This is a genomic window from Flavobacterium sp. (assembly GCF_013823965.1).
GTDB lineage: Bacteria > Bacteroidota > Bacteroidia > Flavobacteriales > Flavobacteriaceae > Flavobacterium.
Window position 1 is genome coordinate 1 of record NZ_PNNA01000005.1, and the last position, 57,671, is coordinate 57,671.

Consider the following 57,671-nt stretch of genomic DNA (forward strand, 5'->3'; position numbering starts at 1 on the left):
AGCGACAAATATAAATAATAGATTTTAAGGAATACAGTGAAATTAATGTTTATTCAAAATGGAATAAATAACACTGTCCAAAAATCGTCCTTCATAATATTCATTTTCTTTGAAATGGGCTTCCTTGACAAAACCGCATTTTTGCAAGACTTTTTCAGAGGCTAAATTTTCAGGATCAATCACGGCTTCAATCGAATGTAGTTTCATAATTTCAAAACCATATTTAACGGTTTCTTTTATCGCTTCGACAATGATGCCTTTTCCGTGAAATTCAGGAAGAAGCATATAGCCAATTTCTGCCCTGAAATGTTCTGGTTTAATCCGATAATGACCTATGAGTCCTATTAGTTTTGAGTCGTTTTTTAAAGTAATCGCCCAATTTATGCCTTCATTGTTGTCAATTTTTTCATCCATCATGGTAATATGTGCCATGGCATCTTCTTCGGTTTTTACCAATGGTCTGGGGATGTATTGCATCGTTTCCTCATTGGATCGAAGCGCAAAAATCTCGTTTACATCTTCTTTCGCAACGCGACGTAAATACAACCGCTCGGTTTCAAGATTGGGAAATGGGGTAAAATTAATGGCTAACATATTTTATAAAATTTCAATGCTAAAATTACATTCCAATGATTTTTTTGGTTCCAAGAGTTGGATGCCTTCTTTTTCCAAAATATTTCCTGTAGAATGAACGGTGTCCGAATAACCAAGCCAAGGTTCAATGCACAAGAATGGAGCGTTGCTTTTTGTCCAAATTCCCAGGTTTGGAAAATTATCAAATCGAACACGAAGCAATGGGTTTTGATTTTCTAAAATCGTGATGCTTTTAGATTGTAATTTCTTAAAAATCAAGGCGTCTTTTTCAAACAATGAATAATGGAGCGGAACTTGATTGTCAGTCATTTCAATCGTTGAAAAATTATCTGAAAGTAAATCATTTTCAAGCGTGTAACTCGTCAAAATTTCGGCGTTTTCAAATGCCAATGTGTAATCTTCAAATGGTTTTGGCAATGCAAAAGCAGGATGCGCCCCAATGGAAAAAGGCATGATTGCATCATTTTTATTAATGATTTTGTAATCTATGTTTAATTTGTTTTGGTCCAATGAATAACTAATTTGCAATTCAAAATCAAAAGGATACACTTTACGGGATTCGTCGGAGGAAGTTAATGAGAATGTAGCGCTGATTTCCGATTTTTCGATTAATTCAAATTCCATGTCTCTGGCAAAACCATGTCTTGACAAGTGGTATTCGGATTCTTTATAATGAAATGAATTGTTTTTTAGCGTTCCCACAATGGGAAACAATACAGGAGAATGTTTTCCCCAAAATGCCGGGTTTCCTTCCCAAATGTATTCTTTGTTCTCCTGGTTTTTTAAAGAAAACAATTCGGCTCCAAAGTGATTTATTTGAGCCGTTAGATTTGAATTTGAAATTGTCGTAGTCAAAATAATTGCTAATTACGGTTTATAATTTATTCGATGTAAATGTATTTCATAAATTTAATTCTGTAAAAAATAATGCGACTAATTGTAATATTATTAAAACTTTCTCAAATTTCAGAGTTTATTTTCAGCGTCAAGATTATTTTTCATTAATTTGTTGCACAAAATTTATTAAATGAAAAGTATCCGTCTCCTAGTCATCTTTCAATTGACTTTATTATCAGGAAGTTCTCTTCTTTGGTCACAACAAATTTCTGTTTCTGCCACAACAAAACCAATTTCAAAGTACGATTACTACGATGCTTTTGCGCCTTTTTTTTATTCGAAAGATGGAACAAGCACGCGTTCTGCAAGCGGTCAACCCGGATTTGCTTATTGGCAAAATAGGGCTGATTATAAATTGTCTGCAACATTAAATGAGGCAAACAACGAAATTGTTGGAACAAGTATTATAAAGTATACCAACAATAGCCCGGACACGATGACTTTCTTGTGGATGTATTTAGACCAAAATTTATTCAAACAAGATTCTCGTGGCAACGCCATTATTCCTGTAGAAGGCAGTAGAAATGGTGCTCAAGGCCAAATTTTCGATGGAGGTCACAAGATAAAATCGGTAAAAATTGTCACCACAAGTAAAGGAATTGCAACAGAAAAAGAGGTTAAATATCTAATTACAGATACCAGAATGCAGATTTTTCTTCCTCAAGAATTGAAATCCAAAGGAGGAAGTGTCACCATTAAAATTGATTTTTCTTTTATATCTCCAAACGAAGGCTCTGATCGAATGGGAATTTTGGAAACCAAGTACGGCAAAATTTTCACTGTTGCGCAATGGTACCCTAGAATGTGCGTGTATGATGACTTGAGAGGTTGGAACACGAATCCATATCTTGGAGCTTCGGAATTTTATTTGGAATATGGTGATTTTGATGTGAGCATTTCGGCTCCGTCCAATCATTTTGTGGTTTGTTCAGGGGAATTGATAAACCCATCTGAAGTCTATTCGACCGAACAGCAAAAGCGTTTTTCCCAAGCTTCGCAAAGTGATAAAACAATCCTGATTCGTTCTGCAGATGAAGTTTTGGCTGCGGCCAATGTTATGGCAAAATCAAATAAAACCTGGCGTTTTAAAATGAAAAATTCTCGTGATGTTTCATGGGCATCTTCTGCTGCATTCGTAATTGATGCCGCTAGAATTAACTTGCCAAGCGGGAAAAAATCGATGGCCATTTCTGCATATCCAACTGAAAGTGGCGGGAATGAAGCTTGGGGACGTTCCACGGAATACACCAAAACATCCATCGAAAACTATTCGAAAAGATGGTTTGAATATCCTTATCCAGCAGCAACTAACGTAGCAGGAATTGTCGGCGGAATGGAATATCCCGGTATCGTTTTTTGCGATTGGAAATCAAAAGGAATAGATTTGTGGGGAGTTACGGATCATGAGTTTGGCCACATTTGGTTCCCCATGATTGTGGGTTCAAACGAGCGTTTATTTGCTTGGATGGATGAAGGATTCAATACTTTTATCAATTCGATAAGTTCAGCCGATTTTAATAAAGGCGAGTATAAAGAGAAAGTTGCCGATTTGCATAAAGATGCCGAAAAATACACGACTATAAATCTGGAATCCATGATGAGTTCTCCAGATAATATGAAGGAAGCCAATATTGGGACTTTGGGTTATTCAAAACCAGGCGCAGGATTGGTGATGTTGCGGGAGCACATTTTAGGAGCCGAACGATTCGATTTAGCTTTTCGAACTTATGTGGAACGCTGGGCATTCAAACATCCAGCACCAGATGATTTTTTTAGAACCATCGAAAATGTTTCAGGCGAAGATTTAAGTTGGTTTTGGAGAGGTTGGTTTGTCCACAATTGGCGTTTGGATCAAGGTGTTACTTCCATAAAATATGTAGATAATAATCCTAAATCCGGGGTTTACATTACCATTGAAAATTTCGAAAAAATGGCAATGCCGGTAGTGTTGGACATAAAAACAAAAAGCGGAAATGTTACTCGTGTAAAATTGCCTGTTGAAATTTGGCAAAGAAACGTTGATTGGACTTTCAAACACCATTCTACAGAAGAAATAGAAAGTGTCACTATCGATCCAGATCACGTGTTTCCTGACAGTAATGAAAGTAATAACAGTTGGAATTCAGCTACGGGGATTATTGAAAAAGATGTAAATCTGGATGGTTATTTGGGAACTTTTTCTAATCAATATAGTCCCTTAAAAATTGTTCTCACGAAGAAAAGGGGAAAAATCAATGTTGAAATGGGTGATTATCCAAATTTTACCATAGAATTTGTTGGCGATAATACTTTAAAACCCAAAGAAGTTGATTTTAAATTTAAATTTAATGAAAGCAAAGAGGCATTCGATTTGATTATGCCCGATGGCCAAAAAATCCCGTTCACAAGAGATAAATAATTAATGCCATAATAAAAAAAAACACCAGCAGGGATAATTGTTGGTGTTTTTTTATGTCAAGATCTAATGTTTTGGAATTTCTTATTCTGGAATTTGTTGACTCAAACAATGCAAAGTTCCAAATCCCCAAATCAAATCTATTGCATTGATTCCGATGATTTCTCTTTCTGGGAAACAATCGGCCAAGATATTCAAGGCAATCCTGTCGTTCGAATCATTGAATGTGGGAACCAATACACAGTTGTTCAAAATCAGGAAATTGGCATAACTGGCCGGCAATCGCAAACCATCAAAATCGATGCGTTTCGGCATAGGTAATTCGACTATTTTGGGAGATTTTCCGTTTTCCAGTTTGGCGTTTTTCAAGCGTTTCAAATTGTCTTGCAAAGTTTTGTAATTACCGTCTTTTGGATCCGATTCCACAATGGTAACAATGGTATCTTCGTTCACGAATCGACACAAATCATCGATATGGCCGTGAGTATCGTCGCCTTCAACTCCGTCGCCCAACCAAATCACGTTGGTAATTCCCAAGTATTCCTTGAAAACCGCTTCATAATCGGCTTTGGTAAAACCGGCATTTCGAACTTGGATGCTTGGGTGCATCAAACATTCTTCGGAAGTCAATAAAGTTCCTTTTCCGTTGACGTCAATTGCTCCGCCTTCCACGATTACGGGTTTTCCTTTGTAAACCACTTGGGTAACGGGCAGTTTCAAAAATTCGCCCACTTTGGCAGGAACGTGTTTGTCCAGATTGATGTTTTTATATTTCGCCCAACCATTGAAATTGAAATTCAAGGCTTCTCTTTTTGTTCCGTTTTGAACAATAATCGGTCCCGAATCGCGCATCCAGCTTCTATTGGTTTTATGAATGATGAAAGAAACATTGCTCATTTGAACAGTTGCAGTTTCCAGCATTTCAGATACTTTAGCTTTTAATTTTTCGTCGGCAACGACCAAAAAAACTTCTTCAAAAGTGGCCACTTTCTTGATGAATTCCACAAAAGCCCATTGAATGGCTTCGTATTTCCCAGGCCAATCGTTGCCGTTATGCGGAAAACACAATAAAATGCCTGATTGCTTTTCCCATTCGGCGGGGAATCTTCTATTGGATGTGCTCATAATTAATCAATCGCCCGTTTAGTAATATCTCCAAAAGCATCGATTCTTCTGTCCCTGAAAAATGGCCAGTTTTGGCGCACATTTTCTTGTAAATCCAAATCAACTTCGGCAATCAATATTTCTTCTTTGTCGTGTGAGGCTTGCGCCAAAATCTCTCCTTGTGGACCAGCTATAAAAGATGAACCCCAAAACTGTATTCCGGCTGTATCAGGTAAATATTGTTCTAACCCAATTCTATTTGCGGCGGCCACATAAATGCCATTTGCCACGGCATGACCTTTCATCACGTTCATCCAGGCACCGTGTTGGTTTTCGCCATATTGCTCTTTTTCCAATGGATGCCAACCAATGGCTGTTGGGTAAAACAACACCTCGGCACCTTTTAAAGCAGTTATTCGAGCCGCTTCAGGATACCATTGGTCCCAACAAATTAGCGTTCCAATGTTTCCTTTTTTAGTTGGATTATTTTTAAAACCTAAATCACCCGGAGTGAAATAGAATTTTTCGTAAAAAGCTGGATCGTCTGGAATGTGCATTTTACGGTACAATCCCGCTTCCGAACCGTCGGTGTCGATGATGTAGGCGCTGTTGTGGTAAATTCCGGCCATTCTTTTTTCGAAGAAAGGAACGATAATCACGACGCCCAATTCTTTTGCCAAAGCACTGAAAGCAATAAACGAAGTGCTGTACAAAGGTTCAGCCAAGGCAAAATTATCGACATCTTCGCTTTGACAAAAATAGTGGCTGCTGTACAATTCGGGCAACGAAATCACTTCGGCACCTTGACTGGCGGCATCACGAACCCAAGACAAACATTTTTTCAGGTTGTTTTCGGCAACATCATTTAGATTCAATTGGATAACCGCTATTTTGTATTTTTTCTTAGGCATAAGGCAAAATTTTTAGAGTGCAAAAATAGGTAAATTTTAAGGAGTAGTAAATACTGTCCCTACTATTGTTTTTAATGTTTTTTTCCAAATATTTTTTTGAACAAATTTACAATTGCCAAAACAATCAATCCGATAATTAGGCCAAAAGTAAATTCTTTTACAATCGAAGGCCATTGTGGAAATACATGATGCAGAAAGTCAATATTGTGCACAAAGATGCCACCTGCTACCAAAATCAGGGCGATTGTACCTATAACGGATAAACTTTTGATGACTTTGGGCAAGGCTTTCACGAGTACATTTCCTATCGTTTTTGACAAACTACGTTCTCGCGTACTCAATGCAATCAGTTTGAAACCCATTTCGTCCATTCGTACAATTAGCGCCACAATGCCATAAACACCGATGGTTGCCAATATTGCAATTATCGAAACTACGCCAATTTGGGACGTGATAGGCTTTCCGATGACAGTTCCAAGTGCAATGATTACGATTTCTACAGATAGAATAAAATCGGTCACGATGGCTGATTTTATTTTGTCTTTTTCAAGAGCCAAAATTTCGGTTTCCGTGAAATCTTGTACCAAGATTTCGGTTGTGGCATCCTTGTGGGGAAAGAAGTATTCGTATATTTTTTCGGCACCTTCATAAGCCAAATAAAGTCCGCCAAGAACCAAGATGATAATAATTGCCAAAGGCAAAAAAGCACTCAGCAGAAAGGCAATGGGAAGAATGATTAATTTATTGATGAAGGAACCTTTGGCGATGGCCCACAAAACGGGAATTTCCCTGGAAGAAATAAATCCAGAGGCTTTCTCGGCATTGACGGCCAAATCGTCGCCCAAAATACCCGCCGTTTTTTTGGCTGCCACTTTACTCATTACGGCAACATCATCCATGATTGCTGCGATATCATCCAATAGTGCGAAAAAACCTGATGCCATAAAATTAATTTAGAAACGGCCTTGTTTTTGGTATTGATTTACAAAATTTAATCGGCGCGTTTTAATTGTTTATTACTGCGAAAGTACTGTTTTTTTGATTGAAAATAGTATAAAATTTAATGACTTCGACTGTCTATAATTTTGCACTATTGATGGCCAAGTCTTCTTGGATTTTAAAATTTCACTTTAGGATGCATTAACAGCAAATTGCAGCAAAAGAAAATAATTTACTTTAATAATCTAATTAGTTGATGTATGGCTATTTATCGGTAAAGTTTTTAAAATCACTATATTTTGGGTCAAAATCCACCATCCATTCAATGCCGTATTTGTCCCGAAACATCCCAAAATAAGAACCCCAAGGGCTGTCGCTAATAGGGAATTCAATGGTTCCACCTGCCGAAAGTCCGTGAAATAATTGGTCGGCTTCTTCACGGCTTGCTGCGCTGATGGCTATTTTGGACCTGTTTTCGTTTTCATTTACCCGTCCTAAAAAATCCGGGACATCATTTCCCATTAAAATGTTGCCGCCAATGGGAAGGGCAATGTGCATTATTTTTTCTGCATCATTTTCAGCTGCTGGAAATTCGGGACTTACTAAATCTTTGAAACGGACAATCTTGGCAAACTCTCCGCCAAATACCGATTTGTAAAAAGTAAACGCTTCTTCGGCATTGCCGTTGAAGTTGATGTGAGGATTAATGAGTGCCATAGTTTTTGTTTTTTAGTTTGTTTTTTCTGTATAAAGATAAAAAAAAGCTGCAAAATATTTTCTTGCAGCTTTTTTATCAAATTCAAAGTAGAAGCAGTTTTGTTAATTGTGTCCTTTACAATTGGCAATTAAAATATTTTGTTATTGTTTGCTCTCGTTTGTGGGATTGTAAATCTCCGCTATCGGGTTGTGTAAAATCGTCAGTTTAGGATAATAGTAAATCTGATATTTTGACATTTTTTTTCTAAAATTTTCTTAAAAAATAATGACATTTTTTCAGCATTGAAATACTATTTCCAATGGTACAAAATTTGTTGTTTGAGTAAAAGAATAAATTATTATTAACTTTAAAATTTTGTTATTATGAACCTTGTAAAACGTAATTCGGCACTTAACAATGCATTGCCAATGTTGTTGGACAACTTTTTTAATCGCGATGCATTTAGAGAAGGTAATTTGAATTTTTATGACGCCAGCACCTCTATTCCAGCAGTAAACATCAAAGAGAATGCTGATGGTTATGCTCTTGAAATGGTGGCTCCCGGAATGGCAAAAACAGATTTCAAAATAGAGCTGGAAAATGATGTCCTAACCATTAGTGCAGAAAAAAGTAATCAAACTACAGAGAGCGACGAAGGTGTTTATTCAAGAAAAGAATTTTCATACCAATCACTCAAACGAAGTTTTACCTTCCCTCAAGATATCGTAGATACGGAACGAATAGAAGCCAAATACGAAGATGGAATTTTGTACATCAAGATTCCAAAAAAAGAAGAAGTACTGCGCAACAGAATCAAACAGATTGAAATTTCCTGATTCTAAAATAAATTTTTAAGCTAAGCTGTCCCTTCAACGGGACGGCTTTTTTCACCTTCAATTGTTAGTGATGTTTTGTAAACTGCGTCCTTTCCAATTGGCAATTAAAATATGATATTATAGTTTGCTCTCGCTTGTGGGCACGGATTGTAAATCCGCGCTATCGGTGATTTATCAATTTTTTCTCAATTCCAGACTGCATTTATGAAAGTGTATTTGGAAATAATTATAGGAGTGATTGTAGGTGTAATAATTTTGTTGATTCAAAAAGAATATTTTTAGAAAGATAAACGTTCTCTCTAGCCCCGATGGGAGCCAATATCCTTTTGGGCTGGCGTTCAGCCCAAAAGATATGACGTACAGCGGGAGGGAAGTTGTTATGAAAACTCATCGTTCTGCTCCAAAAAAAACACCAATCTTTCGACTGGTGTTTATATTAGTATTTTTTTGTCTGTTCGAGCGCAGTCGAGAACTATAGGCATCTCGACTGCGCTCGATGTGACAAAATGGAGTAATCAATGAACCAACTCACTCTGATTCCTGAAAACCAATTCGCCGTCAAAGGAATCCAGTAAAATAATGCTGTCGGTTGTGATTTTTCCGGCGAGGATTTCTTTCGACAATTTGTTCAAGACGTCTCTTTGTATCACTCGTTTTACGGGTCTGGCACCAAATTGCGGGTCATAGCCTTTCTCGGTTAAATAGGCAATGGCTTCGGGTGTGGCGTCCATCGTGATGCCTTGTTGGGCAAGCATTTTGGTCACCGATTTGAGTTGCAAGCCCACGATTTGTGCAATGTTGGCATTGGTCAAAGGTGTAAACATCACGATTTCGTCAATACGATTGATGAATTCGGGGCGAACAGTTTGTTTCAACAAGCCCAGCACTTCCACTTTGGCGGCTTCGGTGGCGGCTTCGACACTTCCCCTCAAATTCTCGAATTTCTCTTGAATAATCTGGCTTCCCATATTGGAAGTCATAATGATAATCGTGTTTTTGAAATCGGCCAAGCGTCCTTTGTTGTCCGTCAAACGGCCTTCGTCCAAGACCTGCAACAAGATGTTGAAGGTGTCGGGATGCGCTTTTTCAATCTCGTCCAACAAAATCACGGAATAGGGTTTGCGGCGCACGGCTTCGGTCAATTGCCCGCCCTCGTCATAACCCACATAGCCCGGAGGCGCACCCACCAAACGGCTCACGCTGTGGCGTTCCTGGTATTCGCTCATATCAATTCGGGTCATCGCGTTTTCGTCGTCGAACAAGTATTCGGCCAAGGCTTTGGCCAATTCGGTTTTTCCGACTCCCGTGGTTCCCAAGAACAGGAAGGTTCCCACCGGTTTTTTCATATCCTGCAAGCCCGCACGACTTCGGCGCACGGCATCGCTCACGGCTTCGATGGCTTCTTCCTGACCCACAACCCTGCGGTGCAATTCGTCTTCAAGTTTCAAGAGTTTTTCCCTTTCGCCTTGCAGCATTTTTGTTACCGGAATTCCGGTCCATTTGGCCACGACTTCGGCAATGTCTTCACGGGTTACTTCTTCCTTGATTAGGGAAGTTCCACCTTTTTGATCTTCGGCCAATTGTTTTTGGAAGGCGTCCAAGCGTTCTTGGGCTTCCTTGATTTTTCCGTAACGAATTTCGGCCACTTTTCCGTAATCGCCTTCTCGCTCGGCGCGTTCGGCTTCGTATTTGAAGTCTTCGATTTCGGTTTTTACAGCTTGAATGTTATCAACCACATCTTTTTCTGATTTCCATTTGGTAAAGATTTCGTTTCGGTCGTCTTTCAGGTTGGCCAAATCCATTCCCAAAGCTTTGAGTTTGCTTTCGTCTTTCTCGCGTTTGATGGCGGCAATCTCGATTTCCAATTGCATTATTTTTCGATCCAAAACGTCCAATTCTTCGGGTTTCGAATTGATTTCCATACGGATTTTCGAAGCCGCTTCGTCCATCAAGTCGATGGCTTTATCGGGCAAAAATCGGTTGGTGATATAACGTTGCGATAATTCGACGGCGGCAATGATGGCATCGTCTTTTATCTGCACTTTGTGATGTGTTTCGTATTTTTCCTTTATACCTCGAAGGATGGAAATCGCGCTTTCGGTATCGGGTTCCTCGATCATCACTTTTTGGAAACGACGTTCGAGGGCTTTGTCTTTTTCGAAATATTTTTGGTATTCGTCCAAAGTCGTTGCGCCAATGGCACGCAGTTCACCACGAGCCAAAGCCGGTTTCAGGATATTGGCGGCATCCATTGCACCTTCGCCACCACCTGCGCCCACCAAAGTGTGGATTTCGTCAATAAACAGGACGATGTCTCCCTCGGCCGAAGTCACTTCTTTTACCACCGATTTCAAACGTTCCTCGAATTCTCCTTTGTATTTGGCACCTGCAATCAGGGCGCCCATATCCAAGGAATAAACGATTTTGTCTTTCAGGTTTTCGGGCACGTCGCCGTCCACGATTCGGTGTGCGAGACCTTCGGCAATGGCGGTTTTACCCACGCCGGGTTCACCCACGAGCATCGGGTTGTTTTTGGTTCGACGAGTCAAGATTTGCAACACGCGTCGAATTTCCTCGTCACGCCCAATTACGGGATCGAGTTTTCCGGTACGAGCCAGTTCGTTGAGGTTTTTGGCGTATTTGTTCAAGGAATTATAAGTTTCCTCAGCCGAAGCGGAGGTCACTCTTTCGCCTTTGCGTAATTCTTCTATGGCGGCTTTCAGTCCTTTTCCGGTTACACCTTGATCTTTCAGGATTTGGGCTGCCTTGCTTTTTGAATCAAAAATAGCCAAGATTAAATGTTCGATGGAAACGAATTCGTCGTTCATTTTTTTGGCAATGATTTCGGCTTCGTTCAATGTTGCATTGGCGGTTCTGGAGAGCATAATTTCGCCTCCGGAAACTTTCGGAAAGCTCTGGATGGTGCTGTCTAATATTTGTTGGAACAACGGAACATTTACATTTAGTTTTTTCAAAATGAAAGGCGCCACGTTTTCATCGACTTCAAAAATAGCCTTGAAAATGTGTTCGTTTTCAATTTGTTGTTGTCCAAAACTTTGAGCCAATTGCTGTGATTGCTGAATGGCTTCCTGCGATTTGATTGTAAATTTATTGATGTTCATTTTACTTTTTGTTTAAAGTTGAATGTTCGTTTTTAATTGGTGTAATCAGTATATATGCTTTTTTTTACCGCAGATTCGCAGATTTTAATAAAATTTTGATAATGTTTAAATCGCTTTCAGCGGTATTAGCGCAAATTAATTTCTCTATAAACCATAAAATTTAGTTCTCAAAAAATAAATCTGCGAATCTGCGGTTGTTTTAAATTCATACGTTTGACTTATTTATGTGCTTGTGTAAGTTTAAAGATATTGTATCTTTGGCAAAAATCGTCAAATCTTGTTCCATCCCTAAAGTTACGACATTTTGACTGGAAATAAGGGGTTTATGGAAGACAAAATGACTTAAAAAACGACAAAATGAGTGTTTTTTCAAATCTTTTCGGAAGTTTGGACAATGAAAAATTAAACAGCAAAGTGAATTGGATTCCATTACAGCATTTGGGGCAATTGGATGAATTGGCTGCCTTTTCGGACAACAAACCAGCCGTGATATTCAAACACAGCACGCGTTGCAGCGTGAGCCGATTTGCCTTGAAGCAATTCGAAAACGAATTTGATTTAGACGATAAAGTAGATGCTTATTTCTTGGATTTATTGGAACACAGAGACATTTCTAATGAAATTGCTTCTCGTTTTGGAGTGTATCATCAATCGCCACAATTGTTGTTAATCAAGGGAGGGAAATCGGTTTACGATGTTTCCCATAGTGATATTGATGCAGGAGAGTTGAAAGAGAAGTTGTAATTTAATCTTTGTCAAAGTTTCCAATTTTGGCGTAAATATATCCCCCAATCTATTAAAAATCAAAACAAATGAAATTAGGAAAATGGTTAATAGCCGGAATAGTTGGTGCTCAATTATTAAGTTCTTGTGAAGTAATTCGCATTAGTGAAATCTCAAATTACAAGGATTCACAATTTGTTTTTGGCTCCAATAAAACAGCTTTATTGGTTGATGATGATGATGTTTTGATAAGTGAATTTACCAAGACATTTGCTAAAAAGTACAAGCAAAAGCACGATTTTGTCATAGAATATGATAGTTTGTGTGCTGCTACATTGAAACAGGAAAATATTTTTGGTGAAATAAAACACGACAAATCATTTGAATTTGTTTCCAATGATCCTTTGACGTTCAATCCGGAGCAACAAAAAAAAGTGGATTCATTGTTTACAAATACAACTGCCGATTACCTGATAAGAATTTCTGGTCATGAAATCACGAACAGCATACAAGGAAGTCCTGTTATGGCTATGCCTATGGCTGGCGGAGGTATGGGGATGTCCGGCGGTCAAAGTGAAAGTTGCATCATAAATTCCCATTTTCAGATTTATGACATAAAGACTCGAAAAAAAGTATTGGATTTTGTGTCGAAAGGAAGTGGAGGCGTACTTTTTTTTGCATTTGAAGAAGCCTTTATCAAAGCCATGAATAATTCCGTGAAAAATTCAGCGGTATATCTCAGAACCGGAAAATTAAAATTTTAAATAAAAAAATCCATAAATGTACTTTATGGATTTTTTTGTAAATGTGATTTGTGGGCTTTCGAATTAATAAGAACGCTTCATCTTTTCTTTAATCTCCTCCAGGCAAAGGTTGTTGATGCTTCCTTCGTGGGTGTGTTTGGTTTCTTTTGGTGATTGGTAAGTTCCCGCTTCCAATTGTTCGGCAACGGCTTTGTAAGCGTCTCTGAAAGGCATTCCAGCTACCACCATTTCGTTTAAAGTATCAACTGTAAACAGGTAATCGTATTTTTTATCGTTTAAAATACCTTCTTTAACTTTAATATCTTTGATAGAGAAAATAGCAATGTCCAAACAAGCTTTCAGGTTTTGAATCGCAGGAAACAAACCTTCTTTCAACAATTGAAAATCCCTGTGGTAACCACTTGGTAAATTATTGGTGATTAAAGTGATTTCATACGGCAAGGCTTGAATTTTGTTGCATTTTCCACGAATCAACTCGAAAACATCCGGGTTTTTTTTGTGAGGCATAATGCTGGAACCTGTCGTCAAATGGGCTGGTAAAGTGATGAAATCAAAATTTTGGCTCATATACAAACAAACATCCATAGAGAATTTTGCCAAGGTCGCGGCCACGCTACTCATCGCGAAAGCTACTGTTTTTTCGGATTTTCCACGGCTCATTTGTGCGGCCACCGAATTGTATTTCAAAGTTTCGAATCCCAATTCCTGGGTCGTGAAAGTTCTGTTGATAGGGAAGGAGCTTCCGTAACCCGCAGCGGAACCCAAAGGATTTTGATCGACCACTTTTAAAGCGGCATTCAACATCGTGATGTCGTCAATCAAGGTTTCAGCATAAGCGGAAAACCACATTCCGAAAGAAGAAGGCATCGCAATTTGCAAATGTGTGTAACCTGGCAACAATACGTTTTGGTATTTCTCGGCCGATTCCATCAACAAATTGAACAAGGTTTTTACTTGCGATTTGAATTCGGAAACCACGTCTTTGAGGTACAAATTCACGTCAACCAAAACTTGGTCGTTGCGAGAACGTGCCGTGTGGATTTTCTTTCCGGCATCGCCCAATTTGATGGTCAAGAGGTATTCGATTTTTGAATGCACGTCTTCAAAACTTTCGTCAATTTCGAATGCGCCTTTCTCAATTTCGATGATGATGTCTTCCAAAGACAAAACCAAGGAATCGGTTTCTTCTTCCGTCAAGAGTCCGATTTGACATAACATTTTGGCGTGGGCAATAGAACCCAATGCATCGTATTTGGCCAAAACCAAGTCTAATTCGCGGTCATTTCCAACGGTGAAATGTTCTATTTGTTTATCGGTTGGTATTCCTTTTTCCCAAAGTTTCATAGTCAATTTTAGATTTTAGATTTTAGATTTTAGATTCAAATAATTTGAAATCCAATAACACTAAAATATATTGTAATTATTGTTTTAAGAAATCGCCCAGTATTTTGATGTACAATTGAATTCCTTCTTCTATTTCGTTTACATATATAAATTCGTCGGCCGAGTGGGAACGTAAACTTTCTCCTGGTCCGAGTTTCAAGGATTTGCAATACAAAACCGATTGGTCGGAAAGGGTAGGCGAGCCGTAAGTGTTTCTACCCAAGGCGATTCCGGCTTGTACCAATCCGTGCGAAACGGGGATTGACGAAGCATTCAGGTGCATCGAGCGTGGATTTACTTCGGCATTCACGTTGGCTTTTACGGTTTCCAGAATTTCGGTATTGTTGTAGCAATCGTTCACCCGAATATCGACCACCAAATGGCATTCGGCGGGAACAACATTGTGTTGTTTTCCAGCGTTCACTTGGGTTACGGTCATTTTTACTGGTCCCAAAACTTCGGATATTTTCTCGAATTGATAGGTTTTGAACCAGTCAATCACGGGCATTGCATTGTAGATTGGATTGTCGGGATTGTTGTGTGCGGCGTGACTTGCGGTGCCTTTTACGACGATATCCAAGACCAATAATCCTTTTTCGGCTACGGCCAATTGCATCAAGGTAGGTTCGCCAATGATGGCGCAATCCAGATGGGGCAAATGTTTCAAAACGCTGTTTAAACCCAGTTTTCCACTGCTTTCCTCCTCTGCCGAAGCCACAATCACGATGTTGTAAGGCAGGTTTTCAGCAGCATAAAAATGGGTAAATGTGGCAATCAAGGACACCAAACAACCGCCGGCATCGTTGCTGCCCAAACCATACAATTTGCCGTCTTCCACGATGGCTTCAAACGGATTTTTGGTAAAGCCTTGATTCGGTTTAACGGTATCGTGATGCGAATTGAGTAAAAGCGTGGGTTTCGATTCGTCAAAATATTTGTTGTAAGCCCAAATATTGTTGTTTTCCCTTTCGAAAGGGATGTTGTTTTGGTTGAACCAATTTTCGATTAAAAGCGCCGTTTGCTGTTCTTCACTTGAAAAGGAAGGAGTTTCAATCAGTGATTTTAATAGCGCAATGGCTTCTTGTATGAGGGTTTCTATGTTTTTCATTTATTTTGTTTTCAACACAAATTTCACAAATCTGCACGAATTAATTTTTAATTTACCATATAAGGTATTCAAGGTCATTTAAGTAGGAATTAAATGCTTGAGCAAACTTATATGAACTTAAATTTCTTATATGGTTCAAAAATATTTTGCTATAATTGAATTGTCGTACAAACAGAATCTACATTTTGTAACATTCTATGATGACCAATTTTTATTTTTTGGACTCCTTTGGACAAACTATTGAAACAGTTGTCCAATTTTGGAATCATTCCCGAATGAATCGCGCCTTCCTCTTTCAATTGGGCGTAAAGTGCGGAATTGATTTGTTGGATAACCGAATTTTCGTCCTCAACATCGGTTAGCACTCCCGCTTTTTCGAAGCAATAATTTAGGGTTACTTCAAACACTTCCGATGCAGCAATGGCCAATTCGCTGGCGATGGTATCGGCATTGGTGTTCAACAATTGTCCGTTTTTGTCGTGTGTGATGGCACAGAAAACAGGAACAATTCCGCTATTGATCAATGTTTGCAATAAAGGTGTGTTCACTTTTTGGACATCACCCACAAAACCGTAATTAATTGTTGGATGGTTTCTTTTGGTGGATTGAATTAAATTCCCGTCGGCACCCGAAAATCCCATTGCATTGGTGTTGTTGGCCTGCAATTGGACCACGATATTTTTGTTGATTTCACCTGCATAAATCATCACGACTACATCTAGCATTGGTTGGTCGGTAATTCTCCGTCCGTCAATCATTTGGGGAACCAAGCCAATGCTTTGCGCCATTTTTGTCGCTGATTTTCCGCCACCGTGAACGAGAATTTTGTTGCCTTCAATTTTGGAAAAATCGGCCAAGAATTGTGCTAATTCCGTTGGGTTATCAATGATGTTTCCACCAATCTTGATGATGGACAAGGATTGTTTATTTTCCATTTATTTTTATTTTAGATTTAAACACTTTTAAAAAGTTGTCCAATCTTTTATTTTTTACTTTCCAATATTTTTTGCAAAACCAATTGGGCGGAATAAGTTCTGTTGTTGGCTTCATCAATGACAATCGAATTTTCGCTGTCAATCACTTCGTCGGCTACGATCACGTTTCTACGAACGGGCAAACAGTGCATAAATTTGGCGTTGTTGGTCAAGGCCATTTTTTCAGCAGTTACCGTCCAATTTGGGTCTGAATTCGTGATTTTTCCGTATTCGTTGTAGTTGCTCCAGTTTTTGGCGTAGATGAAATCAGCATTTTCAAAGGCCTTGTTTTGGTCGTATTCTATTTTGGAATCTTTGGTAATTTCGGGATTCAGTTCATAACCTTCCGGATGCGTAATCACGAAATCCATATTTTCCTGTTTTTGCATCATTTCCACGAAAGAATTGGGAACCGCTTGAGGCAAAGCTCTTGGATGTGGCGCCCAAGTCAGTACGACTTTGGCTCTGTGTTTGGTTTTGTGTTCCGCCATCGTAATCGCATCGGCCAGGGATTGCATCGGGTGTCCCGTGGCGCTTTCCATATTCACGATAGGTACGGTGGCGTGTTTCAAAAATCCTGAAATCACGGTCTCGGCATTGTCTTTTTCTTTGTCCACCAATCCGGCAAAAGCTCTGATGGCAATGATGTCCGCATATTGCGAAACCACAGCTGCCGCTTCTTTGATGTGTTCCGAAGCACCTTGATCCATAATAGCTCCATCTTCATATTCCAATGTCCAACCCTCGCTGCCAAAGTTCATCACCATCACATTCATTCCTAAATTTATGGCTGCTTTTTGGGTACTCAAACGCGTTCTCAAACTGGAGTTGAAAAACAACATTACCAAGGTTTTGTTCTTGCCTAATTTTTTATTTTTAAGCGGATTTTTTTTGATTTTTAACGCTTGTTTCACCCATTTGTCGAGTGAATCTATGTTTTGTATGGATATAAAGTTCATTGTTTTATTGTTTAATCGGTTATTTGTTTAATTGATTAATTGAAATTAGCAATTAACCAAATCAACATTTTATATGATTTTCGTAAATGATATTTCGTTTTTCAAAGCCTTCAAAATAAAATTGTCTTCTAGGCCGTTGATAATCCAGGTTTCAATGTTGGCTGCTTTGGCAATGGCTGCCGAATCGATTTTGGACTGCATTCCGCCCGTTCCGTGGGAAGATTTGGAATCGCCAATTTCTTTTTCCAAAACGCTTAAATCATTTACCAATTCAATGGTTTTGGGAAATTCGTCTTTTAGGGATGCTTTGGTATAAATTCCGTTGGTGTTGGTGGCAATTATCAGGATATCAACATTCAACAAAACGGCTGTCAATGCGGCCAATTTATCGTTATCGCCAAACTTGATTTCGTCCGTGGCAACGGTGTCATTTTCGTTGATAATCGGAATATAACTGTTTTTAACCAAGACGTTTATCGTGTTTACGATGTTGACTTTGGTTTGTTTTTTTTCAAAATCGGAATAGGAAAGCAAACATTGCGAGGTATGTAAACCCAAATCACTGAAATTCTCGTGATAAATCCGCATCAAATGGGGCTGACCTATCGAAGCCAAGGCTTGTTTTACGAAAACATCCTTGTCGTGATTGTCGAGTTTTACGAATTGTTTGGCGGCCGCAATGGCACCGGAACTGACAATGATAAACTCGTATTCGTCTTTAAGAGCCGCAATCTGCACGCCAATGTCTTCAATCTTTCCTCTCGAAATGTGATTGGTTTCTTTGGTGAGCGTGTTGCTGCCCAACTTTAATAATATTCTTTTTTTTGCCATTTTTATTTTTTTAACCGCAAAGGCGCAAAGTTTTTTTCAATAGGAGTGTTCAAAAAACGCAAAGTTCGCAAAGCTTTAAATCTAAAATCTGCTACCTGATTTGTCCGTCGCCGTAAACATACCATTTATTGGTCACCAAGTGTTGCAAACCAATTGGTCCGCGTTGGTGTAATTTGTCTGTGCTTATCGCCAATTCTCCTCCCAAACCAAATTGACCTCCATCGGTAAATCGGGTAGAAGCGTTTTGATATACTGCTGCGCAATCTACTTGCTCCATAAATTCTTGGGCAACTGTATCATTATTTGTGATTATTGAAGCCGAATGTCCACCACAATATTTGTTGATTTTGGCAACCGCTTCTTCGTTGGAGTCCACAATTCCAACAACAATTTTATAATTTAAAAACTCTTCGTACCAAATTTCTTCGTTTGGAATTACAGGCACCTGTGTCGCATTTGCGAAAGCAGTATCACCCAAAATTTCAACCTTGTATTTTTTCAATTCTTCAACCAATTGTAGGGCAAAAACTTCCCAATTAGGCAGTTTGGTGTCAATTAAAACTTTGTCCAAGGCGTTGCAAACTCCAATGTTGGTTGTTTTTCCGTTGATGATAATGTCAAGGGCTTTTTTCAAATCGGCTTCTTGATTTACATACACAAAATTATTCCCACGACCGCTCACAATCACTGGGCAAGTGGCGTGTTTTTTGGTAAAAGCAATCAATTGTTCGCCACCACGAGGAACTATTAAATCCACTCTTTGCGTTGGGTTTTCCAAGAAAGCCTGGGTTTCGGCACGATTGTAATTCAAATATTCCACCCAGTCTTTAGAAATATTGTTTTCTTCCAAGGCTTGGTGCCAAAGGGATACAATTTTCAAATTGGACAATAAAGATTCTTTTCCGCCTTTGAGCAAGATTTTGTTTCCGGATTTGAAAGCTATTCCACCCGCCTCAACCGTTACGTCAGGACGAGATTCATAAATAATCATTATTGTTCCAAAAGCAGCCGTTTTATTGGTCACTTTCATTCCGTTATCGTGAGTGAAATTGAAACGAATTTGTCCCACGGGATCTTCCTGACTGGCCAATTGCTGCATCGACAAAATCATTCCGTCAATTTTGGCGTCATCTACCAACAAACGTTTTTCCATAGCCAAATCATCTCCAGAATAATTGCTCATATCCTGTTGATTGATACTTTTAAGATTGGCTCTTTCTTGTTCCAAAAGTGTAGCCATTCGGCTTAAAACAGCATTTCTTTTTTCTATGGATAATAATGTGTTCATTTTTCTTTTATTATTATGATGAAAAATATAATTCCTATTATAGTCAATGTAAAACCTAATAAAAAACAAATTGTACTGATAGGATGTCCTAGTTTAGTAGTAAAACCAAAGCCACTCATAAGCCATCCAACAATCATTATCAATAAACTAAGTAATAGTTTTGTATTGTTTTTCATTTAGCGTTCATTATAAAACTTGCTCCGCAATTCCGATAGCTATCGGAAGTGACTTTGAGGATGTATTTGAAGGTTTTTAACCTTCGTTTTGTATGCGGTCAGAGACCGATTCTCACTTCCACAAAGTCAGAGACTTTGCGGAGCGAATTAAAAAATCTTATTGTTTCAATTCTGCCAAAGATTCCTGCAATGCCACGATAAAAGTATCAATAGCAGCCGTTGTAATCGTCAGCGGAGGAAGAATTCTCAACAGGTTTTTATTGTTGGCTCCACCCGTGAAAATGTATTTTTCGATAATCATTTTCTTTCTCAGGGCACTCACGTCAAAATCAAATTCTACGCCCAGCATCAATCCTCTTCCTTTTACTTTGATAATTTCAGGAATCACTTTGATGGCTTCAAAAAAGTATTCTGATACTTTGTTCGTGTTGGCAATCAGATTTTGTTTTTCCATCACGTCCAAAACCGCAATTCCGGCAGCACAGGCCAAATGGCTTCCGCCAAAAGTAGTTCCCAACAAGCCATAACTCGCTTTGAATTTTGGAGAAATCAATACACCTCCAATAGGGAAACCGTTCCCCATTCCTTTGGCAGTAGTGACGATGTCTGGATTGATTCCGTGGTGTTGGTGGGCGAAAAACTTCCCGCTTCTTCCGTAACCGGATTGTACTTCGTCCAAAATTAAAACAACCTCATTGGCTTTACAGGCTTTTTCCAAAGCTTGAAAGAATTCAGTAGTTCCCTGGTCTAAACCGCCAACTCCCTGAATAGGTTCGATGATTACGGCGCAGACATCTCCTTTTTTCAATTCGGTTTCCACCAAATCGATTTGGTTCAACGGCAAGAAAGTCACTTCTTGTTGTGCGTTTAATGGTGCCACAATTTTTTTGTTGTCCGTCACCGCAACGGCAGCCGAAGTTCTTCCGTGGAAAGAGTTGTCAAAAGCAATTACTCTTGATTTATTGGTATGAAAAGAAGCCAGTTTCAAGGCATTTTCATTGGCTTCGGCACCCGAACTGCAAAGGAACAAGCTGAAATCAGTCAAGCCCGAAGCTTTTCCTAATTTCTCGGCCAATTCTACCTGCAATGGATTTTGGATGGCATTCGAGTAAAAACTCAAATTATCCAATTGTTCTTTTACTTTGGCCACATAATCCGGTTGGGTGTGACCGATAGAAATTACTCCGTGACCAGAGTATAAATCTAAATATTCGATTCCTTTATCGTCGTAAATAGTGCAATCTACTGCTTTTACAGGCGTAATAGGATATAATGGGTAAACGTCAAATAAGTTCATTTTTTTATTTTTTTATTTTAAGATTCGAGTGTAAACTGAAATCCCAAACTTGAAACAATTAATTTATTTTATTTTTTAAATTGTCAATTTTATCTTTTGCAGATATTAAATAATCAAGATATACAGTAGCAAACATATCTAGTTCTGAAGCTCTTTCTTTCTGATTTAAAAGAGGAATTGCAAGTACTCTATGTTTTTCTGCAGATTCTAAATCTAAAAAAATAGAATAAATTGATTCTCTTAATGAATCCTTTAAACTTAAAAATTGGTCAATCTGCATTATCATTTTAAAGTTTGAAATTTCAGTGATAGAAATACCATTGAATTGACTTACTTCTCCAGTAATTGGAGACACTATATTGTTTGGAGTTTTCGATGCAAAAGGAGAAATCAATTTATCAATTTTAATAATTTCTATTTTTAATAATTTCAAAGATTTAATTCTTTGAGAGTATTCTTGATATTTTAAAGTTCCAATTGATGATCCAAATCCAAGTATAACACCTACAATTAATAAAACTAAATCTTTTTCCATTTGTTATTTCTTTAAATCATTAAATTCTTCAATCTTTTAATTATTTAAAATCCGCAAGGTTTCAAATGCAATCCCGTGGTTTCTTCCAATCCGAACATTAAATTCATATTTTGAACGGCTTGGCCAGAGGCGCCTTTGAGTAAATTGTCAATGGTTGAAGTAATCAAAAGCCGGTTTCCTTTTTTCAATAAACTGATGATGCATTTGTTCGTTTGTACCACTTGCTTCATATTGATGTTGGTCGTGGTAACGGTTACAAAAGGTTGGTCGGCATAAAAAGCTTCGTATTTTGCCACCAAATCTTCCAAACTTTCTTCCGATTTCGTGTATAAAGTGGCAAAAATTCCTCTTGGAAAATCTCCCCTGTTCGGTACAAAAATCAATTCGTCCGTGTAATCAGCTTGCAATTGTTTGATGCTTTGGTTGATTTCTCCCAAATGTTGGTGTTCAAAAACTTTATAATGAGAAAAATTGTTGTTTCTCCAACTAAAATGCGAAGTAGCTGCCAATCCCACTCCGGCGCCAGTACTTCCTGTCGTGGCGTTGATGTGTACATCTTCAGTCAGCAAACCGTCAGCAGCTAATGGCAATAAAGCCAATTGAATGGCCGTGGCAAAACAACCCGGATTGGCAATATATTGTGCGTTTTTGATGTCGGATTTGTTCAATTCCGGCAAACCGTAAACAAATGATTTTCCGTTGAAATCCTTGTCTTTGATTAAACGGAAATCGTTTCCTAAATCGATGATTTTTGTTGCATCGGAGAATTGGTTGTTTTCCAAAAATGAAATTGATTTTCCGTGACCCAAGCACAAGAAAACCACGTCCACATTTGGATTGATGGTGTCGGTGAAATTCATTTCGATGTCGCCCAACAAATCGTGATGCGCTACCGAAAGCGGTTTTCCCGCATTGGTTGTACTGTATACAAAATCAAGTTTAGCGTTAGGGTGAAACATCAATATTCTGATTAATTCCCCAGCCGTGTAACCTGAACCGCCAATTATTCCAATAGTAATCATAATTATTTTAGATTTTAGATTTTAGATTTTAGAATTTAGAATTAAGGTTTTTCAACCAAATCTAAAGTCTAAAATCTAAAATCGTTAATTTTTTCACTCGTAAGTTTCATTATTTACCGATGAAAATATGTTTTGGGCATTCCCTAAAATCTTGATAAATCCTTTCGCATCATCTGATGTCCAAGCGTTGTTCATTTCTCCGTATTGTCCAAAACCAGTGTTCATCAAATCATTTTTAGATTCGATTCCGTCCAATGAAAAGTGGTATGGTTTCAAAGAAACGGTCACGGTTCCATTTACGGTTTTTTGTGTGTCTTCAAGGAAAGTTTCGATGTTTCTCATTACGGGATCCAAAAATTGCCCTTCGTGAAACAACATTCCGTACCAGTTTCCTAGTTGTTCTTTCCAGTATTGTTGCCATTTTCCAAGAGTGTGTTTCTCCAATAAATGGTGTGCTTTGATGATGATAAGCGGCGCTGCGGCTTCAAAACCAACTCTTCCTTTGATTCCGATAATCGTGTCACCCACGTGAATATCTCTTCCGATTGCGTAAGCATTGGCCAATTTTTCAAGAACCACGATATTGTTGGAAGGTTTGTCTTTTTTACCATTTACGGCTACCAATTCCCCTTTCAAGAATTCCAAAGTTACTTTCTCTTCACCTTCTTTTTGCAATTGCGATGGATAGGCTTCACTTGGCAAGGGTTGGCTTGAAGTCAAGGTTTCTTTTCCTCCAACGCTCGTTCCCCAAAGTCCTTTGTTGATGGAATATTGCGCTTTTTCCCAAGAATAGTGAACGCCATTTTTGGCCAAATAATCAACTTCTTCCTGACGAGATAATTTCAAGTCACGGATAGGAGTGATGATTTCAATTTCCGGAGCGATAGTTTGGAAAATCAAATCAAAACGAATTTGGTCGTTTCCAGCACCGGTACTTCCGTGAGCGATGGCAGTAGCACCAACAGATTTCGCATATTTGATGGCTTCGATGGCTTGAAAAACACGCTCGGCACTTACCGATAATGGATACGTATTGTTTTTCAACACGTTTCCAAAAATCAAATATTTAATGGCTTTGTCGTAATATTTATCCAAAATCGTCAAGTTGGCGTGTTTGGCGCTTCCCAATTCATAGGCTCTGTCTTCGATGGCTTGCAATTCAGCATCGTCAAATCCTCCTGTATTGATCAATACGGTGTGAACTTCATATCCTTGTTCGTTTTTCAAATATTTTAGACAGTATGATGTGTCTAATCCTCCGCTATATGCTAATACTACTTTTTTCATTTTGTTTGTTTTTGTGGAGTTTGTAAAGCTCCGATTTCATTTTATTTGAATTGTGTGTTGTTTATTTTTCTTTGTTTTCCAAGAAAAGCGCTGCCTTGATTTCTTTCAATCTATTCCAAATCCGGACATTAAACGGATGTTTCGGCGGGTCTTTCGGTTTTTCTGTTGGGTCGTACAGCATTCCGGTACACAAACACATTTTGTTGTCTTTGCTTTTCAGAATTTCGTAATTGGTACAGGTTTGACAACCTTTCCAAAAACTCGGATCACTTGTTAATTCCGAGAAAGGAACTGGTTTGTATCCCAAATCGGAATTGATTTTCATTACAGCCAAACCAGTCGTGATACCAAAAACTTTGGCTCCCGGATATTTTTTTAAGGAATAATTAAAAACGAAGGTTTTTATTTTTTTTGCCAATCCCAAGTTTCTAAAATCAGGATGTACAATCAATCCAGAGTGGGCGACATACTGACCGTGTTGCCAACTTTCGATGTAACAGAAACCGGCAAAAACACCATTTTTGTCCAATGCAATAACGGCATCTCCGCTACTTATCTTTTTTTTGATGTAGTCTGGTGTTCTTTTTGCAATTCCAGTACCTCTTAATAAAGCCGAAGTTTCTATAGTGTCGCATATTTCTTGCGCATATTTATAATGTTCTTCTTGGGCTATAACTATAGATATTTTCATTTCAAGAGTTTGAAGTTTGGGTTAAAAAATAAAATTTTTGTTGGTATTGAAAAACGATTCTTATTCGAGTATATCCTGAAATTTGTGCAATATAAAAGAACTCCTAAAATTAGAGTATAAGATGATAAGCAGAAAAAAATGATGTTTTCAGTATGAAATAATCCGATGGATGATACTAATAATTTCAAAATAAGAAAAATGAAAAATGAATAAAAATAAAGAAACACGTTTTGGAGCTATGACTATAGCATCCGTACTTCGGGAGAAGTGGTTGGTTTGTTTATCCGTGAAACAGAAATGATATGTACACTTGTTTTATTCATCGGCGCAAAATTACGATTAATTTATTGAAACACCGGGTATTTTTTGTAACAAATTTAAAATTAATTGTTAATTTTAATGATGTTGACGCGAATGATGTTAGTGTTTTTTGTTAGTTTCTAAATGTGTTTTTGTTGATGAGATCTTTTAATTTCATTTTCAAATTTTCGCCTGTGTCATATATCATTTGATCATTTGACGGAAAAGGAACTGCTCTTTTGTCAAAATAAGAAAAGTAATTGTCGTCTGATGCGCGCTTGTCTCCTTTGTATGTTGCATAAACGTTTTCAAAAACAAATTCACTAACCAATGGAAAGGACTGGATTAATTGATTGTTTCGGAAGTTTATATAATCCACTTTTGCAGTGATTTGACAAGATTTAAGTTGTCTGGATTCAAAAATTCGCACGGTCACGTTTCTAAGATTGTCCACCATGACAACATTTCCAGAGTTGTCCTTGATTTCTTTTCCATTGGCATCCAAAAGTTTTTTTTGCCCGTCTTTTATTTGTCGTTCCTTGATAAATTCTTTTTCTTTGATTTGTTCTGGCGATAGGAGTATTTCTCTAAAACTGATTACCATTGTGTAATCATAATTGATTCCTTTTTGTTTGGTGCCATGAAATACCGTCCATTTATTGTTCAATCCATAAGTGTCAAAATCCAATAAATCATTTTGCAAACGACTTGGGATAACCATATTGGTTTCGTTTTTTGTGTTAACGTTTACATAGTCCGTTCCTTTGAAAAGGGCTTCATTCATTAAATCCAAGGTGTTTTTGTAATTTGGATTTATCTGGTTCAAATAATTCAAATCGTCATGTGCTTTGCGAAAATTCATTTTGTCGGAAGTTGACAGCAAGGACTTGGCATTGGCATACAAATAACCAGACAAGTTGTTTTTGCTGGCCACGATTTGGTTATTGTAATTTTCCAAAGGGAAAATGGCATTCCTGCCTTCGTTCAATAATTTTAGCGGAAGCAACGGTTTTATCTTTTCCTGACGATTATTTAATTGCAGATAGGTATTGTATATTTTTTCAAAATTGGCTGGATTTTTGTCTTTTTCCAACAAATTTATGGTGTTCAAATCGCGTTCTTTGGCTTTGGCGAAAGCTTCTTCGAGCAAATAGACATAATCCTGGTTTCCTTTTTTGTCTTTATTGGTACGCAAATTCGAAATCGAATTGTTTATCGCTTCATCATAATTGCCGGAACTCAATAAGTTTTGGGTTTGTTTGACTCCGCAGGAAGTCAATAGTATTATTGCTAATAAAAAGTAGTGTTTTTTCATTCTAAAAAGTTTTTTACAAATTTACTATAATTTTCTTACCAGCGAGCCAGTTCGTGAGTCAGTTTCCAGTTTTTTGTGGTCAAAAAAAATCCGACATGTATTGCGATGTCGGATTTTAAAAGATTTATTTTCTTACAAATGGTGGCAGCAGTTTACTGGAAACTTCTCCAAAACCAATTCGGACTCCATTGTTTTTGCAAAATCCTCTCATGATTACGGTGTCTCCGTCGTTTAGAAATTTGCGTTCCGTTCCGTCGTTGAGTTTAATTGGGTTTTTTCCTCCCCAAGTTAATTCTAGCAAGGACCCATAACTATCGGGAGTAGGACCTGAAATGGTTCCTGAACCCATCATGTCGCCGGAGTTTACGCGGCAACCATTTGAGGTGTGGTGTGCTAATTGTTGGGTCATGGACCAATACATATACTTAAAGTTGGATCTAGAAACAACAGTTTCCTCTGCGTTTTCTGGCTGTATGGATACTTCAAGATTAATGTCAAAATTATGTTTTCCTTTTTGTTGTAAATAGGGAAACGGTGCTGGATCTTGTTTGGGGCCTTTGGTTCTGAAAGGTTCCAAGGCATCCATCGTGATAATCCATGGAGAAATTGATGTGGCGAAGTTTTTTGCCAAGAATGGTCCAAGTGGCACATATTCCCATTTTTGAATGTCACGAGCGCTCCAATCGTTCATTAAAACCATTCCAAAAATGTAGTCTTCCGCTTCACTTATGGGAATGTTTTCTCCCATAATGTTGGCATCGGTAGTGATAAAAGCAGTTTCCAATTCGAAATCCACCGAACGTGAGGGACCAAAAACAGGTGTTGTTTCGCCGTTTGGCAAAGTTTGTCCCATTGGTCTATTCACTGAAATTCCAGATGGAATAATGGTGGAACTTCTTCCGTGATATCCCACGGGAACATAAAGCCAATTAGGTAACAAAGCATTTTCAGGGTCACGAAACATTTTTCCAACATTGGTTGCGTGTTCTTTGCTGGAATAAAAATCAGTGTAATCGCCAATTAATACTGGCAATTGCATTTCAATATGTTTTACATCAAAGATTACGATGTCTCGGTGTTCTTTATTGTCTCTAAGTTTGGGATTGGTTTCGTCAAATAATTCGGCCAATCGATTTCGAACCATTCTCCATGTTTTTTTTCCATCCGATATGAAATCGTTCAGGGTATCTTGCATGAACATGTCGTCAGTCAATTCGATGCCTTCAAAATAATTCAATTGTTGTAGTGCTCCCATGTCTATGGCGCAATTTCCAATTCGGGTTCCTATGGTTATGACATCGTCTTTGGTAATAAACACACCAAAAGGAATATTTTGAATGGGAAAATCACTGTTCTCGGGAACGTTTATCCATGATTTTCTATCGGGGTTATTGGCAGATATTGGCATATTAGTGTTAATTATTTTGTTGAGAAATAGTCATCAAATATATCATAATCTAACTGTTTACCAAACGTTTTTTTGTATTTTTGCGCACAAATTAACTAAAATCAAAGAAATGCAACGCGACGAACAAATTTTTGACCTTATTTTAGAGGAACAAGACAGACAAATTCACGGACTAGAACTTATAGCTTCCGAGAATTTTGTGAGTGATGAAGTAATGGAAGCAGCTGGTTCTGTTTTAACAAATAAATATGCAGAAGGTTATCCCGGTAAAAGATACTATGGTGGTTGTGAAGTAGTTGATGTAATTGAACAAATTGCCATTGACAGAGCCAAGGAATTATTTGGAGCTGAATATGCAAACGTGCAACCTCACTCGGGTTCACAAGCAAACACGGCGGTTTTCTTTGCTTGTTTGAAACCAGGAGATAAAATTTTAGGTTTCGATTTATCTCACGGTGGTCACTTGACGCATGGTTCTCCAGTAAATTTCTCGGGACGTTTATACAATCCTGTTTTTTATGGAGTAGATAAAGAAACGGGAAGATTGGATTATGATAAAATTCAAGAAATCGCCACAAAAGAGCAACCAAAATTAATTATCGCAGGAGCTTCGGCTTATTCTCGCGACATGGATTTTGAACGTTTCAGGGTAATTGCTGACAGTGTTGGTGCTATTTTGATGGCCGATATTTCGCATCCAGCAGGATTGATTGCCAAAGGATTGATGAATGATCCAATTCCTCATTGTCATATCGTTACAACTACAACACACAAAACATTGCGTGGTCCTCGTGGAGGTTTGATTATGATGGGAAAAGATTTTCCTAATCCATTTGGTTTGACAACTCCAAAAGGCGAAATCAGAATGATGTCTTCTTTATTGGATTTAGCCGTTTTTCCTGGAAATCAAGGAGGTCCTTTAATGCATATTATTGCTGCCAAAGCAGTTGCTTTTGGAGAAGCGTTGCAAGATGAATTTTTCACTTATGCTTTGCAATTGCAAAAAAATGCCAATGCCATGGCAGATGCATTCGTAAAAAGAGGATACAACATTATTTCTGGCGGAACTGACAATCACATGATGTTGATTGATTTGAGAAACAAGAATATTTCTGGAAAAGAAGCTGAAAATGCCTTGGTAAAAGCTGAAATTACCGTAAACAAAAACATGGTTCCTTTTGATGACAAATCACCGTTTGTAACTTCGGGAATTCGTGTGGGAACGGCAGCAATCACCACTCGTGGTCTTGTTGAAGAAGACATGGAAACCATTGTGGCTTTAATAGATAGAGTTTTGGTAGATCACACTAACGAAGCCGTTATCGAAGAAGTAGCCAATGAAGTTAACGAAATGATGAGTGAAAGAGCTATTTTCGTTTTCTAAAAAGTATAAATAATTTCTTTATTATTTAATTAAACCCCTTTTAAAGTTTTAGCTTTGAAAGGGGTTTTTATATTTAATACATCGAAAAGATAGTATAAATAAATGATAATTTCCCTATATATTTAATTTGTGAAGAAGTCAAATTTACCCGCTTCTCCCACCATGTTTTTCCATATTTTTTAAAAATAAAAAGGGTTGATTTTCGGTTTTCCAGAAGAAAATAAGATGTAAATAGAAAATTAAAAAAACTATATCGTTAGCGCTATTTTTGTTTTTTTTCTTCAAAAACAGCTAAAAAAGATTCATAATTAATTAATAAGATGTAAAAAAAAAGGAATGTGCATTTATTTTGGACAAGGATTGCTGTTTTGCTAAAAAACAGCTAGATCAAGTAGTCCATTCACATATTTCGTAAATTTAGAGTATAGAAAAGTAAGATAAATATATCTAAATAGAATAGATAATTAAAACATTAAAAATGGAAAATTTAGTAGAAAGAGTAGCGCTTAATGAAGGGGTCTTGAATAAAGGAGTTTGGAATAATACTATTAATGTACACGATTTCATTTTACAAAACATCAAATCATACCAAGGAGATGCCAGTTTTCTTGTAGGCCCATCAGCCAAAACAACCAAATTATGGGATGTATGTAAAGAATCGCTTTTGAAAGAAAGAGAAAATAACGGTTGTTTGGCAGTGGATACCGAAGTGATTTCCAATATCACCGCTTTTGGCCCTGGTTATATCCAAAAAGAAAATGAAACCATTGTGGGACTTCAAACAGACGAGCTTTTGAAAAGATCGATGAAACCTTTTGGAGGAATCAAATTGGTGGAATCTGCAGTTGCCGAAAGAGGATTGAAAGTTTCAGATAGAGTAGTTGATATTTTCAATTATGCCAGAAACCACAACCAAGCCGTATTCGATGCTTATGACGGTGAGATTAAAACATACAGATCAAAACACGTATTAACTGGTTTACCTGATAATTATGCTAGAGGAAGAATCATTGGCGATTTCAGGAGAGTGGCTCTTTACGGAATTGACAGATTGATTGCCGAAAAGAAAGCAGACAAAGAGAAAGTTTCAGGTGATATGAACGATGCCAAAGTTCGTTTGCGTGAAGAAATTGCCGAGCAAATCAACGCCTTGCTTGACATGAAAAAAATGGCGCTGACTTATGGAATTGACATTTCAAAGCCAGCCGTTAACGCTCACGAAGCAGTGCAGTTTACTTACTTGGCTTATTTAAGTGCTGTTAAGGAACAAGACGGGGCTGCAATGTCTCTAGGAAATGTTTCTTCTTTCTTGGATGTTTATATTCAAAACGATTTAGAAGCCGGAATTATCGATGAGGAACAAGCCCAAGAATACATTGACCAATTCGTGATGAAATTGCGTTTGGTGCGTCACCTTCGTCCAGGAGCTTACGATGCCATCTTTGGTGGGGATCCAACTTGGGTTACCGAAGCTATCGGTGGTCAATTGCACGATGGAAGAACCAAAGTAACCAAAACTTCTTTCCGTTTCTTGCAAACTCTTTACAACTTGGGAGCTTCTCCAGAACCAAACTTGACTATTCTTTGGTCTGAAAGCTTGCCACAAGGATTCAAGGATTTCTGTGCACAGGTTTCTATCGACACTTCTTCACTTCAATACGAAAATGACGATTTGATGAGAGACAATCGTGGTTCTGACGATTACGGTATTGCTTGTTGCGTTTCTTACCAACACATCGGAAAAACAATACAACACTTTGGTGCTCGTGCCAATTTGCCAAAAGCGCTTTTGATGGCTTTGAACGGTGGTAGGGAAGAAGCCCATGGTGTGCAAGTGGTAAACAATATCTCTGAGATGGATGACGAAGTATTGGATTACGACACCGTAATGAAATCTTTCAAGAAAACATTGGCCGAAGTAGCTCGTGTGTATGCCAAATCGATGTACATCATTCACTACATGCACGACAAATATTACTATGAAAGAGCCCAAATGTCCTTGATTGACTCCAATCCAAATATTGACATTGCTTATGGTGCTGCCGGAATTTCCATTATTGCCGATTCACTTTCTGCCATCAAATATGCCAAAGTATCTCCAATCAGAAACGAATTCGGATTGACTACAGACTTCAACATCGAAGGGGATTATCCAAAATTTGGTAACGACGACGATAGAGTGGACAGCATTGCACAAGAAGTGACCAAAATCTTTATTGACGAGTTGAGAAAACACAAAACTTATAAAAATGCAACTCCTACACTTTCATTGCTTACCATTACATCAAACGTAATGTACGGTTCCAATACTGGTGCAACTCCAGACGGACGTAAAGCAGGTGAGGCTTTTGCACCGGGAGCAAATCCAATGCACGGTAGAGACGAAAACGGAGCGATTGCTTCCTTGAACTCAGTTAGTAAATTGAATTACAACGACGCCCAAGACGGAATCTCCTATACTTTCACCATGGTTCCTAAATCTTTGGGTAACAATTTGGAAGAGCAAGTAGCCAATTTAACTACTACTTTGGATGCTTATTTCGGAAGAAATGCCCACCACTTGAATGTTAACGTGTTGAACAAGGAAACTTTGGTGGATGCCTACAATCATCCAGAAAATTATCCTCAATTGACCATCCGTGTTTCTGGTTATGCTGTTAATTTCGTACGTTTGTCTAAAGCGCACCAATTAGAAGTAATCAGCAGAACATTCCATGACACTATGTAATTGATTGCAAAGCTTCGATAAAAGCTGGCTTTATAAATGCTATTTCTTTAAAATTTATTAAAGGAATAGCATTTAATAAATCAATTAAAAAATAAAATATGTACTTCCCAGAACAACCCAACCATCTATTAAACGATACCGATTTTGATTCATTAAGAATACATTCACTGGAAACCTTTGGAACACACGATGGGCCGGGAATACGAATGATTGTATTCGTGCAGGGATGCCAATTTCGATGCCTGTATTGTCAAAATCCGGATTCGATAGATATTCACGGCGGTTCATTGGTCACCATCGATGAACTCGTTACCAAAGCGTTAAAACAAAAATCTTATTTTGGAAAAAAAGGAGGAGTCACCGTTTCGGGCGGAGAACCCTTGTTGCAAAGATCCAAATTGATTACCTTCTTTGACCGTTTGCACGAACAAGGCATCAACACTTGCCTGGACTCGAATGGACGCGTTTTGGATGCCCAAACCAAAGAAGTTTTGGATAGAACCGATTTGTTGATGCTGGACGTAAAGCACATCAACGAAGAATGGCACAAAAAATTGACTGGCTTGAACAATGCCACCACCCTAAAAGTGGCAGAATACCGCGAAAGCACCGGAAAACCGATGTGGTTGCGCTATGTTTTGGTTCCGGGATGGTCAGACCAAGAGGAATATTTGCACGAATGGGCGAAACATTTTTCGGGTTACAAAACAGTCGAAAGGGTCGAAATCATTCCTTTTCACCAACTGGGAAAACACAAATGGGAATTGATGAACATGAAATATGAACTTGCCGAAACACCGACTCCCACAGCAGAAACGTTGGATAAAGTAAAAGCCATTTTTGACTTGTATTTGGATAACGTGAAAATAAAATAAATTCAAGAAAAAGTATTTAAGAAATTAAAATGAAAAAAAATAAATATTTGATTGTCTTGGCCGGAATGATCATGCAGCTGTCAATCGGGTCTATTTACGCCTATAGTAAATGGATTGAACCCTTGTCGAAAGAATTGAATTGGGATGCCCACGACACCAAAACAGGCTTTAGTTTGGCCATTTGCTTTTTGGGCTTGACGGCGGCTTTTATGGGTAAATTTGCCCAAAAAGTAGGACCAACCAAAGCAGGATTATTGGCCGCCCTGTTTTTAACGGTGGGATTATTGGGTGGTGCTTTGGCCGTCAACATAGGTTCCATTTTCTTGTTTTACTGGACATTTGGCGTTTTGCAGGGAATTGGTTTGGGATTTGGATACGTGGTTCCGGTTTACACCGTAGTGAAATGGTTTCCGGATCGTCCGGGATTTGCTTCGGGAATCATCATCATGTCCTTTGCTTTGGGCTCGTTGTTGGCTTCTTTCTTGATTAGTCCATTAATTGCTTCCGCGGGATTGTCCGGTGCATTTGCCGTCTTGGGAATTGCCTACGGAATTTGCATGTTGTTGAGCGCCTTGTATTTGGCAAATCCTGCAACAGCCGAAACAAAACACCATGCCCATGTTGATTTGACTCCAAAAGAAATCATTACCGACAAACGTTTTATAGCTCTTTGGTTGTTATTGTTTTTGAACGTATGTGGCGGTATCGCCATTATTTCGAAAGCGGCCGTTTTGGGACAAGAAGTGGTAGGAATGAGTGCGGCACAATCTACCTTGTTTGTGGCCATCATTGGATTGTTCAACGGAATCGGGCGTTTGTTCTGGTCCAGTATTTCGGATAAAATAGGTTGTTGGACCACTTTTATGGTTTTTATTGGGGTAAATGCAATTTGTTTTGCCTTGATTCCCAGTTTTTCAACCAATAATACCTCTTTCCAAATCTTGACTTATGTCATCATTGCGGGTTATGGCGCCGGTTTTGCCACGATGCCTTCTTTCGTGAAAAGCATTTTTGGAACAGAAAATTACGGACAAGTATTGGGTTACACCTTGACGGCTTGGTCGGCTGCGGCCTTTGTTGGTCCATTGTTGTTGGGATTGAGCACGGAAATCACTATTTTCTACTTGTTTGCCATATTGTTGGCAGTTGCCTTGATTGTTGGATTTTGGTTGAAAGGATTATTGTCAAAACCCTTGGTTGTGGCATAGTTACTTTATTTTTATATATTGTTGAATGGCCCACGGTTTCAATCGTGGGCTATTTTTTTTATTGCAATCAATGGTTTTGACAGTGGATTTTATTCTATGACCAATTCGTGTTTGAACAAAAGTCCTTTTACTTCGTTCAACGAAAAAACAGCCTTTTTAAGCTTTGTTTTCGTCGGGTCGATGGTGTAATTGTAACTGGTCTTGAAATTGGCCTTGTCGGCCTTGGCTTTCGCAAATTCGGAACGGTATAAATCGCAGTTGTCGAAAATCGCTTCGGTCAAATCGGCGGCCATAAAATCCACGGCGACAAGACTGCAATCGGTAAAGGTGGTTCCCTTGATTTTCAGGGTGTAAAATTTGGAGAAATCCAATACGCATTCCTTGAAATGGATTTCAAAAATGAGTTTGTCGCACATCGCAAAATTCACGTCTTCGATTCGGCATCGATTGAAAAATACGCTTCTTAATGCCACGTGGTTGATTTTGCCTCCGCTAAAAATGCAATCGTTGAAGGTGCAATCGATAAAAACGACCCCGATAAAATTGCATTGCGAGAAATCGCAATGGTTGAAAGTACAGCATTCAAATTCCTTCAAATTGACTTCTTGTTCACCATAAACGATGTTGTTGTACTCGATGTCAAGGAAATAATCAGGCATTTGTTTGAAACAAGTTTGTAAAAATTAGTCGTCAACAAAGAAACAAATTAAAAAACTTGCATAATCCCGAAATACGGATAATCTTGTCTTTTTAAAAAAAAGTTAAAATTAGTTTATTGCTGGGACTTTGTTATTAAATTCGCCGACAATATGAGAACAGTTGTTTTTTATCTTTACATTAGTCTCCTTCTGCTATGTGGCGGAAACAATTCGTATGCAACTGTACGTCATTCTGAAAAGAATTCTTCTTTTGCCCAAAATCTTGATGTAAAACAGCAAGTAAAGCATAAAAATTCAAAACATCATGAGACATTAAAAGAGAGTTCCGATATTGAAGTGGATGAAGAATTCCATACAAGTGATGATTACAATGATACTATATCCAATAAATTTTTAGCTGAAAAACAAAGTCTGTTTTTGACCTTCTTCCGTCAAAACCTTTATAAAGATTCCTCCCATAATTTTAAAATCTTCGCGCCCTTAAGCGTTCATTCCAATCCTATTTATCTTCGAATAGGCGTTTTTCGAATATGATATTTACGATACATCAGTTACCCAAGGCGTAATTGTATGTAGCTGAATAAGGCTGTCATATCTATTTCATCTTGTTGGACGGTTCAGGTCTTGCCTGGTGACTGATGCTGTTTTATGTTGAAAGGAATTCCTTGATTCCAAGCATTATCGTTTAATATCATTTTTATATCATGAAGAAAATAATCGTGTTCACGGGCTTGATGGCCTTGACGTGTCTTGTAAGTTGTACACCCAAAAAAGTAGAAAAAGAAGAAGCCGAAAAATATACCGTTACCAATCCGGTCGTAATTGACACTTCGTTTACCAAACAATATGTTTCCCAAATAAAATCGGTGAGAAACATTGAAATTCGTGCCCAAGAAAAAGGCTATTTGCAAAATATTTATGTGGATGAAGGCCAGTTTGTAAAAGCCGGTCAAGTCTTGTTCCGAATCATGCCAGGCTTGTATCAAGCAGAATTATTGAAAGCACAAGCCGAAGCCAAAGCGGCCGAAATAGAATTGCAAAATGCCAAATCCCTTGCCGATAAAAACATAGTTTCGAAAAGCGAGCAAGCCATTGCCCAAGCCAAATTGGAACAAGCAAGAGCCGAAGTTTCCTTGGCGAAACTTCATTTGTCTTTTACCGAAATCCGAGCACCATTCGACGGAACCATCGACAGAATCCCCAAAAAACTGGGAAGTCTTATCGACGAAGGCGAATTATTGACCAGCCTTTCGGACAACAGCCAAATGTTTGCTTATTTCAACGTTTCCGAACCGGAATACATCCAATACCAAACGGACGTGAAAGACCGTGCCGCAAATGACGTGAATCTGGTTTTGGCCAATGGTGAATCCTTCAAACACAAAGGAAAAGTGGAAGTTATCGAAAGCGAATTTGACAATGAAACTGGAAATATCGCTTTCAGGGCTAGATTCTCCAATTCAGAAAAATTGCTTAGAAACGGTGAAACAGGGCAGGTTCAAATGCTTGTGCCTCTTAGAAACGCCATCTTGATTCCACAAAAAGCCACTTATGAAATCCAGGACAAAAAGTATGTTTTTGTCGTGGACAAGAACAACAAAGTGAGTTCAAGGGAAATCACCATCGCGGGTGAAATTCCAGATTTGTACGTTGTGAAAAGCGGTGTTACCGCCAATGACAAAATTCTGTTTGAAGGCGTTCAAAAAGTGAAAGAAAACGACAAAATCAATTTCGAATACCTGGCACCCCAAAAAGTAATCCAAAATTTACGATTAAAAGCGGAGTAGTTTACAGTAATCAGCTTACAGTATTTAGTAATCAGTATTCGGTCCCGGGTAACTCTGAATACTGTAAACTGCAAACTGAACACTTCCAATTTGGTTTAATCATTAAAAAAATAAATAGATGTTTAATAAATTTATACAAAGACCCGTACTGTCGATAGTAATATCGCTGATAATTGTCTTTTTGGGTGTGTTGTCGGTAATGAGTTTGCCTATTACACAGTTCCCTTCCATTTCTCCTCCAATGGTAAATGTTACGGCAGATTACCCTGGTTCCAATGGAGAATTGATGATCAAATCGGTTGTTATTCCTTTGGAAAGAGCCTTGAATGGAGTTCCGGGAATGAAATACATGACTTCCGATGCCGGAAATGACGGGGAAGCGAGTATCCAAATCGTTTTCAACTTGGGTACCGATCCCAATCAAGCGGCCATTAACGTTCAAAACCGTGTGGCTTCGGTTACCAATAAACTGCCGCCATTGGTAGTAAGAGAGGGTGTGAAGATTACCCGTGAAGTACCGAGTATGTTGATGTACGTGAACCTTTATAGTAAGGACAAAAATACCGACATGAAGTTTTTGTACAATTATGCCGATATCAACGTACTTTCGGAATTAAAAAGGGTAAATGGTGTTGGATCTGGAGATATTTTGGGAACACGAGAATATGCGATGCGTATTTGGTTGAAACCCGATCGTATGTTGGCTTACAAAATTTCTGCCGATGAGGTAATGGAAGCCTTGTCAAGCCAAAGTTTGGAAGCTTCGCCAGGAAAAACGGGAGAAGCCTCTGGAAAACGTTCCCAAGCATTCGAATATGTATTGAAATATTCCGGGCGTTTTACCACCAAGGAGCAATACGAAAATATTGTGGTGCGATCCAACAGCAACGGGGAACTTTTGCGTTTGAAAGACATTGCCAATGTGGAGTTTGGAAGTTCGATGTATGATATTTACTCGAATTTGAACGGAAAACCATCTGCGGCCATCGTGTTGAAACAATCTTTTGGAAGTAATGCCAACCAGGTTATTGCAGACGTAAAATCCAAATTGGAAAACATCAAGAAGAAATTTCCAAAAGGGATGGATTATGAAATCTCTTATGACGTTTCTTCCTTCTTGGATGCTTCCATCGAAAAAGTAATCCACACCTTGATTGAAGCTTTTGTCTTGGTAGGATTGGTGGTGTTTCTTTTCTTGGGCGATTGGCGTTCCACCATCATCACGGCAATTGCGGTTCCGGTTTCGTTGATTGGAACATTCATGTTTATGCAATTCTTCGATATTTCCTTGAACTTGATTACGTTGTTTGCTCTGGTTTTGGCCATTGGAGTCGTCGTCGACAACGCGATCGTGGTTATCGAGGCGGTTCACGCCAAGATGGAAGAAGAGCATCTCGGGCCATTGAAAGCGACCAAAAAAGTAATGCACGAAATTGCTGGAGCCATTATTGCCATTACCTTCTTGATGGCTGCGGTATTTATTCCGGTAGCCTTTATGTCTGGTCCAGTTGGGGTTTTCTACAGACAGTTTTCGATAACGATGGCAACGGCCATTATTCTTTCCGGTATTGTTGCCTTGACTTTGACACCGGCACTTTGTGCGGTAATGTTGAAGAATACCCATGGCAAACATAGTAAGGTAACGCCAGCCAGCAAATTTATAGACAGTTTCAACAAAAGATTTAATTTGGTACAAGGCAAGTATCAAAATCTATTGGGTAAAATTGTGACCAGAAGATCCGTTACTTTTATTTCCCTTTTGGCATTTTGTGCCGGAACTTGGTTGATTAGCAGCACCGTTCCTTCCGGATTTATTCCGAATGAGGATCAAGGGATGTTCTATGCCATTATTCAAACGCCTCCGGGGTCGTCCTTGGAAAGAACCAATGATATTGCGTCGAAATTGCAAAAAATCGCCGAAAAAATTGATGGAGTAAAATCCGTTTCTTCCCTTGCTGGTTATGAAATTTTGACGGAAGGTACCGGATCCAATGCGGGAACTTGTTTGATCAATCTTAAAGATTGGAGCGACAGAAAAGAATCGGTTCAAGAAATCATGACGGAATTGGAAGAAAAGTCGAAAGACATTCCGGGTGCCAATATCGAGTTTTTCCAACCGCCAGCTGTACCGGGGTACGGAGCGGCAGGTGGATTTGAGCTTCGTTTGTTGGATAAAACGGGTTCTGGGGATTACAAAAAAATGGAATCCATCAATACCGATTTCGTGAAAGAGTTGAACAAGCGTCCTGAATTGTCCAACGTGTTTAGCTTTTACAGTGCCAGTTTCCCTCAGTACATGATGAAAGTGGACAATGATTTGGCACAACAAAAAGAAGTTTCCATTGAAAATGCGATGAACACTTTGTCAACGCTCGTGGGTAGTAACTACGAAATCAGTTTTATCAAATATGGAATCAATTATAAAGTTATCGTACAAGCGGCTCCTGAATACAGGTCCCAACCAAACGATATTTTGAAACTTTACGTCAAAAATAATCGGGATGAAATGGTGCCTTTCTCGGCCTTCATGAAATTGGAAAAAGTGTACGGTCTTTCGGAAATCACGAGACACAACATGTACACTTCCACCGAAATTAGTGGTGGACCGGCTTCGGGATACAGTAGTGGTACGGCCATTAAAGCCATCCAGGAAGTGGCGGAGAAAAAATTGCCTCGTGGTTATGATATTGATTGGGCTGGTATTTCTGCCGATGAGGTGGGGCAAGGAAATCAGGCCATTTGGGTATTCTTGATCTGTTTGGGCTTTGTTTACCTGGTTTTGGCAGCCCAATACGAAAGTTTCATTCTGCCATTTTCGGTAATTCTTTCTTTGCCGGCAGGTATTTTTGGAGCATTCCTTTTGATAAAAATGACGGGATTGGAAAACAACATTTATGCGCAGGTTGCCATGGTAATGCTTATTGGTTTGCTGGGTAAAAATGCGGTGTTGATTGTGGAATTTGCGATACAAAGACACGCGGCAGGAAAATCGGTTTTGGAAGCCGCAATTGAAGGTGCCAAAGCGAGGTTCCGTGCCATTTTGATGACATCCTTTGCTTTTGTGGCCGGATTGCTTCCATTGGCAATGGCAACGGGGCCGGGTAAAATTGGTAACCGAACCATTGGTACCGCAGCAGCCGGAGGCATGTTCATAGGAACTGTTTGTGGCGTGTTCGTGATTCCCGGATTGTATTACATTTTTGCAAAAATAGCCGAGAAATACAAGTTGGTTAAACACGAAGCAGAGAATCCATTAACCGAAGAAATAGACAACAATCATGTATAAATTTAAAACCTATAAATATCTTGTCCCGCTAAGCATCTGCTTGGCGGTGGCAAGTTGCACACCAGCATTGGCACCTTTGGCCGAAAAGAAAGCGGTTCCCGAATCTTTCGACAAGAGTACCGACACGACCAATGTGTCCAGTACGCCTTGGCGAACTTATTTCAAAGATTCAAATTTGGTCAATTTGATCGATACCGCCTTGAAAAACAATCAGGAATTGCAGATTACCTTGCAGGAAATCGAAATTGCCAAGAACGATATTCGCGTTCGAAAAGGCGCTCTTTTGCCAACTGTTGGAGTAGGAGCGGGAGCGGGAATCGAAAAAGTGGGGCGTTATACCAGCCAAGGTGCCGGTGATGCTTCCACGGAAATAAAGCCGGGCAAGGAAATGCCGGATCCGTTGGCCGATTTCAAGTTGGCGGCCTATGCCAATTGGGAAGTCGATATTTGGAAAAAATTGCGCAATTCCAAGAAAGCCGCCGTTAGCCGTTATTTGGCAACCGTTGAAGGGAAGAATTTCGTAATCACGAACCTTATTGCCGAGGTGGCCGATTCCTATTACGAATTGCTGGCCTTGGATAGTCAATTGGATATTGTAAGACAAAATATTGCCTTGCAAACCAATGCTTTGGAAATCGTGAAAATCCAGAAAGAAGCTGCCAGAACAACCGAATTGGCCGTTCAAAAGTTTAATGCCGAGGTTTTGGCTTCCAAGAGTATGGAGTTTGATATTCTTCAAAACATCAAGGAAACGGAGAATAAAATCAACTTTTTGCTGGGACAATATCCACAGGAAATCAAAAGGGACAAAACCAACTTTGCGAGCTTAATGCCTTCGATGATTCATTCGGGAGTTCCTTCGCAATTGTTGGCCAATCGTCCAGACATAAAACAAGCCGAATTGGAATTGGAAGCCGCCAAGTTGGACGTGAAAGTAGCTCGTGCCGAGTTTTTTCCTTCATTGGAGATTAATGCGGCATTAGGATTTAATGCCTTCAAGCCTTCTTACTTGTTTACGATGCCGGAATCGTTGTTGTATTCGTTGGCGGGAGATTTGGCAGCGCCGGTCATCAACAGGAATGCCATCAAGGCCGAATATAGTTCTGCCAATGCCAGACAATTGCAGGCTTTGTACAACTACGAAAGAACCATCTTGAATGCCTATCTTGAGGTTTCGAGCCAGCTTTCCAAAATCAACAATTTGGAAAAGAGCTACGAATTGAAATCGCAACAAGTGGCGGCAATGAACCGCTCGATTGACGTGGCCGGTGATTTGTTCAAGTCTGCCAAAGCGGATTATTTCGAAGTTTTGATGACCCAACGCGATGCTTTGGAATCCAAACTCGAATTGATTGAAACCAAAAAAGCACAACTCAACGCCACGGTTCACGTATATCGCGACCTAGGCGGAGGTTGGAAATAATACTATTTTCTTTGTTGCCAAAAGTCCTAAACATTCTTGAGTGTTTGGGGCTTTTTTTTGTCTCATCCTGAAATTTTTCAAAAAACATTTGTGCAACCGAAAACTTGTGCATATTTTGCAATCAATTGGTTTAGAAAGAATAAGCCAATTAGTACTAAACCTAAATACACTAAATTATGAAAAACAAAATCACCTTCGTTTTAAGTCTGTTGTTTGGACTGATGTTTATCAATGCAGGATTGAACAAGTTCTTGAACTATATGCCAATGCCGGAGCATTTGCCCGAGAAAATGATGAAAGCAATGGCAGCCTTTACCGAAATTGGTTGGCTTATGCCGCTTGTGGGAACAGTCGAGGCTTTGGGCGGGTTGTTGATCATCATTCCAAAAACTAGAGCATTGGGCGCTTTGATGATTTTTCCCATTATGGTCGGGATTGTGCTGACGAATATCGTTCAGGATTCCAGCGGTTTGCCTATTGCGGGAGTTTTTAGCGCCATCTTGATTTGGATAATGTTCGTGAACAAAGAAAAATACGCACCATTATTTAGATAAATGGTCACATTAATCAGCAATAAAAAACCCTAAATTACTTGTAATAAGTATTTTAGGGTTTTGTTTTGTGACCTCGACTGGATTCAAACCAGTAACCTTCTGAGCCGTAATCAGATGCGCTATTCAGTTGCGCCACGAGGCCTTAATGCGGGTGCAAATATAGGCAAATTTTGCAATCGTACAAACCTAAACGTGAAAATATCCAGAAATATTTTTTTTATCTAAAATCTGCAATCAATAATCTGAAATCAACGTTCTAATGCTCTTGTAGTTACATAATAGCGGTAGGCGATGACGGCTTTTTGCCATTTGGAGGCTTTGGCCAAATCCAGTCTTTTTTTGGTAAAACTCGGCAAAAGGAACTTGTTGAGTTGGGCTAGAATTTTGAACATAATTGATTTTTTTCAAAGATATAAAAAAAGAAGGTCTTGATTGGGGACCGTCTTTTTTGGTTTTTACGGAAATCTTATTTCCCGTTCTTTGCATTCATTTTCAATTGGTATTCTTTCATTTGTTGCTCGTAGATTTTCATTTTCTTGTCGAAAGCTTCCATCTCGGCATTGAATGGTTCCATTTGTTTGTCAAATTCTTCCATTTTTTTCTCAAAAATTTTCATTTCCGGTTCCATTGCCTCCATTTTTTTGTTAAACTCTTCCATTTTGCTTTCAAATTCTTTCCAGGCTTTTTTGTCTCCGTGCATTGGATCGCCTTTTGGAGCTTTTGGAGCCTTTGGAAAAACGGGTGGTTTCGGATTCTTGAGCGTAAATGTTGGCGGTGTTGGCGGTGTTGGCGGTGTCGGGATTTCAACATCAACGGATGATTGTGTAACAGTTTTGGTTGTTATTCGGATTGTCTTTTCATTTTTGTTGACGTCCATTTTATCAATTGAATTTTGGTCTAAAAGCAGTAACTCATTTTTGTCCACTTTTTCTCCATTGATGTAAATGTCGTTATCATCGAGTGTTTTGGAAAATTTTTTGGTAGTAATTCTGATGGTTCCTTTGTCGGATTTTTTGATGACGTCCATTCTCTCTATTTCATTCGGGTCAAGTTTATCTAACTCTTCCTGACTTGATTTTGAGCCGTTGATAAATATTTCTTTATCAGTCGATAAAGGTGTATTTGGAGAAATCAGGACACTTTTTTGGTTAATCACGGTGTCATCTGTCCCAAAATCAACAATCAATAATCCATTTTCATTCTTGGAAACGATAATGCCAAATGTTTTGATGGCTGCAGTTCCTTTGGTTGCCATTTTTTTGGAAATTTCTTTTCCTTTTTTCAAATCAACTTCTATGGCAATCAATTCATTGTTAGCATTTCTTTCAATACCTGAAAAAGAAAGTGTAATATTGTATTTCTCTTTTAAAGCGCTGGTTTTTTCTTTTAATTCGGCATCGGTGGTGTTTTTGTTTATTTTGTAAATGTCTACCAAATTTTCATTTGTTTTTGAATGTTCAACGGTAGTTGGTTCTGAAGTTTTCTCCTGTGCGACCACTTTCACTTGAAAGAAAAAGACAAATGCTCCCAATATCGGAAGTATTAGCGCATACTTCCAGGAATTCCTTTTGTTTGATTGATTTTTGTTTAACATAACGATTCGTTTTTTGATTAATGATTGATAAAAATGATTGGTAATCGCAACACAATTTTCCTGTGTTGTTATTTTTAAAAGCGTCATTTGATAGGCTTTTTTGTCGGAGATATTTTTGGAAGCTTCATAATCGGCTATGAATTCCAGATTTTGAAGAATGGCTTTTTTGTACAACCACATCAACGGATGGAACCAAAAAACGATGCAAAACAATCTCGAAATCAAAACGTCGATGGTGTGATTTTGAGCGCTGTGTACTTTTTCGTGTTCCAATATGTTTTCCAATTCGGTCTCGCTGTATAGTGATGAGTTATACACAATAGAATTGAAATAGGAAAAAGGAGAAACATTTTCATTTATGTCAATAAACTTGAAATCGGCTTGATGCTGGATGGTTTTGCCTTTTAGAACTTTAGAAAGACTGAAAAAATCAAAAGCGAATTTCATCAAGAATGCCAGAATTCCAATGGAATACGCAATGGCAAAAACAAGATACCAATTGATTTCAAACGCTTCATTTTCGACTGGAGTTGTCACAGGAATTTTCGACCAATCAAAATTGGTTGGACTTGGGTCAACCCAAACTATTTTTGTAAAAACAATCAATGGCAATACGACCGAGGTAATTAATCCCGCCAATAAAAACCAACGATTGCTGTTGAAAAAAGTTTCTTTTCGCAACAAAAGAACATAGGACAAATAGAACATTCCTATTAATCCGCAAGATTTGATGAGGTAAATGAATAGCGTTTCCATGCGATTATTTATTTTCGATCATGGCTAAAATCTCTCGTAACTCTTCGGCTGAAATCTTTTCTTCTTTGGCAAAAAACGACACCATATTTTTATAAGAACTATCAAAATAGGTATCGATTGCCGTATTCATAAACCGCTTTCTATAGTCTTCCATTTTCACGATAGGGAAGTATTGGTGTGTGTTCCCAAAAGCATTGTGAGATACAAAACCTTTTTCTTCCAGATTCCTGATAATGGTCGAAAGCGTGTTGTAATGCGGTTGTTCCTCGGTAATTTCAGCCAGAACTTCTTTTACGAAAGCCTTTTCCAGCTTCCATAAAATTTGCATGATTTCCTCTTCTTTGTTGGTTAGTTTTTGCATGGTTGTATCCTTTTTGTCATCTTGGGAACAAACGTACAACTATATTTTTAGTTAGTAAACTATTTTTATAGTTATTTAACTAAATTTTAAGTTTTGAATAAAATAATCTGGATTTATTGCTTTTCCGTTTGTACCAATCGTTGCAACCAAAGGTTGAAAAACATCGCCACGACACCAAAACTTCCCATAAGGAACCAGTTGGTCGCATAACCAAATCTTCCGATGATTTCAAGTCCCACTTTTGAACTCACAATATGGGCAAGGCTAAAACTCATCGTGTACAAAGCCATATAGCGTCCTTCTTGTCCTCGTGGAGCTCTTCCCATGGCAAAAGCATTCGAAAAGGGGAATGATAAAATCTCCCCAAATGTTACGATTACTATGCTGATGCCCAAGATTCCAACCCAGACATCCATCAACAAAACATAGAAACTCAAAGAGATAAGAAACGCTCCCCAAAAGATGATTTTTATGCGGTTGACTTGTTTTCGTTCCATAATGCTGACAATCGGCATTTCGAACATAAAAATCAGGATGCCGTTTAGCGAAAGCAATAATCCGGTTTCAAATTCAGACAAGCCATACTTTTCATGATGAAATAGGGGCAAAGTGGTGAAAATTTGGAAAAACAACATCGCCGTCGTGAAACTTACAAACAGGAAAACCCAAAACGGCTTGTCCCGAAATACAGATTTTGGAACTAACAATACCGTCGATTCATCTTCGTGCGCCGTTATTTTTTTCTTTTCTTTGACGAAATAGGCAAATATCAAAATGGCCAAAATACAGGTGCTGCCATCAATCCAAAACAATCCTTGGTAGCCCATTCCCAGAATGATGAGTCCGCCAAGAACTGGTCCGGTGGCAAAACCCAAATTCACGGACAAACGTACCAATGAAAGCGCTCGCACCCTGTTTTCGGGTTTTGCATATACGCCAAGCGACACAAACATTGCGGGACGAAACATGTCGGCAATGGTCATAATGGCAAAAACACCAAAACACAATCCCCAAAATGAGGTAATGTATTGCAAGCCGAAAAACATGACGCCACTAGTAAAAAGGCTAAAAACCATTACTTTGTAAAACCCAATTTTGTCGGATAATTTTCCTCCCAACCACGAACCCAGCATCGAACCCACACCAAACGAAACCATGATCCATCCCACTTCGCCATAAGTAAAATGTAGATTTTCCTTCAAATATTTGGATAAAAACGGCAAAACCATCGTTCCCGCCCTGTTGATAAAAGTGATGAGGGCAAGAATCCAAACTTCACGTCTAAAGCCTTTGAAATTGTTGATGTAGCGACTTAAGGCGGTTTTTAGCATGGGATAAATTTCTTTTTTGCAAAGTTACAAAGTTTTTTATTGTGTGTCTTTACGAGAATTCAAGCAATCTTTCCCAAATATTAACATTGTGGCTTTCTAACTTTTAAACTATTTTTGCTCAAAATAATAAAATGAAAACAATTCAAACCTTGGTTTTTTTGATGCTGTTAAATTTTGGCTTTGGCCAAGAAAAATTCGATAGCGCTGCCGTTGAGAAATTTCAAAAAGAATTAAATACCGAATATGCCGATGCCAAAACCAGTCCGCTGACCGCCGAGGATTTGGCAGTTTTCAAAACATTGGAGTTCTATCCCATAAACGAAAAGTTCTTTGTAACAGCCAAATTCGTTAGAACCGAAAGCGAAAAACCGTTCGAAATGAAAACCTCGACCGATAGAAAACCCTTGTATGTAAAATACGGCGAGGCCCATTTTGTGATTGATGGTTTGGACTACAAACTGAATTTATACAGAAACATCGAATTGTCGAAAAAAGAAGAATACAAAGACTATTTATTTTTGCCTTTTTCAGATTTGACTTCGGGCAAGGAAAGTTACATTGGCGGAAAATATATCGACATGAAAATCCCAAAAGGAGAAACAATTGTTATTGATTTCAACACTTCCTACAATCCATATTGTGCTTACAATCCTAAATATTCTTGTCCCAAAGTCCCATTGGAAAACGATTTGAACATCGAAATTAAAGCAGGAGTCAAGAAATTCCACGACTGATGAAATTCTTCAATTTGCATACGCATCAATTCACGAACCAACCGGACGTGTTGGAACTGGTCAATCAATATCCGCAGGAATTTGATGCCGCAATTCCGTTTTATTCCATCGGGATTCATCCGTTGTTTATAGACGAAAACCGATTGGACAAAGATTTTCAAGTGATGGAGCAGAAATTGGCTTTGCCGGAATGTTTGGCTCTTGGCGAATGTGGTTTGGATAAAAGAAGCGAAACTTCATTTGAAGTGCAACAGTTGGTTTTCGAAAAACAATTGATTTTGGCCGAAAAACACCAAAAACCGGTAGTGATTCATTGCGTTGCCGCTTTTCAAGAACTTATTGAAATCAAGAAAAGATTGAAAATCAAGGTTCCAATGATTGTTCACGGATTTTCAAAAAAAGTCGAACTTGCCAAGCAATTAATTGACAACGGATTTTATGTTTCGTTTGGAAAAAACTTGTTGCGAAACCCAGAATTGGAATCGGTTTTTAAAAGTATTCAAAACGATAGATTCTTGTTGGAAACCGATATGGTTGAGGAAGGAATTCAAGAAGTATATGCTTTGGCAGCGAAATATAAAGGATTAGAATTAAGCGAATTACAGGAAATCGTGAATAAAAATTATAGTAAAGTTTTTTGTCAGAAATGACAAAGTTGTACTGTTTTTGTTTTTAAAGTAATGATTTAAAACGAATTGTTGGAATTTCAGAATCTCAGGAATCCTAAACAAAAAAAAACTAAACAATAAACAATAAACCCAAAAAGAAATGGCAGAATGGACAGAGAGAGCCGAGCTCTTATTTAAAGCAGAAGGATTAGACAAATTAAGAAACTCCAATGTTTTAGTCGTGGGATTGGGAGGAGTTGGTTCCTTTGCCGCCGAATTTTTGGCAAGAGCCGGAGTGGGAAAAATGACGATTGTCGATGGCGACATTGTAGATATTACCAACATCAACAGACAATTGCCTGCTTTGCATTCGACAGTGGGACAACCCAAAGTGACCATCGTTGGCGACCGATTGATGGACATTAATCCAGAATTGAAATTGACTAGAATTCGCGAATTTTTATCACCGGAACGTGCCTTCGAAATTGTTTCGGAGGAGTTTGACTATGTTTTGGACTGTATTGACAGCATAACTCCAAAACTGAATTTAATCATTGCTGCCAAGCGAAAAAGAGTCAAAATTATTTCCTCGATGGGAGCTGGAGGAAAGATGGAAGCTTCCAAAGTGAAGGTTGCCGATATTAATAGCACTATAAATTGTTTCTTGGCAAAAACCATTCGCCGTAGATTGAAAGAATTTAAAATTGACAAATTGAAAGTCGTATTTTCGTCGGAAATTCAAGATAATAGTAGTTTGAAAATGACTGATGGTTCCAATTTTAAAAAATCTTTTTACGGAACAAACAGTTATATGCCGGGATTATTTGGCTTGTATGCTGCTGAAACGGTGATTCGATATTTGCTAAAGAAATAGTGGTCAGTGATCAGTGAACAGTGTTCAGTGTTCAGAGTATCAAAAAAGCAGTATTCATTGGAAAAAATAATCTAAAAAAACAATTTATGAGATTTCAAGACTTATTAGTCTATCAGAAATCATTTTCATTGGCAATGAGAATTTTTGAAATGACAAAATCATTTCCCAAGGAAGAAATGTATTCTTTGACTGACCAAATTAGGTGTTCTTCGAGAAGTGTTCCTGCTAATATTGCAGAGGCATATCGGAAAAGGGTTTATCCTAAAAATTTCCATAGTAAATTGACGGATTCGGATGCTGAAAATTCTGAGACTCAAGTTTGGCTTGAATTTTCATTCAAATGCAACTACATAAATGCAACTGTTTATAATGAATTGTTGAATGAAAGCAATGAAGTAGGAAAATTAATTAATTATATGATTCTAAATCCTCAAAAATTTGGAGTAACCATTTAATAGTGTTCAGTATTCAGTATTCAGTATGTGTTACCACTAACCACTACTAGTTTATTCCAACAATTGAACACTGAACACTGAACACTGAATACTGACCACTGAATAATAATCACTAAATATGAACTACCTTAAACTAATTCGCTACCAAAACCTTTTAATGCTGGCATTTTTGCAGTTTATTTTTAGATATGGTTTTCTCGGATTGCAAAATATTCCTTTGGCTTTGGCTGATTGGCAATTTGGTATCTTGGTTTTGGCAACGGTTTTTATCGCTGCTGGAGGTTATATCGTCAACAATATTTTCGACGTGGAAACCGACACAGAAAACAAGCCAGAAAACGTCATCGTGGGCAAGTTCATTTCCGAAACCAAAGCATATAATCTCTACATTGGTTTTACCGTTATTGGTGTGGTGATGGGATTTTATTTGTCGAATGTAATCAACAAACCTAGTTTTGCAGCCATATTTATCATCATTGCGGCGACGCTTTATTTTTATGCGACGAGCTTGAAACAAAGCTTGCTTATTGGCAATTTTATCGTGGCTTTGTTGCTTTCGTTTAGCGTGATTATCATTGGGATTTTTGATCTGTATCCTGTAACTTTTGAGGAAAACAAGGCTGTTATGGGACTGCTTTTTGGCATTCTTTTGGATTATGCCATTTTTGCTTTCATCATTAATTTTATCCGAGAGATTGTTAAAGATTTGCAGGACGTGAATGGCGATTTCAATCAGGGAATGAATACGTTGCCGATTGTTTTTGGAGTGAAACGAACTGCAAAACTGGTTTTTGTCTTGAGTTTCATTCCAATAATTTGCATTATTAATTACATCAATGTCAATTTGTTTTCGGCGGGATTGTTATATGCAACGCTATTCGGATTGATTTTTATATTGGCGCCATTATTATATTTTACAATTAAAATTGGGTCGGCGACAAAAACGCAAGATTTTCATCATTTGAGTACCGTTTTAAAATGGATTTTGTTCTTCGGAATCCTTTCTATCGTGGTCATCAGTCTAAACATAAAATACAATGCTTAAAAATAAATTACAAAAATACAAGCTGATTTTGGCTTCGGGTTCACCAAGACGCCAGCAATTCTTCAAGGATTTGGACCTGGATTTTGAAATCCGTTTGAAAGAAATCGAGGAAATTTTTCCACCGGAATTAAAAGCCGAAGAAATCACCAATTATTTGGCGGAATTGAAAGCCAACGCCTTTGAAGGCGAATTGAAAGCTAATGAAATCCTCATCACCAGCGATACCATAGTTTGGCACAACAATAAAGCATTGGGCAAACCAAAAGATGCGCAAGACGCCTTTGAAATATTAAAATCATTGTCGAATGCGACTCATCAAGTAATTACCTCGGTTTGTTTTAAAACCCCTACAGATTCAACTTTGATTTACGAAGTGACCCAAGTCACTTTCAACGAATTGAGCGATGAAGCCATTCGATATTACATAGAAAACTACAAACCATTTGACAAAGCGGGAGCTTATGGCATCCAGGAATGGATTGGTTTTGTGGGTGTTTCAAAAATAGAAGGTTCTTATGCCAATGTGATGGGAATGCCAACCGATAAAGTTTACGAATATTTGAGTAATTTAGCATAAAAACAAGAGGCTATGGTATTTTTCAAAGATTATGCTCAAGAAATAATTGGCACCGGAATTCTATTGGTTTTGGTAATGTTGTCACGACTAATTGTTTCAAAATTGGTTAGAAGTTTTGCCAAAAGAAGCCAAACCATAGAAAAAAGAACCCGATTAGTGCTTAAATACATTCATTTGTTAATGAATATTATGGCTGTAATCGCTTTGATAATCATTTGGGGAGTCCAAACAAAAGATATTTTCATAGTGATTTCTTCCATTACCACAGTCGTTGGCGTGGCCATGTTTGCCCAATGGTCTATTTTGAGCAATATTACGTCAGGAATAATTTTGTTTTTTTCTTTTCCGTATAAAATTGGGGACTTTATTTTCATTCACGACAAAGATTTTCCCATTGAAGCCGAAATCGAGGATATTGGAGCTTTTCACGTGTATTTGAAAACCAAAAAAGGGGAAATAATAGTCTATCCCAATAATTTGATGTTGCAAATAGGAATAACAATTTTAAAACATCCTGAAGAGCAAATCGAGTTTACGGATTGATTTAAAGTGGCATCAAGTCGTTCCTTTTTCCCAAAGAAAATGTAAAATACTATCCAGAAATTCATTTAATTACTACATTTGGACTAATTGCCAATTAAATTCCAGAAAAATGCAGAAAGTCTTGATTCAATCTCTTGTTATATTCCTTCTTTCTTTCCAAATAATAAAGGCACAACAACCCCAAAAACCAAACTCCGTAGAAATTTACAACCAAATCCAGAAATTGAATTTCTTGGGTTCCATACTTTATGTGGCAGCTCATCCCGATGATGAAAATACCCGATTGATTTCTTATTTTTCCAATGAAACCAATGCAAGAACGGCCTATTTATCCTTGACACGAGGCGATGGTGGACAAAATTTGATTGGACCACAATTGCGGGAATTACTGGGAGTTATCAGGACGCAGGAATTGATGGAAGCCCGAAAAATTGACGGTGGAGAACAATTTTTTACGCGTGCCAATGATTTTGGTTTCTCCAAAAATCCGGAAGAAACATTGGAAATTTGGAACAAGGAAAAAGTGCTTGCCGACATCATCTGGACCATCAGGAAATTTCAACCCGATGTCATCATCAACCGTTTTGACCATCGAACGTCGGGAAACACGCACGGACATCATTCGGCATCGGCAATGTTGAGTGTGGAAAGTTTTGAAAAAGCCAGTAATCCCGCTGTTTTTCCAGAGCAATTGGGTTTGGTACAACCTTGGCAAACCAAACGCCAGTTTTTTAATCCATCGTGGTGGTTTTATGGAAGCAAGGAAAAATTTGCCGCCGCCGACAAATCTAATTTTGTCACAATCGAAACGGGTGTTTATTATCCATCTGTAGGGAAATCAAATCAGGAAATCTCGGCCTTGAGCCGCAGTTGCCATCAATCGCAAGGTTTTGGTAGCACGGGAAGTCGGGGTGAGGATATCGAATATTTGGAACAAATAAACGGTGATGTTTTAAAAAATAAAGTTGATGTTTTTGAAGGAATAGACACTTCTTGGAATCGCGTGAAAGGAGGGAAATCCATTGGAGAATTACTTTCTAAAATAACTTCAGAATTTGATTTCAAAAATCCCTCGGCAAGTATTCCAGATTTGGTAAAAGCCTATTCGATGATGCAAGCTTTGGATGAAAATCATTGGAAACCCATCAAATCCGAAGAGATAAAAAATGTCATTGCGTCTTGTGCGGGATTGTATCTGGAGGCTCGTGCCAACATTCAAGAAATTACGCCGGCAAACAAACTATTGATCAGTGTCGAAGCGATAAACAGAAGTCCAATCGCCATACAATTGACAAGCTTGACCACTTTGCCGGATTCTAAAAATACTGTTCAAAATTTAGTGTTGAATAATAATGTTTTGCAAAACATAAATCTTGATTTGCAACTCCCTGCAACGATGGAATACACGCAACCGTTTTGGCTGAAAGAAGAAGGAACAGAAGGAATGTACACGGTTGCCGACCAGAAAAACATTGGAATTCCGGACATCATTCGAGAGGTGAAAGTGGTTTTCAATATGCAAATCAATGGGGTCAAAATTCCGTTTGAAAGAACCGTAATTTACAAACACAATGACAAGGTAAAAGGGGAAGTTTATAATTATTTAGACATAGTTCCCGACCTAACCACCAGTATTTTGGATAAAGTATCGCTTTTTGCAAACATCAAAAAGAAATACATTGCCGTAAAAATCAAGGCAGGAAAAGATGCGGTGAAAGGCGATTTGCAACTCGAATTGCCTAAAAATTGGACTGTGGTTCCTAAATCGATACCTTTTAGTTTAGATCAAAAAGGAAAGGAACAAACAGTGTATTTTGAAGTGACTCCGCCAAATTCACAAGAGGAAGCCGTGGCCAAAAGTGTGGCCATTATCGATGGCAAACGATACGACAAGGAGCAAATCATCATCGATTTTGACCATATCACCAAACAACAAGTATTGCAACCGGCCGAAGCCAAGTTTATTCGACTGGATTTAAAAACAGAAGAGAAAAAAATTGCCTATATTATGGGAGCCGGCGATGAAGTACCCAATAGTTTGATGCAAATGGGATACAAAGTGACTTTGATCAATCCAGAAGAAATCACACCCGAAAAAATGGAGGGTTTTGATGTTGTGATGACCGGAATTAGGGCTTTTAACACAATCGAAGCATTGGCAAACAAACTAAATATTCTTTATGATTTCGTGAAATCGGGAAAAACAATGATTGTACAATACAATACTCCCGATTTAGTATATCAAATTGCGCCTTTTTCCATGAATCTCTCCCAGGACAGGGTTACGGACGAAAATGCAGAAGTTCGATTTTTGGCACCGAATCATCCTGTTTTAAATTCGCCAAATAAAATTACTGCCAAAGATTTTCAAGGCTGGAAACAGGAGCAAGGCTTGTATTATCCCAATTCATTTGACAAAGCATTCACGCCGATATTGTCATCCAATGACAAACGTGAAAGTCCCAAAGATGGCGCATTGTTGATTGCTCCCTACGGAAAAGGGCATTATATTTATACCGGATTGAGTTTTTTTAGGGAATTGCCGGAAGGCATTTCGGGAGCTTATAAATTATTGGCCAACATGATATCCGTGAAATCGACAGTGACCATTCCCGCTGAAAAAGGCAAACTTTAAAAAGAATCAAATTATGAAAAATAAAAAAGTGGATACTTGGAAAAAAAGTTACACCTGGGTTCTGGTGGCCAATGGTGTTTATATTTTGATTTTTTATTTTTTAATGAAATTATATTCCTAAAATTATGCAATTATTCGATTGGATTGTGCTTGTTGTGACCTTGCTGTTTATCGTAATTTACGGCGTATGGAAAACCAAGGGAAGCAAAAATGTGGAAGATTACATTTTGGGCAGCAACGAAACGCCTTGGTACACCGTGGGGCTTTCGGTTATGGCGACACAGGCCAGTGCGATTACTTTTCTGTCGACTCCGGGACAAGCTTATCATGACGGAATGGGCTTTTTGCAGTTCTATTTTGGACTGCCCATTGCCATGGTGGTTATTTGCTTGACTTTTATACCATTATACCACAAATACAAGGTGTTTACGGCTTATGAATACCTTGAAAAAAGATTTGATTTAAAAACCCGTTCGCTTGCCGCCATTTTGTTTTTGGTGCAAAGAGGTTTGGGAACAGGTTTGACCATTTATGCGCCAGCGATAATTTTGTCGGCATTGTTGGGTTGGAATTTGACCGTGATGAACATCGTGATTGGTGTTCTGGTAATCATTTATACATTTTCGGGTGGAACCAAGGCTGTCAATGTTACCCAAAAACAACAAATGTTCGTGATTATGTCCGGAATGTTTATCACTTTCTTTTTGATTTTGTATTATTTGCCTAACGACATGACCTTTACCAGTGCCTTGCATATTGCTGGTGCCAATGACAAAATGGATATCGTGGATTTTTCATTTGATCCGGAAGAAAAATATACTTTTTGGAGCGGAATTACCGGTGGATTTTTTCTGGCCTTGGCTTATTTTGGTACCGACCAATCGCAGGTGGGACGCTATTTGTCGGGGAAGTCGGTTCGGGAAAGCCAAATGGGATTGATCATGAACGGTATTCTCAAAGTACCGATGCAATTTTTTATTTTGCTTACCGGTGTCATGGTTTTTGTGTTCTTCCAATTCAATCCGGTTCCTTTGAATTTTAATCCAAACAACAAAGCAATAATAGAAAAATCTCCTTTCAAGAACGAATATCATTCCTTGGAAAAACAATTGGAAGCCCTTTCCGAAGACAAGAAAGTAATCAATTTGTTATACATTGACCAGCTCAACCAAGATTATGACAACCCAATTCTTCGAAAAGAATTGGTTGGATTGTCCAGCAAGGAAAAGGATTTAAGGGATCGTGCCAAGGAAATCATTACGAAAGCCGATAGCCGTAGCGAAACAAATGACAAGGATTACGTGTTTTTTCACTTCATATTGCACTATTTGCCCAAGGGTTTGATTGGCTTGTTGCTTGCGGTAATTATTTCGGCTGCGATGTCATCCACGGCTTCGGGATTGAATGCATTGGCATCGACCACGGCCATCGATATTTACAAGCGCAATGTAAAGGAAGAAAAATCGGAAAAGCATTATGTGAACGTGACCAAATTTTTCACGCTATTTTGGGGAATTGTCGCCATTCTTTTTGCCAGTATCGGAACATTGTTCGAAAACTTGATTCAATTGGTCAACATCATCGGTTCTATTTTCTACGGAACGGTTTTGGGGATTTTCTTGGTAGGTTTTTATATAAAATACGTGCAGGCAAAAGCTATTTTTTATAGTGCGGTCATTAGCCAGGCCACCATTTTTATCATTTATTATTTTGCCATTTTCATCTATCCAAGTGGCGAAGAAAAACTGGGTTATTTATGGCTCAATTTTATCGGGGCTTTGCTGACCATTGTATTGTCAATTATTGTGCAGGCCATTTTTAGAAATGAAAAAAGGAGTATTGCCTAAATATTTTTTTTTGGAATTTGAATATCATTAAACTGTCTTTTTTGAGACAGTTTTTTTGTTTTAGAACTAACTTTCTTTAAATCATTTGATTAAAAAAATTTTTCCACGCAAAGAGAAAACAGGACAAAATCATCTCTTTTTTGTAAATTTTATCTCATTAACAATTTATTTAAAAAAATGATTGTTATTTTCAAAAACAGTGACTTCAAAAAAAATGTTTTTTGCCATTGAAATTTGAAGAAAAATCTTTTTAAAATAATTTGATTAAGAATCAACGAAAATACTTGAAATACTATGCTTCTAATTGACTAATTTGAATATAATAGCTTAATTTTAAATCGAAATAGTTCGCGTACAAATGTTGCCAAGCCTCACAAATAGGCAAGAAAACAGAAAAAAAATAATTATGTTGAAAGATAATTTTGGGAGAACACACGAATACCTTCGGATTTCGCTTACCGATGTTTGCAATTTCAGGTGCCAATATTGCATTCCGGACGAGAAAACCTCTTTTATGCCTTCTTCCAGGTTGATGACGGTCGATGAAATTGATACTATCGCCCGAGAATTTGTAAAATTGGGAGTCCAAAAAATACGTTTGACCGGTGGAGAACCTTTGGTTAGAAAAGATGTTGCCCAAATTTTATGGGCACTTTCGAAATATCCAATAGAACTCACTTTAACCACAAACGGTTTGCGAACCAATGAATTTATTGACGTTTTTAAAAAAACTGGAATAAAATCCATCAATATTAGCTTGGACACACTCGATAAAGACCAATTTTTCAGCATTACCAAACGCAATGTTTTTGATAAAGTTTGGAACAACATCCAGCAACTTATCGACGAAGGTTTTCACGTAAAAATAAATACGGTCGTGATGCGTGATTTTAATGATGCTGAAATTCTCGATTTTATCGAATGGACAAAAAAACACCCCGTTCACGTGAGATTTATTGAGTTTATGCCTTTTGATAAAAACCAATGGAACACACAGAAAGTGTTTAGTTATCAGGAAATTATGGATAAGGCTGCAACAAAATACAGTTTTATCCGAATGAAAGACGGTATGAATGAAACTGCCAAAAAATTCAAACCCTTTGGCCACGAAGGTACTTTTGCCGTTATCAGTACGATGAGCGCACCGTTTTGCGGGAATTGTAACCGAATGAGACTCACCGCCGATGGTAAAATGAAAAATTGTTTGTTTTCTAAAGGCGAAGCCGATATTTTGTCTGCATTACGAAATTCAGAAAATATTGTGCCAATAATAAAACAATGTGTGGCCAGTAAAGCAGAAGCCTTGGGCGGACAATTTGAAGGCGATTACACCAAAATTGATACCACCAAAATTACCAACAGAAGTATGATCAACATAGGCGGATAACCCTTTTTTTTGAACATCGTTATTCCTTTTTTGGCATATCGAAAAAAATGATGCAAATGATAAATGTAAAAGACGCAAAACAGCTAATTGATGAAAATTGCTGTTCTCAAAAAGTGAAAATGGTAACCTTGCTGGAAGCCAATGGAAGCATTTTGGCACAACCTGTTCATGCAGTCATGGACACGCCGCCTTTTGACCAATCGGCGATGGATGGCTATGCTTTTTCCTATGAAAATTGGGATAAAAAAAGCCATTTAAAGGTAATTGGCGAAATACAAACGGGTAATTATTCTACTGAAAATGTGCTTGCCAATGAAGCGGTTAGGATTTTTACGGGAGCGCCCATTCCGCCCGGAACTGATACGGTTGTGATGCAGGAAAAAATCAGTCGGAACGAAAATGAGATTCAAATTCTAGATACTTTTTTGATCAAAGGAGCCAATGTTCGACCGCAAGGTTCACAAACCAAAAAGGGAGAATTAGCGCTGCAAGAAGGACAATTATTGTCACCGGTTGCGATTTCTTTTTTAGCCGGAATAGGCATCAGTAAAGTGAAAGTTTTTTCGAAACCGACTGTCAGCATTATTGTAACGGGGAAAGAACTAGTTAAATCCGATGACACGATTACCGATGGAAAAATTTTCGAATCCAACTCCATTGGTTTAATTGCGGCATTGCAACAATTAGATATAAATCCAGTTTCGGTTGAAGTGGTTGATGATGTCGAAGCAGAAATTGAAAAAGCCATTTCGAATCAATTGACTTCCGATATTCTCATTCTTACAGGCGGTGTTTCGGTGGGCGATTATGATTTGGTTCCCGCTTCTTTGGAGCAATGTGGGGTTCAAAAAATATTCCATAAAATCAAACAAAAACCAGGAAAGCCCTTTTATTTTGGGCGTTTCAACCAAACCTTGGTATTTGCTTTACCCGGAAATCCTGCGGCGGTCATGAGTTGTTTTTATGAATATGTGGCCCAGGCCATCGGTCATTTTACTAAGAAAGAGTATTTTAAAAAAAGAGCGTTTCCATTGGCCGAAGATTTTAATAAAAAAGCGGGACTTACTTATTTTCTAAAAGGAAAAATGGGTGAGAAAGCCGTGACGGTTTTGAACAATCAAGAGAGTTACAAGCTGAATTCTTTTGCCGTGGCAGATTGTTTGGTTGAATTTGATGAAGAGGGCGAGAATTTCAAAAAAGGAGATTTGGTCAATGTTAGAATGATTTTATAAAGCTTTTTTAAACTAAAAAACGATGAAAAATTTAATAATCAAAGGACATCTTTCGATAGAAAACAGCAAGGGACATTTGATGGGAATGGGCAAAAAAGAATTGCTCGAAAGAATCAGGGAAACAGGTTCTATCAGTGCTGCTGCCAAAGAAATGCAAATTTCCTACCGACACGCTTGGGAGATGATAAAAAAAATCAATTCCATTTCAGACAAACCCATTGTCATAAAAAAC

At 38.2% G+C, this 57,671-nt stretch carries 50 protein-coding genes and 1 tRNA gene (1 of these 51 running past the window's edge); 25 read left to right on the forward strand and 26 right to left on the reverse strand.

Translation table 11 applies throughout. The features are described 5' to 3' along the window. Positions 1–42: 42 nt before the first annotated feature. Positions 43–594, reverse strand: coding sequence for a GNAT family N-acetyltransferase (locus C0430_RS00355; RefSeq protein ID WP_290864222.1), 552 nt, complete (start codon positions 592–594; stop codon positions 43–45). 3 nt (positions 595–597) lie between these two features. Further along, positions 598–1,449 carry an aldose 1-epimerase family protein gene (locus C0430_RS00360; RefSeq protein WP_290864224.1) on the reverse strand — a complete coding sequence of 284 codons (852 nt, stop codon included), beginning with the start codon at positions 1,447–1,449 and terminating at the stop codon, positions 598–600. A gap of 172 nt (positions 1,450–1,621) precedes the next feature. Between C0430_RS00360 and C0430_RS00365 the strand changes: the two genes are divergently transcribed. Continuing rightward, the gene (locus tag C0430_RS00365) at positions 1,622–3,889 is read left to right on the forward strand and encodes a M1 family metallopeptidase (RefSeq protein ID WP_290864226.1); all 2,268 of its coding nucleotides are present in this window, start codon (positions 1,622–1,624) and stop codon (positions 3,887–3,889) included. Between the two features lie 81 nt (positions 3,890–3,970). Here the strand turns inward: C0430_RS00365 and C0430_RS00370 are convergent, their stop codons facing one another. The 4 genes from C0430_RS00370 to C0430_RS00385 form a co-directional block, all read right to left on the reverse strand. Then, positions 3,971–5,011: an agmatine/peptidylarginine deiminase gene (locus C0430_RS00370; protein ID WP_290864228.1), complete on the reverse strand. Its 1,041-nt coding sequence runs from the start codon at positions 5,009–5,011 to the stop codon at positions 3,971–3,973. A gap of 2 nt (positions 5,012–5,013) precedes the next feature. Then, positions 5,014–5,901, reverse strand: coding sequence for a carbon-nitrogen hydrolase (locus tag C0430_RS00375; RefSeq protein WP_290864230.1), 888 nt, complete (start codon positions 5,899–5,901; stop codon positions 5,014–5,016). Between the two features lie 71 nt (positions 5,902–5,972). Next, the gene (locus C0430_RS00380) at positions 5,973–6,845 is read right to left on the reverse strand and encodes a DUF808 domain-containing protein (protein WP_290864232.1); all 873 of its coding nucleotides are present in this window, start codon (positions 6,843–6,845) and stop codon (positions 5,973–5,975) included. A 259-nt stretch (positions 6,846–7,104) separates the two neighbouring features. Continuing rightward, positions 7,105–7,557, reverse strand: coding sequence for a VOC family protein (locus C0430_RS00385; RefSeq protein ID WP_290864234.1), 453 nt, complete (start codon positions 7,555–7,557; stop codon positions 7,105–7,107). 363 nt (positions 7,558–7,920) lie between these two features. Here C0430_RS00385 and C0430_RS00390 point away from each other — a divergent pair, with 363 nt between their 5' ends. Continuing rightward, positions 7,921–8,373 (forward strand): Hsp20 family protein, encoded by a 453-nt coding sequence (locus C0430_RS00390; protein WP_290864236.1) that lies wholly within the window; start codon positions 7,921–7,923, stop codon positions 8,371–8,373. 515 nt (positions 8,374–8,888) lie between these two features. Here the strand turns inward: C0430_RS00390 and clpB are convergent. Further along, on the reverse strand, positions 8,889–11,495 hold the full coding sequence (clpB, locus tag C0430_RS00395) for an ATP-dependent chaperone ClpB (protein WP_290864238.1): 2,607 nt from the start codon (positions 11,493–11,495) through the stop codon (positions 8,889–8,891). Between the two features lie 357 nt (positions 11,496–11,852). On the opposite strand from clpB, the gene ytxJ reads away from it, so the two are divergent. Together ytxJ and C0430_RS00405 are read left to right on the forward strand one after the other, a co-directional pair. Further along, a complete protein-coding gene (ytxJ, locus tag C0430_RS00400; protein WP_290864240.1) occupies positions 11,853–12,239 on the forward strand; it encodes a bacillithiol system redox-active protein YtxJ in 387 nt (128 codons plus the stop codon). Positions 12,240–12,307: 68 nt separating this feature from the next. Next, complete coding sequence (locus tag C0430_RS00405) at positions 12,308–12,982, forward strand: hypothetical protein (RefSeq protein WP_290864242.1); 675 nt, start codon at positions 12,308–12,310, stop codon at positions 12,980–12,982. A gap of 63 nt (positions 12,983–13,045) precedes the next feature. Here C0430_RS00405 and argH read toward each other — a convergent pair whose 3' ends face one another. The 13 genes from argH to fahA form a co-directional block, all read right to left on the reverse strand. After that, on the reverse strand, positions 13,046–14,326 hold the full coding sequence (argH, locus tag C0430_RS00410; RefSeq protein WP_290864244.1) for an argininosuccinate lyase: 1,281 nt from the start codon (positions 14,324–14,326) through the stop codon (positions 13,046–13,048). A gap of 76 nt (positions 14,327–14,402) precedes the next feature. Then, positions 14,403–15,473, reverse strand: a complete 1,071-nt coding sequence (locus C0430_RS00415; protein WP_290864246.1) for a M20 family metallo-hydrolase — start codon at positions 15,471–15,473, stop codon at positions 14,403–14,405. A gap of 149 nt (positions 15,474–15,622) precedes the next feature. After that, complete coding sequence (argB, locus tag C0430_RS00420; protein ID WP_290864248.1) at positions 15,623–16,408, reverse strand: acetylglutamate kinase; 786 nt, start codon at positions 16,406–16,408, stop codon at positions 15,623–15,625. Positions 16,409–16,455: 47 nt separating this feature from the next. Further along, positions 16,456–17,406, reverse strand: coding sequence for an N-acetylornithine carbamoyltransferase (locus C0430_RS00425; RefSeq protein WP_290864251.1), 951 nt, complete (start codon positions 17,404–17,406; stop codon positions 16,456–16,458). Between the two features lie 69 nt (positions 17,407–17,475). After that, positions 17,476–18,237, reverse strand: a complete 762-nt coding sequence (gene proB, locus C0430_RS00430; protein WP_290864252.1) for a glutamate 5-kinase — start codon at positions 18,235–18,237, stop codon at positions 17,476–17,478. A 91-nt stretch (positions 18,238–18,328) separates the two neighbouring features. Next, entirely contained in the window at positions 18,329–19,525 is a 1,197-nt protein-coding gene (locus C0430_RS00435) for a glutamate-5-semialdehyde dehydrogenase (RefSeq protein ID WP_290864253.1), read from the reverse strand. A 333-nt stretch (positions 19,526–19,858) separates the two neighbouring features. Next, positions 19,859–20,998 (reverse strand): aminotransferase class III-fold pyridoxal phosphate-dependent enzyme, encoded by a 1,140-nt coding sequence (locus C0430_RS00440; RefSeq protein WP_290864255.1) that lies wholly within the window; start codon positions 20,996–20,998, stop codon positions 19,859–19,861. Positions 20,999–21,056: 58 nt separating this feature from the next. Continuing rightward, positions 21,057–21,533 (reverse strand): hypothetical protein, encoded by a 477-nt coding sequence (locus tag C0430_RS00445; protein ID WP_290864257.1) that lies wholly within the window; start codon positions 21,531–21,533, stop codon positions 21,057–21,059. Between the two features lie 44 nt (positions 21,534–21,577). Further along, the gene (gene argC, locus C0430_RS00450) at positions 21,578–22,555 is read right to left on the reverse strand and encodes an N-acetyl-gamma-glutamyl-phosphate reductase (RefSeq protein ID WP_290864259.1); all 978 of its coding nucleotides are present in this window, start codon (positions 22,553–22,555) and stop codon (positions 21,578–21,580) included. Between the two features lie 93 nt (positions 22,556–22,648). Then, complete coding sequence (locus C0430_RS00455) at positions 22,649–23,842, reverse strand: argininosuccinate synthase domain-containing protein (protein WP_290864261.1); 1,194 nt, start codon at positions 23,840–23,842, stop codon at positions 22,649–22,651. A gap of 61 nt (positions 23,843–23,903) precedes the next feature. Continuing rightward, the gene (locus C0430_RS00460; RefSeq protein WP_290864263.1) at positions 23,904–24,533 is read right to left on the reverse strand and encodes a GNAT family N-acetyltransferase; all 630 of its coding nucleotides are present in this window, start codon (positions 24,531–24,533) and stop codon (positions 23,904–23,906) included. A 433-nt stretch (positions 24,534–24,966) separates the two neighbouring features. After that, positions 24,967–26,148: a hypothetical protein gene (locus C0430_RS00465; protein WP_290864265.1), complete on the reverse strand. Its 1,182-nt coding sequence runs from the start codon at positions 26,146–26,148 to the stop codon at positions 24,967–24,969. Positions 26,149–26,272: 124 nt separating this feature from the next. Continuing rightward, positions 26,273–27,556, reverse strand: coding sequence for a fumarylacetoacetase (gene fahA / locus C0430_RS00470; RefSeq protein ID WP_290864267.1), 1,284 nt, complete (start codon positions 27,554–27,556; stop codon positions 26,273–26,275). A 109-nt stretch (positions 27,557–27,665) separates the two neighbouring features. Here fahA and glyA point away from each other — a divergent pair, with 109 nt between their 5' ends. From glyA to C0430_RS00490, 4 genes are all read left to right on the forward strand, one after another. Next, positions 27,666–28,940 (forward strand): serine hydroxymethyltransferase, encoded by a 1,275-nt coding sequence (gene glyA / locus C0430_RS00475; RefSeq protein WP_290864269.1) that lies wholly within the window; start codon positions 27,666–27,668, stop codon positions 28,938–28,940. A gap of 478 nt (positions 28,941–29,418) precedes the next feature. Next, positions 29,419–31,668 carry a formate C-acetyltransferase gene (pflB, locus tag C0430_RS00480; RefSeq protein ID WP_290864271.1) on the forward strand — a complete coding sequence of 750 codons (2,250 nt, stop codon included), beginning with the start codon at positions 29,419–29,421 and terminating at the stop codon, positions 31,666–31,668. A 98-nt stretch (positions 31,669–31,766) separates the two neighbouring features. Further along, entirely contained in the window at positions 31,767–32,543 is a 777-nt protein-coding gene (pflA, locus tag C0430_RS00485) for a pyruvate formate-lyase-activating protein (RefSeq protein WP_290864273.1), read from the forward strand. Positions 32,544–32,572: 29 nt separating this feature from the next. Continuing rightward, positions 32,573–33,751 carry an OFA family MFS transporter gene (locus tag C0430_RS00490; RefSeq protein ID WP_290864275.1) on the forward strand — a complete coding sequence of 393 codons (1,179 nt, stop codon included), beginning with the start codon at positions 32,573–32,575 and terminating at the stop codon, positions 33,749–33,751. 89 nt (positions 33,752–33,840) lie between these two features. On the opposite strand, the gene C0430_RS00495 is transcribed toward C0430_RS00490, so the two are convergent. Beyond that, positions 33,841–34,410 (reverse strand): pentapeptide repeat-containing protein, encoded by a 570-nt coding sequence (locus tag C0430_RS00495; protein WP_290864277.1) that lies wholly within the window; start codon positions 34,408–34,410, stop codon positions 33,841–33,843. 150 nt (positions 34,411–34,560) lie between these two features. Between C0430_RS00495 and C0430_RS00500 the strand changes: the two genes are divergently transcribed. From C0430_RS00500 to C0430_RS00520, 5 genes are all read left to right on the forward strand, one after another. Beyond that, positions 34,561–34,944: a hypothetical protein gene (locus C0430_RS00500; RefSeq protein ID WP_290864279.1), complete on the forward strand. Its 384-nt coding sequence runs from the start codon at positions 34,561–34,563 to the stop codon at positions 34,942–34,944. A 170-nt stretch (positions 34,945–35,114) separates the two neighbouring features. Then, positions 35,115–36,197: an efflux RND transporter periplasmic adaptor subunit gene (locus C0430_RS00505; RefSeq protein ID WP_290864281.1), complete on the forward strand. Its 1,083-nt coding sequence runs from the start codon at positions 35,115–35,117 to the stop codon at positions 36,195–36,197. A 118-nt stretch (positions 36,198–36,315) separates the two neighbouring features. After that, complete coding sequence (locus tag C0430_RS00510; RefSeq protein ID WP_290864283.1) at positions 36,316–39,483, forward strand: efflux RND transporter permease subunit; 3,168 nt, start codon at positions 36,316–36,318, stop codon at positions 39,481–39,483. Next, positions 39,476–40,906, forward strand: coding sequence for a TolC family protein (locus C0430_RS00515; RefSeq protein WP_290864285.1), 1,431 nt, complete (start codon positions 39,476–39,478; stop codon positions 40,904–40,906). Before C0430_RS00510 ends, C0430_RS00515 begins: the two co-directional genes overlap by 8 nt. Before the next feature lie 176 nt (positions 40,907–41,082). After that, the gene (locus C0430_RS00520) at positions 41,083–41,460 is read left to right on the forward strand and encodes a DoxX family protein (RefSeq protein WP_290864287.1); all 378 of its coding nucleotides are present in this window, start codon (positions 41,083–41,085) and stop codon (positions 41,458–41,460) included. A 68-nt stretch (positions 41,461–41,528) separates the two neighbouring features. Here the strand turns inward: C0430_RS00520 and C0430_RS00525 are convergent. The 5 genes from C0430_RS00525 to C0430_RS00545 form a co-directional block, all read right to left on the reverse strand. Continuing rightward, positions 41,529–41,602 (reverse strand) — tRNA-Arg (locus tag C0430_RS00525). Between the two features lie 106 nt (positions 41,603–41,708). After that, the gene (locus C0430_RS00530; protein ID WP_290864289.1) at positions 41,709–41,852 is read right to left on the reverse strand and encodes an SsrA-binding protein; all 144 of its coding nucleotides are present in this window, start codon (positions 41,850–41,852) and stop codon (positions 41,709–41,711) included. A 74-nt stretch (positions 41,853–41,926) separates the two neighbouring features. After that, complete coding sequence (locus C0430_RS00535) at positions 41,927–43,810, reverse strand: M56 family metallopeptidase (protein ID WP_290864291.1); 1,884 nt, start codon at positions 43,808–43,810, stop codon at positions 41,927–41,929. Positions 43,811–43,814: 4 nt separating this feature from the next. Then, complete coding sequence (locus C0430_RS00540; RefSeq protein ID WP_290864293.1) at positions 43,815–44,171, reverse strand: BlaI/MecI/CopY family transcriptional regulator; 357 nt, start codon at positions 44,169–44,171, stop codon at positions 43,815–43,817. A gap of 113 nt (positions 44,172–44,284) precedes the next feature. Further along, positions 44,285–45,502: an MFS transporter gene (locus C0430_RS00545; RefSeq protein ID WP_290864295.1), complete on the reverse strand. Its 1,218-nt coding sequence runs from the start codon at positions 45,500–45,502 to the stop codon at positions 44,285–44,287. Positions 45,503–45,633: 131 nt separating this feature from the next. On the opposite strand from C0430_RS00545, the gene C0430_RS00550 reads away from it, so the two are divergent. The 12 genes from C0430_RS00550 to C0430_RS00605 all read left to right on the forward strand — a co-directional run. Beyond that, positions 45,634–46,236: a DUF1684 domain-containing protein gene (locus C0430_RS00550; RefSeq protein ID WP_290864297.1), complete on the forward strand. Its 603-nt coding sequence runs from the start codon at positions 45,634–45,636 to the stop codon at positions 46,234–46,236. Next, complete coding sequence (locus C0430_RS00555; RefSeq protein WP_290864299.1) at positions 46,236–46,886, forward strand: TatD family hydrolase; 651 nt, start codon at positions 46,236–46,238, stop codon at positions 46,884–46,886. Before C0430_RS00550 ends, C0430_RS00555 begins: the two co-directional genes overlap by 1 nt. A gap of 118 nt (positions 46,887–47,004) precedes the next feature. Then, the gene (locus C0430_RS00560) at positions 47,005–47,718 is read left to right on the forward strand and encodes a tRNA threonylcarbamoyladenosine dehydratase (RefSeq protein ID WP_290864301.1); all 714 of its coding nucleotides are present in this window, start codon (positions 47,005–47,007) and stop codon (positions 47,716–47,718) included. Positions 47,719–47,804: 86 nt separating this feature from the next. Then, on the forward strand, positions 47,805–48,173 hold the full coding sequence (locus C0430_RS00565) for a four helix bundle protein (protein ID WP_290864303.1): 369 nt from the start codon (positions 47,805–47,807) through the stop codon (positions 48,171–48,173). Positions 48,174–48,291: 118 nt separating this feature from the next. Then, on the forward strand, positions 48,292–49,218 hold the full coding sequence (locus C0430_RS00570; RefSeq protein ID WP_290864305.1) for a geranylgeranylglycerol-phosphate geranylgeranyltransferase: 927 nt from the start codon (positions 48,292–48,294) through the stop codon (positions 49,216–49,218). Next, entirely contained in the window at positions 49,211–49,795 is a 585-nt protein-coding gene (locus tag C0430_RS00575) for a Maf-like protein (RefSeq protein ID WP_290864307.1), read from the forward strand. Before C0430_RS00570 ends, C0430_RS00575 begins: the two co-directional genes overlap by 8 nt. Positions 49,796–49,807: 12 nt before the next feature. After that, positions 49,808–50,338, forward strand: a complete 531-nt coding sequence (locus C0430_RS00580) for a mechanosensitive ion channel domain-containing protein (protein WP_290864309.1) — start codon at positions 49,808–49,810, stop codon at positions 50,336–50,338. A gap of 109 nt (positions 50,339–50,447) precedes the next feature. Next, positions 50,448–52,973, forward strand: coding sequence for a PIG-L family deacetylase (locus C0430_RS00585; RefSeq protein ID WP_290864311.1), 2,526 nt, complete (start codon positions 50,448–50,450; stop codon positions 52,971–52,973). Between the two features lie 125 nt (positions 52,974–53,098). Next, a complete protein-coding gene (locus C0430_RS00590; protein ID WP_290864313.1) occupies positions 53,099–54,820 on the forward strand; it encodes a sodium:solute symporter in 1,722 nt (573 codons plus the stop codon). A gap of 406 nt (positions 54,821–55,226) precedes the next feature. Continuing rightward, complete coding sequence (gene moaA / locus C0430_RS00595) at positions 55,227–56,207, forward strand: GTP 3',8-cyclase MoaA (RefSeq protein ID WP_290864332.1); 981 nt, start codon at positions 55,227–55,229, stop codon at positions 56,205–56,207. 56 nt (positions 56,208–56,263) lie between these two features. After that, on the forward strand, positions 56,264–57,439 hold the full coding sequence (locus C0430_RS00600) for a molybdopterin molybdotransferase MoeA (protein ID WP_290864334.1): 1,176 nt from the start codon (positions 56,264–56,266) through the stop codon (positions 57,437–57,439). Between the two features lie 22 nt (positions 57,440–57,461). Then, a protein-coding gene (locus tag C0430_RS00605; protein WP_290864336.1) for a LysR family transcriptional regulator crosses the window boundary here: on the forward strand, positions 57,462–57,671 show its 5' portion. The gene runs 123 nt beyond the window's last position; only the first 210 of its 333 coding nucleotides appear in the window; its start codon is at positions 57,462–57,464; its stop codon lies beyond the right edge, outside the window.

What these genes read in the sequence shown, in the direction of transcription:
- C0430_RS00530 (WP_290864289.1), bottom strand. Translation starts at nt 41,852, where the DNA reads ATGTTCAAAATTCTAGCCCAACTCAACAAGTTCCTTTTGCCGAGTTTT.
- C0430_RS00560 (WP_290864301.1), top strand. Translation starts at nt 47,005, where the DNA reads ATGGCAGAATGGACAGAGAGAGCCGAGCTCTTATTTAAAGCAGAAGGA.
- C0430_RS00465 (WP_290864265.1), bottom strand. Translation starts at nt 26,148, where the DNA reads ATGAAAAAACACTACTTTTTATTAGCAATAATACTATTGACTTCCTGC.
- argB (WP_290864248.1), bottom strand. Translation starts at nt 16,408, where the DNA reads ATGGAAAATAAACAATCCTTGTCCATCATCAAGATTGGTGGAAACATC.
- C0430_RS00580 (WP_290864309.1), top strand. Translation starts at nt 49,808, where the DNA reads ATGGTATTTTTCAAAGATTATGCTCAAGAAATAATTGGCACCGGAATT.
- C0430_RS00440 (WP_290864255.1), bottom strand. Translation starts at nt 20,998, where the DNA reads ATGAACTTATTTGACGTTTACCCATTATATCCTATTACGCCTGTAAAA.
- C0430_RS00505 (WP_290864281.1), top strand. Translation starts at nt 35,115, where the DNA reads ATGAAGAAAATAATCGTGTTCACGGGCTTGATGGCCTTGACGTGTCTT.
- C0430_RS00380 (WP_290864232.1), bottom strand. Translation starts at nt 6,845, where the DNA reads ATGGCATCAGGTTTTTTCGCACTATTGGATGATATCGCAGCAATCATG.
- pflB (WP_290864271.1), top strand. Translation starts at nt 29,419, where the DNA reads ATGGAAAATTTAGTAGAAAGAGTAGCGCTTAATGAAGGGGTCTTGAAT.
- fahA (WP_290864267.1), bottom strand. Translation starts at nt 27,556, where the DNA reads ATGCCAATATCTGCCAATAACCCCGATAGAAAATCATGGATAAACGTT.
- C0430_RS00565 (WP_290864303.1), top strand. Translation starts at nt 47,805, where the DNA reads ATGAGATTTCAAGACTTATTAGTCTATCAGAAATCATTTTCATTGGCA.
- C0430_RS00575 (WP_290864307.1), top strand. Translation starts at nt 49,211, where the DNA reads ATGCTTAAAAATAAATTACAAAAATACAAGCTGATTTTGGCTTCGGGT.
- C0430_RS00545 (WP_290864295.1), bottom strand. Translation starts at nt 45,502, where the DNA reads ATGCTAAAAACCGCCTTAAGTCGCTACATCAACAATTTCAAAGGCTTT.
- C0430_RS00375 (WP_290864230.1), bottom strand. Translation starts at nt 5,901, where the DNA reads ATGCCTAAGAAAAAATACAAAATAGCGGTTATCCAATTGAATCTAAAT.
- C0430_RS00425 (WP_290864251.1), bottom strand. Translation starts at nt 17,406, where the DNA reads ATGAACTTTATATCCATACAAAACATAGATTCACTCGACAAATGGGTG.
- C0430_RS00365 (WP_290864226.1), top strand. Translation starts at nt 1,622, where the DNA reads ATGAAAAGTATCCGTCTCCTAGTCATCTTTCAATTGACTTTATTATCA.
- C0430_RS00495 (WP_290864277.1), bottom strand. Translation starts at nt 34,410, where the DNA reads ATGCCTGATTATTTCCTTGACATCGAGTACAACAACATCGTTTATGGT.
- C0430_RS00385 (WP_290864234.1), bottom strand. Translation starts at nt 7,557, where the DNA reads ATGGCACTCATTAATCCTCACATCAACTTCAACGGCAATGCCGAAGAA.
- C0430_RS00455 (WP_290864261.1), bottom strand. Translation starts at nt 23,842, where the DNA reads ATGAAAAAAGTAGTATTAGCATATAGCGGAGGATTAGACACATCATAC.
- C0430_RS00540 (WP_290864293.1), bottom strand. Translation starts at nt 44,171, where the DNA reads ATGCAAAAACTAACCAACAAAGAAGAGGAAATCATGCAAATTTTATGG.
- C0430_RS00415 (WP_290864246.1), bottom strand. Translation starts at nt 15,473, where the DNA reads ATGAAAAACATAGAAACCCTCATACAAGAAGCCATTGCGCTATTAAAA.
- C0430_RS00535 (WP_290864291.1), bottom strand. Translation starts at nt 43,810, where the DNA reads ATGGAAACGCTATTCATTTACCTCATCAAATCTTGCGGATTAATAGGA.
- C0430_RS00490 (WP_290864275.1), top strand. Translation starts at nt 32,573, where the DNA reads ATGAAAAAAAATAAATATTTGATTGTCTTGGCCGGAATGATCATGCAG.
- C0430_RS00570 (WP_290864305.1), top strand. Translation starts at nt 48,292, where the DNA reads ATGAACTACCTTAAACTAATTCGCTACCAAAACCTTTTAATGCTGGCA.
- C0430_RS00555 (WP_290864299.1), top strand. Translation starts at nt 46,236, where the DNA reads ATGAAATTCTTCAATTTGCATACGCATCAATTCACGAACCAACCGGAC.
- C0430_RS00515 (WP_290864285.1), top strand. Translation starts at nt 39,476, where the DNA reads ATGTATAAATTTAAAACCTATAAATATCTTGTCCCGCTAAGCATCTGC.
- C0430_RS00355 (WP_290864222.1), bottom strand. Translation starts at nt 594, where the DNA reads ATGTTAGCCATTAATTTTACCCCATTTCCCAATCTTGAAACCGAGCGG.
- argC (WP_290864259.1), bottom strand. Translation starts at nt 22,555, where the DNA reads ATGATTACTATTGGAATAATTGGCGGTTCAGGTTACACGGCTGGGGAA.
- moaA (WP_290864332.1), top strand. Translation starts at nt 55,227, where the DNA reads ATGTTGAAAGATAATTTTGGGAGAACACACGAATACCTTCGGATTTCG.
- C0430_RS00585 (WP_290864311.1), top strand. Translation starts at nt 50,448, where the DNA reads ATGCAGAAAGTCTTGATTCAATCTCTTGTTATATTCCTTCTTTCTTTC.
- glyA (WP_290864269.1), top strand. Translation starts at nt 27,666, where the DNA reads ATGCAACGCGACGAACAAATTTTTGACCTTATTTTAGAGGAACAAGAC.
- C0430_RS00590 (WP_290864313.1), top strand. Translation starts at nt 53,099, where the DNA reads ATGCAATTATTCGATTGGATTGTGCTTGTTGTGACCTTGCTGTTTATC.
- C0430_RS00510 (WP_290864283.1), top strand. Translation starts at nt 36,316, where the DNA reads ATGTTTAATAAATTTATACAAAGACCCGTACTGTCGATAGTAATATCG.
- C0430_RS00445 (WP_290864257.1), bottom strand. Translation starts at nt 21,533, where the DNA reads ATGGAAAAAGATTTAGTTTTATTAATTGTAGGTGTTATACTTGGATTT.
- C0430_RS00520 (WP_290864287.1), top strand. Translation starts at nt 41,083, where the DNA reads ATGAAAAACAAAATCACCTTCGTTTTAAGTCTGTTGTTTGGACTGATG.
- C0430_RS00370 (WP_290864228.1), bottom strand. Translation starts at nt 5,011, where the DNA reads ATGAGCACATCCAATAGAAGATTCCCCGCCGAATGGGAAAAGCAATCA.
- ytxJ (WP_290864240.1), top strand. Translation starts at nt 11,853, where the DNA reads ATGAGTGTTTTTTCAAATCTTTTCGGAAGTTTGGACAATGAAAAATTA.
- C0430_RS00600 (WP_290864334.1), top strand. Translation starts at nt 56,264, where the DNA reads ATGATAAATGTAAAAGACGCAAAACAGCTAATTGATGAAAATTGCTGT.
- C0430_RS00460 (WP_290864263.1), bottom strand. Translation starts at nt 24,533, where the DNA reads ATGAAAATATCTATAGTTATAGCCCAAGAAGAACATTATAAATATGCG.
- argH (WP_290864244.1), bottom strand. Translation starts at nt 14,326, where the DNA reads ATGAAACTTTGGGAAAAAGGAATACCAACCGATAAACAAATAGAACAT.
- C0430_RS00390 (WP_290864236.1), top strand. Translation starts at nt 7,921, where the DNA reads ATGAACCTTGTAAAACGTAATTCGGCACTTAACAATGCATTGCCAATG.
- clpB (WP_290864238.1), bottom strand. Translation starts at nt 11,495, where the DNA reads ATGAACATCAATAAATTTACAATCAAATCGCAGGAAGCCATTCAGCAA.
- proB (WP_290864252.1), bottom strand. Translation starts at nt 18,237, where the DNA reads ATGGCAAAAAAAAGAATATTATTAAAGTTGGGCAGCAACACGCTCACC.
- C0430_RS00550 (WP_290864297.1), top strand. Translation starts at nt 45,634, where the DNA reads ATGAAAACAATTCAAACCTTGGTTTTTTTGATGCTGTTAAATTTTGGC.
- pflA (WP_290864273.1), top strand. Translation starts at nt 31,767, where the DNA reads ATGTACTTCCCAGAACAACCCAACCATCTATTAAACGATACCGATTTT.
- C0430_RS00435 (WP_290864253.1), bottom strand. Translation starts at nt 19,525, where the DNA reads ATGAACACATTATTATCCATAGAAAAAAGAAATGCTGTTTTAAGCCGA.
- C0430_RS00405 (WP_290864242.1), top strand. Translation starts at nt 12,308, where the DNA reads ATGAAATTAGGAAAATGGTTAATAGCCGGAATAGTTGGTGCTCAATTA.
- C0430_RS00500 (WP_290864279.1), top strand. Translation starts at nt 34,561, where the DNA reads ATGAGAACAGTTGTTTTTTATCTTTACATTAGTCTCCTTCTGCTATGT.